Source organism: Aeoliella straminimaris, assembly GCF_024054565.1.
Classification (GTDB): domain Bacteria; phylum Planctomycetota; class Planctomycetia; order Pirellulales; family Lacipirellulaceae; genus Aeoliella; species Aeoliella straminimaris.
The window spans coordinates 1-57,671 of record NZ_JAMXLR010000058.1 but is presented as its reverse complement, the minus strand read 5'-3'; the positions used below and the strand labels follow the sequence as shown (position 1 = coordinate 57,671).

Below are 57,671 nucleotides of genomic sequence, written 5' to 3'. Positions count from 1 at the left end.
CCTGTCGGCTGCCAATTTCTTCCCACCGATTCCGCAGCTCTCTTCGCTATCGCTCGAGCAGCAGAACCAGGTCATCGAACCGATAATCCGCGAAAGCGTGCCTTACTACCAGCAACTTGGGTTGCTCAGCATCGACGAGGGTGTGGAGCACTGGCGGCTGACTACCCGCACTTCGGCACTGGGATCGGCTGACTACGGGGTAGTGCTTGATCGGGTGTCGGAGGTGGTCGATCAGCAGCTCCGCGGCGTTGCTCCAACATCCCAACGAGGACTCAGCAGCAATACTACCGGCATCATGCCGCTGGTGCATGCTATTCAAGGGCAGTTGCTCATGGACCTGCTTGTGAGCTTCGCCGCGTCGCTTGCGCTGATCACAATGGTCATGGTTTTGGTGCAAGCCGGCGTATTTGCAGGCCTATTGGCTATGATACCAAACGTGTTTCCCTTGGCTCTGTTCTTTGGCTACCTTGGGTGGCGGGGAGAGCCAATCGACATTGGCGTTATGATGACGGCCAGCGTCGCGCTGGGCGTGGCGGTGGACGACACGTTGCACTTTCTCACCTTCTTCCAGCGCGGTGTCTTGCAATATGGTGACCGGGGCCAGGCTGTCCAACACGCGCTACAGCACTGCGGCCCCGCGATAATTCAAACCTCGGTCAGCTGCGGCCTGGGACTGCTGGTTTTTGCTCTCAGCGACTTCCTCCCCACCAGTCGTTTCGCCATCAGCATAGCCACGCTGCTTGCCCTCGCACTAGTCGGTGACATGGTGCTGTTACCAGCGCTGCTTATAAGTCCGTTGGGGAAGATATGCGCTAGGGATACTCTGGCCGGTTCAGACGTCGACAGTTCCGGCTGTATGCGTCAGCCCGAAGAGTTCATTGTGAACGAAAGCTTCGCTGCGTGAGCCGATGCACGTGGCGTTTGTGTTCTGAAGGAATACTTTTTATCTGCACCAAAGGCGGGTGGTGCGCGCCGCATTGCAGTTCGGTCTTCATGGTGACCAGGCGTCAGAACCAGGCTGCCACAAGCCAAACCGGTACACCAAAGATCATAGCGCTCTAGTCTGCTTCGGTCGCCCTCATCTCCGGTGTTGGTCACTATCGTCCCGACCAGCCTCCTAGCCATGAAGCCCAGGAATCTCGTACCAAGGAGAGTTTCATCCGTCGGTATCGGTTCAACCAATGGACCGAACGGTACGTCCGCTGGTTGAGCATGAAACGTGAATTGCGTGCAGTTCGGCATTGGTGAACTTGGACGGGCGCGAGTGCTTTGCCAGGCTGGATCTCTCCTCCACAAGCGAAATCTCGGCGCTGGTGCTGGTGTTTCCGAGTGACGCCGACCATTACAACTTGTTACCCACTTTCTGGGTACCGATGGAAGGTGCTCAACGGCTTGCAAGGCAAGATCGTGCCCCCTGGGCAGAGAATTCACTGCGAGCCGGGGGCGTTGGCCAACTTGGCCGTTCCAGTGGCCAGCAGAGCTTGAAACCGGTGCGGCCGTGCCCGGAACGGCACATGTCGTGTGTGTTGTGAATGGGCAGTTACGGGCAAGTTAATTTGTGGCGATTCTAACGGTCGTTTCAGTGATGGTTCCCGAGGAGGCAGGATTAACGGTGCTTTTACTACCAACCGTACGACCGAAGAAACCGATTCAAACATCGTGAATCGTATTGCATGCGCAAGGAGGCGCTGATGCTTGCACCGAATGTCTTTATTGTCGATTACGCTCAAGTAGCAAGGAAGTCGCTTGGTGGACTTACCAAGTTGGCTCTTGTTGCAGTTCTGCTAGCTTGCACCACCGGCTGCATGACAGGCATCAGGGAGTACTTCCGGAACGGCTGCGAAGTCGGCCCGGACTACTGCAAGCCGGCGGTACCTGTGGAGAGCGAGTGGATTGATAGTCGCGATGAGCGTCTATCCACCGAGCCACCCGATTTGAGTTCCTGGTGGACCGTATTCGATGATCCCTGCCTGAATGAGTGCATCCGCATTGCCTATTCAGAAAACATCACGCTCCGCGAGGCCGGTTTTCGCATCATGGAGGCCCGGGCGCTAAGGCGCGTTGCGGCCGGCAATCTGTTCCCTCAGTCCCAAGAAGCAACTGGTTCGTACACACGCACGCAACTCAGTAGCGAATCCGGATTTGGTGGCATTGGACTTGGCGGCGGTCAGATCGATATCTGGCAAGTAGGAGGTCAATTGGCCTGGGAGCTCGACTTCTGGGGCAGGTTCCGACGCGCCGTCGAGGCGGCCGATGCCAATTTGGATGCCACGGTCGAGGCCTATGACGATGTACTCGTCATCTTGTTGGGCGATGTGGCCGCCACGTACGTTGAAATTCGTACGCTTCAGCAGCGGATCGACTACGCCGAAAGGAATGCGGAGTCGCTGAAGGGATCATTGAGGATCGCCACTGATCAGTTCGAAGTGGGCAGGGCGGGCAAGCTCGACGTCGCCCAGGCACAAACCAACTACTCTCAGACCGTGGCGTTGGTTCCCCAGTTCCAGGCGCAGCTTCGGCAAGCTCAGAACCGATTGTGCGTACTACTGGGACGTCCGCCTGAGGATCTGACCACTTTGCTGAGCATGTCTCCCGCGCGGATCCCGCAAGCCGAACCCGATGTCATCGTGGGTATTCCGGCGGAGCTGATTCGCCGTCGTCCTGACATCCGGCAGGCGGAGCGACTGGTCGCTCGACAAAGCGCCTACATTGGCGTCGCCGAGGCCGATCTGTATCCGGCGTTCTCGATCACTGGAAACCTTGGGTATCAAGCCCCGACATTCGCTCGATTGTTCAGGTCGTCGGCCTTTACGGGCTCCGTCTCACCCGGTTTCAACTGGAACATCCTGAACTACGGACGGATTCGCAACGGTGTGATTGCCGAGCAGGCGTTGTTCCAGCAGTACGTTGCCCAGTATCAGAACCGTGTGCTGGAAGCGCAGCGTGAAGCGGAAGATGCCATCGTTGCCTTCTTGCGGTCGCAGGAAGAAGCCGAAGCGTATCGCACGAGTGCAAGTGCGGCCGTCGAGGCGAGTAGTCTTGTGCAGCAGCAATTTGAGGGAGGGATCACCGACTTCAATCGTGTGTTTGTTGCCGAGTCGACTTTGGTGACACAGCAAGATGCGCTGGCCGTTGCGGAAGGTAAGGTCGCCAGCAGTCTCGTGGACGTCTACCGCGCACTGGGAGGCGGCTGGGAGATTCGGTTGACCCAACCGGTAGGATTCCAGGGCGTTCCTGTCGCGTTGCCACAGCCGCAGCCGGAACCGGTGCAGCAACCAGAGCCTGTGGACGAGTCCCCCGAAGCAATTCCGGCCCTGCCGTCCGAGGCCAGGGAGGAATCCTTGCTCGACCTCCCGGCGTTTGCCATTGAATAGCGTTCCCCCGAACCGATGGTGCCAAGAAGATGCATAGTAGCGTTCGATTATTGTGGCTGTGTGGTGCAATTGTACTTTCCTTGGCCTTCATGACGTCGGAGGTACAAGCTTGGACAGGCTGCTCGTGGAGCAATCTGTTTGGCTGCGAATGCGTTTGTCCAGTGAAGGGATGTTGCGACGACTATTGCTCCAAGCCACTGCCCTGCACGCCTTGTTGTGAGTGCCCTCGAGGCTGTGATGACTACTGCCGCAAGCCGCTTCCTTGCCAGCCCTGTTATGGCGGTCCTTGGCTATGCGACGACTACTGCCGGAAGCCGTTGCCGTGCGTGAAGTGCCGCTCGACCGCAGCAGATATCTGTATTCCGGACCGCGTTGATTATTGCCAACAACCGTGCGGCTGCGCCTCCGTAAGTCCGGCCGACTGAAGTCGGCCGACTGGCCCAATCGATCACGCCGGCTGGGCCCGGTAGGGCAGCTAAACCGCAGGCTCCTGGTTGGGGAATAGGATGTCCTACCGGGGGCTCGAAGGAGAGTTGGGGGAGCACTCCTGACGCAATGTATCGCAGAGCGTGTGCAACTGCTCCTTGATTACGGGCCAACAACCGACAGCGGCGTTGCGCCGCCCGCGACTGCAGTCGTCTTCCAGTTGCTGCAACTGACGCAACAGGGGACCCGATTCGAAGTAGGCCACCTGCCCCCGGAGGCGGTGAACAACGATGCTCGCCGCTTGCAGGCTCCCCTCGGCCACGGCTTGATCGACTTCCGCGAATTGCTGGGGAGCCACTTCCAGGTAGGTGCTCGCCAACTCCTGGTAGAAGCTCTCATCCATTGGACAAGTATCGCTTGAAGTGTTGGTTGATTCGCGGGTGTCCCCCAGCACGTTGTCGAGAGTTTGCAGCAAGCGGTCGCGAGTGATCGGCTTGGTGAGCATGGCCGCGAAGACATCTGCATGTTGCGGCGCAGCGTGCGCCGTGAGATTGACTTGGGGCGTTGAAGTCCGTCCCCGACGAGCGTCGATTGCCCTCAGGGTGCGCGCCGTTTCGATGCCATCGATACCAGGCAGTTGTAAGTCGATCAGCGTGCAGTCGAATGATTCTTGCTGGTAGATGTCGATCGCCTGTTCGCCGCTGTTGGCGGTCGTTACCCGATGGCCCTCTCGCTCCAGAAGTTCGCGGAACAGCTTTTGATTGAGTTCGGTGTCCTCCACCACGAGGATACGCAGCGTTTGCAGCTGGTGAAACTGCGGCGCCGGGTGCGGCGCTTCTTCGTTATGGGCCACCCAAAAATTGCAGCTGAATCGAACGGTGGTTCCCTGGCCGACCTGGCTGACCACGTCGATCGTAGCATTCATGGCAGCGGTAATGCGTCTACAAATCGCCAGCCCCAATCCGACCCCTTTCTTACCGCTGGAATCGGTGTCATGTAACCGCGTGAAGGGTTCGAAGATGCGTTGTTGCTCGCTCGCTTCGATTCCGATGCCAGTGTCTTCCACCTCCCAGGTCAGGCAAACTCGTCCTTCGTCAGCGGGTGTTGCGAGGCAGCGAATCGCCACGGATCCGACGGGTGTGCATTTGATGGCGTTGGCCACCAGATTGAGCAAGACTTGTTGCACCCGACGTTCGTCGCCCATCACGCGAAGTCCTGTGTCGTCCACTTCGTCCGTCAACTGCAGGCCTTTGGCTGTGGCTTCCGGTTGCATCATCGCAGCGACACGCTTGCAGAGCCGAGCCGGTTCGAACTCCGCGACCTGAAGCTTCAACTCATTGGCGTCGATCGCTGCCAGGTCGATCAAGTCATTGAGTAGCCCCAACAGCGATGTACCGGCTTCCTCGATGATGGCCAGGTACTCTTGCTGCTTGGTCTCGTTGTTGGTAGTGCGAGCCATCTCTGTCATGCCGAGCACGGCAGTCATGGGGGTTCGCAGTTCGTGGCTTACATTTGCTAGAAAGCGTGTTTTGGCTGCATTCGCCTGTTCCGCTTGATCGCGAGCGGTGCGCAGACGCTCGCTGAGTGTGGCAAGGTGCGCGACTGCGTTTTCGATTCGTCGCACGGCAGGCCGAAAGATCAGCAGGCCCTCGGCGGACAGAATGGAGAGTGTCAGCACCAGCAGGGTGAATTCGAGACGTCGCAGGCGAGTGACCTTTGCTTCGGCTTCCTCGACATACTGAGAGACAATGCGATCCATGCCTTCCAGGAACCGACCTTCGTGACGTTCGATGACGGCCACCGGCTGGCGAATGTCGTCGGATGAGCCTGTCTGGTCGACGATCGACGTGGCAGACTGGCGCATGGCCTCGAAGTCGGGACGGATGCTGGCAAACAGTTCTTGTACGGCTTCGCTATTCTCTTCGTGCAGCAGCCCCGCAGGTGCCAAGGTTTGCAGTCCCAGGTGATTGTCCTCCCACTCGTTGAGTGTTTCCTGCAGTTCCACCACCATGGGCGACTGCTGTGCCGATTCACTTTTGTTGATCTGCAGGGCTGTTTTGGCGAGTCGCTGGCTAAGCATCCTCTGCCGGCCCGCGATGTTGACAATCTGCGAATCACCTTCGCCGCGGGTCAGTTGCTGCTGGATGAGCCACTGGGCACCGATGGACAGAATGGCCACGGCGCTCAGGGCAAAGATATAGAGCACCGTCAGACGCCGGCCCTCAGGCGTAGTGGGAGTGGATCGGTTTTGGGAGGCGAGGCTGATCACGCGTGCGGCTTCTGGTTCAATTCGAGTCGGCCAATTGTTGGGCGCTCATGCCATACTGTCGCAGCTTTTTGCGTAGACTGGCCCGGGTAATACCGAGCAGCCTCGCGGCCTGGGCCTGATTGCCGCCGGTATGGCCCAGTACTCGCACAAACAACTTGCGTTCCATTTCCTCGACGGCATCGGCATGCAAATCTTCCGTTCCGCTATCGATTCGCATCTGGGCGAATACCGCCCAGTCGGTGGAGAACTTGGTTGAGTCATCGGTGTCGCCCGACATGGCGACCACAGGGTCTTCGGCCATCGCTCGTTTCATGTCATCAGCGACCAGGATGTGTCCCTTCTGCTCGACCATGGCACGTTTGAGGACACTCTCTAGCTCGTCGATGTTCCCCGGCCACAGGTGGCGGCATAGCACCTTCATCGCATCTTCCGACACTCGTGTGTAGTCGATACCAAATCCAGCGGCGATGTGGCTGAGCTTATCCAGAGTGCGGGCGATCAGCAGCGGCAGGTCGCCGTGGCGTTGGCGAAGTGGCGGCAACGTGATCACGAACGATGTGAGTAAGTAATAGAGATCGGAGCGAAACTCGCCCTTCCGCACTAACTCTTCCAGGTCGTCGGTTGTTGTAGTCATAAGCCGACAAGGAAGCGGCTTGGATTCTCCGCTGAGGGGGTCGGTATAACTGCCGTCTCGAAGCACTTGAAGCAGCAGACCTTGCGCGGCGAGGCTCAATGTCCCGATTTCCTGAAGCAACAACGTTCCATTCGTGGAGAAGTTGATATTGCCGGGTACGTCGGCGTTTCCGAACAACTCGTGTTTGAGTTGTTCATCACTGCGACCTGGGCAGAACGTCTTGATGAATGGGCCATCCGCGAAGCGGCTATGGCGATGAATCTCGCGTGCCAAGGCCTCCTTGCCAGTGCCGTGCTCGCCTCGAAGCAGCACAGGCACGCTCTGCATAGCGACTTTGCCAACCGCCTTGAATACATGCTGCATGGCAGGGCACTCGCCGACCAGCGCATCGGAAGTAGGCTTCTCCGGAGTCTCTATCAAGGGAGGCTGGAGCGAGGGGGCGCAGTCAGAGTCCAACGCCGCGGTCGACTGTAACAGCGAGCGAAGCGAGAGGGCTCGTTCCACTTGAAGGCGGAGCTTCGAAGGGTCCAGCGGCTTGGGTAGATAGTCGAACGCGCTAAGCTTCATCGCTTCGATGGCGGTGCTGCCCGAGCCGCGAGCCGTGACGAAAATGACCGGCACATTTGGCGCCAAGTGATGGATTTTGCTCAGCACTTCGATGCCTATGCAGTCGGGCAACATGTTGTCCAGCACAATGAGGTCGGGGCGTTTTTGCTCGACTTCACGAATGCCCGAGGTACCGTCGTGTGCACTAAACATGCGATGGGCGATACGATCCATCGCCCGTCGTACAACTACGGAAATGAGAGGGTCGTCGTCAATCACGAGGACGACCGGCAGGTTCGGATCTTGGTAGCTCGGAGCTGCAGTCATCAATCGAGGACGAGTTAAAAGATGGTGGCCCTCCCGTGAGCGCATACCGGTAGCACAGCTGTTGCTGCACGTTCCATACCAGCGGCCAGCAGGCGACTGGGTAGATCGCGCAACTTCAACGTTTGCAGCAGTTTAGGGGAGTGGTGGGATTCCGCAGCCGGAGCCGGTGCCCGCTTTCTAAGCAGGAGATGCGGAGATTGCTGACAAGTCTCTCGAGTTGGGCCAGGCGAAGAATGAAGATGATCTGGCCGCTGGATTGCCGCCAGTAGAGCCCCGGTATCGTTGTCCGGCGATAGGCCATAGGCCTCCGGGGGGTGAGTGTCTGGCACCCGTTAGGCGACCGTAGCGGCTGCGGCTTCTTTCATCACGTCTGCCAGGGTCGCGTAGGTCAAGGTCCATGCTTCCTGAAGTTCGGCCGTATAGTCGTCTCCCAGGCCCTGTTCGAGAGTCCACAGCAAGGCGGCTCCCACTACTTCGTAGTCCTGCGGCTGAACGCCATACTCGGTATGCCTGACGCCCGATTGCTGAACGGCGGGAAGCACCTGCTCGAGATTTGGCAATGCGTGGATGGCCATCGAGATCATTCGCATCAACTTACGACCTTGTTCGGTAATGTCATTCTTGAACAAGGGCTTAAAATGAGGGGCGATCTCGAACAACCGATCATAGAATAGCACGGCGACCTGATCCGAACTGGGCGCGATCTTGGCCCAGCTTTCTTGGACGAGTTGGATTTGCTGTTCGGTCATTTCAACAAGATTCCTGCTGGATGGGTAGCAGATGTCGGAGGACAAGCTATCTCGCACTCTTAGAACGGGCGGGCGACCCGTCCTAGTACACATCACGCACGTAGCGGCCCTCCGCCTTGAGGCGCTCGACGTACTCTTTTGCCTGTTCATCGGACAACTGGCCGTGCGTTGCAATCACGTCGTGCAGGGCTCGATCAACATCCACCGCCATGCGTTTGGCATCGCCACAAACAAAGAAGTGGCCGCCCTCTTCGAGCCAGGCGAATAGTTCCTGGCCTTCTTCACGCATGCGGTCCTGCACGTAGACTTTCTGCTCCTGATCGCGACTGAAGGCCAGACTGAGCTTCGTGAGCTTACCGCATTGCGCCAACTCGTCGAACTCCTCGCGATACAGAAAGTCGGTGGCTTCGTGTTGATCGCCAAAGAACAGCCAGTTCTTTCCCGGGGCGTCGGCCGTCGCTCGCTCCTGCAGAAAAGCGCGGAACGGAGCGATGCCAGTGCCCGGGCCGACCATGATCATCGGCGCGCTCGGATCGCTGGGCACCGTGAAGCCGTGCGAAGGGTGCACGTACACGCGGACGGGATGGTCGGGTTGCACTCGGTCGGCGAACATGGTGGACGCCACGCCCTTGTAAGTGCGCCCACCAATAGTGGCCGCCGCCCGACCGACGGTGAGATGCACTTCACCGGGATTGGCCTTGTGGGAACTCGCAATGGAATACAGCCGCGGCGACATGTCCAGCAAGCACTCCATCAGTTCGGTGGCGGCGAGACGTGCGCTGGGGGTCCGCTGTAGGACGTCGTAGACATCCATCGTGTCGAGTTCGTCGGAGTCCACCAAAGACTCAACAGCGGACCTCTCTTCGGGATGCGGCGTTTTTTGGGCGAGCAGCTCGAGCAGTTCTTCACTGACTGACCGCAGGCAGTACTTCTCCGCCAGATCGTTGGTGGTGGTACCGTTGACGTCATCGAGGCAGGCGAGGACGTCGCCCACCAATTCATGGCAGTTGGTGGGGTAGACTCCCAGCGAATCGCCGACGTTGTAGCTGAGTCCGCTGTCGCCCAGGTCGATCACCACGTGCGATGTGTGTTTCGACGATCCCTGGCGGTTGAGATTGCTGCTCGACTTGATACGAGCGGTATAGGGATTCGCGCGGCTAAAGCCGTTGGTTGCTGCAGATCCGTTGGAAGCAACACCGTTCGTGGCCGCCCCATTGGACTTTGCCTGGCCGTTGGCCGAGGCACCGGTGCCTGCTTCCTTTTTGAGCTTCTTGAGCATCTTGGCGGTGTCTTTGCCACCTGGCGAGCAGAGTGTGAGGTTTTTCTCCTCGCCGGCCGCGATGGCCTCGGAGTAGGTCTGGCACAAGTAGCCGCACGCGCCACAATTGAGCTGCGCCATGGCGGCCATCATTTGCCGCTCGAGTGGTTTCCCTTCGGCGAGCTTCAGCCGCTCGTCCATTTCCAGATTCGGGTCGTGCCAAGGGAATTCTTCTTCCTCCTCGACGGCGACGGGCTCGGCGGTCAGCATTGCGGTAGCCATGCTATTTCCGTTGGCTGGCAACTCGCCATTGCCGCCGGACTCGACGACACCCGTCCACCCGGCGAGAAAACCATTCAGCCAACTACGCTGCTCCTCGGTGAAGGGAGCCGATTCGGGAATGAGGGAAATGCTCATGATCGTAAAAGTGGATGTGGAGATTTAAGCTACAACGGCCTCAGGGGCACACAATTCGCGCAGAGCCTCGATCTCGTGCCGGTTGGCGAACTCGACAAAGCTCTCCGTCTCCGAATAACGATGGTCCAGGTACGCCTGAAGCAACGCCGCCACGTGGGGCGGCACGGCATTGAACGGAAGATTGGGAAACAACTCGCGGCCGATGTTTTGTCGCACCCCATACCCACCACCAACAAACAGATGGTAGCCCTCCAGCGTGTCACCATCGGGATCGTTGGGATCTTCCACGTTGGCGGCAATCAGGCCAATGTCGCCAATGTAATGCTGGGCACACGAATGATGGCACCCAGTCAGGTGGATGTTCACCGGCTGGTCCAGTTCCAAACGCTCTTCGACATAGTCGGCTAGCGCCAGGGCGTTCTGCTTGGTCGGCGCGGCGGCGTACTTGCAGCCAGCCAAGCCGGTGCACGCGATGAGCCCCGCGCGGATACTGTTGGCGCGCCAGTCGAGGCCAATCTCCTCGATGGCCTGCTTCACTTCGTCGACGGCGGAGTCCGGAATGTTGGGTATCAGCAGATTCTGCCAGACCGTCAAACGAATGTCGCCATCGCCCCAGCGTTCGGAAATTGCGGCAATCGAACGCATCTGATCGCTGGTGATCCGCCCCACCGGCAGGGCCAAGCCGATGTAGTTCATCCCCTCCTGCCGCTGAGGGTGCACGCCAATGTGTGCCTGACGATGGTCCGAAGGACGCTCCTCGCACGCTTCGAGTGGGGCGCGTCGCAATGAGCGGCCAAGCTCTGCCTCGACTTCGGCGACAAACTTGTCGAAACCCCAGTCATCCAACACGTACTTTAGCCGGGCCTTTTTGCGATCGGTACGGTCACCATTGCGGAGGAACACCCGAACCACGGCCGCAGCCACCTCGACGCACTCGCTCGGCTCGAGCAGCACGCCAGTAGGGCGAGCAAAGTCTTTATGGCCGGTGATGCCACCGAGCGTAAGCTGGAAGTAAATTTTCTCAGGAAGATCGGAGCCTGCTGCGCGTACTGCCGTGAATCCAATGTCATTTGTATCCTCCAATGCACTGATGGTTCCACCGCCATCGAAGGCGATGTTGAACTTCCGAGGCAACCCATACAATTCGCGGTGATGGACGATGTGATAATGCATGTTGCGAGCCAGCGGCAGCGTTTCGATCAGCTCTTCGCTGTCGATACCACTTAGGGGACTGGCCGTCACGTTACGGATGTTGTCGCCGCCGGCGCCGTAGTTGATGATGCCCAGATCGCGCAGCCCCATCAACACGTTGAGTGGATCCTCGGCTTGGATCTCGCGTAGCTGCAGGTTGGCGCGAGTTGTTACGTCCGAGTAGCCACCGGCAAACCGATCGGCCAGATCGGCCAGGCCGCGCAGTTGCCACGATCGCAGCGCGCCGCCAGCGAAACGCAGGCGGCACATGTAGCTATCCTGCGCCGGGGCGACGTAGAACAAGCCGTAGAATTTGGTGAGGAAAACGTCGGTCCCCTTGGGGTACTCTCCAGCCGCGGCACGGGCAGCCATCTCGTCCCACATGTCGGCGGGTGGCTTGTCGCGTTTGGCCTTTTCCTCGCCTGCTAATTTGCCGCCGGCGGCCACAGCTCGATCCTGCGCGTCGGTGTGCAGGGCGGCGGGATCGGCAGGCAGCACGCCGGCGGCTGGTGGGGTGGCACCGCCCACTGTGATGCTTTCGCCATTACTGTCGGCACTGCCCGAGAGTACTGGCAGGCCACGCACCTTGCGGGCGACGTCGCTGCCCAGGGCGAAACCTTGCAAAAAACTCTTTTGATCGTCGGTAAAGCCATTCTGTTGGCTCATCGTCTGGCCTCTTCGTGTAGCGGCTGGATGTTGACTGCGCAGTCCTTGTAACTGGGTTGATGCGAGTGTGGATCGAAGTGTGGCAACGTAAGTCGATTGGTCTCTTCGTAGTGCATTGGGATGAACAACTGCCCCCGCTGCACGGTAGGGGTAACGAACGCCGTGGCTGCGAGTTCTCCGCGGCGCGATCGCACGCTCACTTCGTCGTAATTGGCGATACCGGCCAGCGTGGCGTCGGCTGGGTGCATTTCGACGTAGATGTTTGCTGGGTAGAGCTTTCGCAGCACAGGCGACTTGCCGGTACGCGTTTGCGTGTGCCACTGCGAGGCGGTCCCTCGGCCGGTGAGCAGCAGGAATGGATACTCTTCGTCGGGCTGCTCGGGCATCGCACGAGTTTCGTCCCACAGGAAATTGGCCCGAGCGTCGTCGTGATAAAATCGGCCGTCGGTAAACAGTCGGCGTTGCTGCTCGACGTTGGCCACCGGTTCGGTGCAGGGCCACTGTGCTCCGCCGGCATGGTCGAGTGCGGCGTAGTCGTCGATGCCGGTAATGTCGCACGGCCGGTTGCGCGAGAGCTCCTTCAGCAGTCCGAAAGCGGCTTCGGGCGAGGTCCACTGGCGGAACAATTCGCCGCAGCCCCAGTACTCGGCAATCAGACGGAATATCGCGAAGTCGGGCAGCGCTTCGCCGGGCGGACGACGCACGCGCTTCACAATGCCAAGTCGACGCTCGCTGTTGATGAAGGTCCCTTCCTTCTCACCCCAGCCGGCTGCTGGCAGAACCAAATCGGCTTGCTGGGCAGTCTCGGTCGTATGGTACATGTCTTGCACCACCAGGAAGTCGAGCTTGTCGAGCAACTCGCGTGTATCGGACTGGTTGATCCAGGAATGGGCCGTATTGGTGCAGAGTATCCAGAGCCCTTTGATCTCGCCGGTGCGGATACCTTCGATGATCTTGTGATACGGCCAGCTGTCTTCGGTAGGAATTCGCTCGACCGGAATCTCGAGCACCTCGGCCACCTCATGGCGATGCTCGGCATTTTGGAAGTATCGTCCGCCCAGCAGCCCCGTGGTGTTGCTCCAGATTCGCGAGCCCATGGCGTTGCACTGCCCCGTGATGCTGTTGGCGCCAGTACCCGGCCGGCCGATATTGCCGGTCATCAGGGCGAGGTTGATCAGGCTCTGAGCGACGCGAACGCCTTCGTAGTTCTGGTTAACGCCCATCGTCCACCAGAACGATACGCGTTTGCCTTCGTGAATCTTGCGGGCGACGCTCTCAATCACTTCCACATCGACGCCGGAAGCTTCCGCCGCACGCTCGGGGGTGTACTGCTGCACGAACGCTACGAACTCATCAAAGCCGCTCGTACTGGCGTCGATGAATGGCCGATCGATCCAATCTTCGCGAATGAGAATGTGGGCCAGAGCGTAGAAGACCGACAAATCCGACTTTGGCTTGATCGCCAGGTGACTGGTCGCCGCCATCGCAGTCTCGGTACGGCGCGGGTCGACGACGATGATCTCGGGGCTGTTCTTGTTGCGGCATACCCGTTCCCACATGATTGGATGGGCAATGCAGATGTTGGATCCCACCAGGAAGATAACGTCCGACTCTTCGAAGTCTTGATAGGTGTACGGCGGGGCGTCGAAGCCGAACGACTGCTTGTAGGCCGTGGCCGCGGTGGCCATGCACTGGCGAGTGTTGCCGTCGCCATGCAGTATTCCCATGCCGAACTTGGCCAAGGCTCCGAGGAAGGCCATTTCTTCGGTTACCATCTGACCGGTACTGAGAAAGGCAATCGACTCTGGCCCGTATGCTTCGCCAATGGATTTGAAGCGGTCGCAAAACTCCCCTAGCGCTGTATCCCAGGTGACGGGTTCCAAATCGCCGAGTGCGTTTCGCCGGAGCGGTTGCGTCGCTCGGTCGGGTGCGTCCAGCACGCTGAGTGCTTCCCAGCCTTTGGGGCAGGCCATTCCCAAATTGACGGGATACTCGCTGGTGGGCGACAGGTTAACCGCTTCGCCCTCCTTCAAGTGAATCCGCAGGCTGCAGCCCGTTGCACAATATCCGCAAACCATGTCGGTCGTTGCGTCAGGTTTGAGGCGTGCGGGTACCTGCCCCAAACCGAAGCTACCCGGCTGGCGGATCAGTTCCTGCGTGAGGACGCCATCCTTCTGGTGGATCAAGTTCTGGATGGTGCTCACCAGCTTTGGAGCAGATTGAACTGGTGGTGTGGAAATCGTGCTCATGGCTTGATCCCTCCTGGCATCTTTAGAGGCACCACGGCACTGAAGAACAGCGCCCGCTCGAAAAGTTCGCCCACCGTGACGCAGACAAACGCGGCCGCTGCAAACATGGCTGATAGCACCGATCCCGAAGGACTCACCATCACCAAGATAGGTAGCACGATGCCGCCGATTGCTCCGATCGCAAAGCGGATAATCGCCAGGGTGCGAAGCTCCTGTTGCATAAGCTGCCCGCTAAGCCATAGGACTTTATTGGACACTCGGGTGTGGCGGAACAGGGTGAGTTCGTAAGCCAGCTTGACGATCATTGCCGGTAACAGCAAGGAAGCCACAGCTGATACGCCAGGTGTTTTGAAGATTGTCATGGTGGCAAGCAAGAGCGCCAGGCCGGTCACGACCGCGGTGCCGGCGAATTTGCCGAGTGTTCTCAGTCCCAGCCAGAACTTGCGGCCGGTGAACTGGTACAAGCGGATCGAGCAGTACACGCCTGCTGCACCGACCAACGCAGCTGTAACCTCCAAGATGGGCCGCAGTGCGGGTTGCAGGACGGCGGCCAGCAAACTGTTTACGAAGCCCGGTAGCCAGCCGGCCACCAACGGAACCAGCGTGAAGGCAATAACGGTAAGTGCCAGTGGTGCGTACACGCCAAAGACTAATGCTTCGCGACTGAGCCAACTGTGCCGCCAGCCAAGGATTGCCCGGAAGGCCAAGTGAGGTCGTCCGAGGTGCAACGTGGCAGCATTGAGACCCAGTAAACCGATGACTACGGCGGAGACAATGGCCGCCTCGGCTGCGGTGCCCGCGCCTAGCCAACGCGCGATGGCGCCCACGGCTAGTCCGCCAACAGAGAGCTGCGTCAGCACCAGCATTATCACCAATGGCAGATGGGCGTGTTGAGGTTTCGCCGTGTCCGAGTCGCCCGCCTGCAGGTCGACAGGCAGTTTATGCTGTCCCCGGTAGATGGTCGTTGGGTTGGTGAGTTCAGCGGGAGGGGTGGCCGGCAGGAACACACCTTGGGTGGTTCGTTCTACTGTCTCCAATGTGTCGACAATCGAGATGCGAATCGCACCGTTGGGGCAGGCCTGTACGCAAGCGGGGGCCTCGCCGGCGGCCAATCGGCCATGGCACATGTCGCACTTTCGCACGATGCCTTTGGCGTGGCTGTACTGCGGCACCTCGTAAGGGCAGGCCATCGTGCAGTACTGGCAGCCAAAGCACTGGTCGTCCAGGTGGCGGACAATGCCCGTTACGGGATCCTTTTCGTAGGCGTTGGTAGGGCAGCCCTTCAGGCAGCCCGGATCGACGCAGTGATGGCAAGCCGTGGTGACGTGCTGGATGATCGGCAAGCCATTCTGACCATGCAGCATGCCGACAGAGCGCCAGGTTTCACCCGTCTCCAGCCCATTGAGGTGGTGGCATGCACTCACGCATGCCTTGCATCCACTGCACGCGTCGAGATCGACTTCGAAGGCGTACTGCTGACCTGCCGCAGGTTGGGTGAGGGGAATCAGGTCGCGGTAGTGCTTGGCCTGGGCCGGAACGTCTCCATCGTCGTGCAACTTGGCAAAACGCTCGATGGCGGTCAGCTCTTGCGACTCGGCCAACAACGCAGAAATCAAATCCTGCGGCGCGGCCTGGTCGGCAGTCGCCAGGTTCGAATTGTCCTTGGTCAATACGGTCACAACAGAAAGCCGCTGCAAGTGAATTAGTTAATAAGCACCGCTACTGCTCGAATCTCACTGCCCACAAAAACGGGCATTCCAAGTCCCCAGCGGAAGCCGTACTCGAGAAACTTCTCGCCCCGCGGAAACTCCACACCCAGCAGATCCCACGTCGCCCAGGGTGCGCAGTCGCGAAGGACGTGGACGGCAATTCCTTCGCCGATTCCTAGCGACAACTGGCGGCTCATCGGCGCCAAATCCATGAACGCTCCGTAGTCGGCCGACACGATTTTCAGTTTCTTCGAGTCGGGATCCATCGCCCACACTTCCATGGCCCGGGCGATTGGCGTTCGATTGGCTGAGAGCAGGACCAAAACCGAATCGAGTTGCATGGCGGTTCGCATCAAAGGAATCCCAATGCCGGTCGAGAGGCCTTCGGCTTTTGCTCCGGCAGCACGAAGGAATTGTTGCGAGGTGCCAAGCGAACCCATCACTCTTGGGAACCGATCGGCCCACACTTTGCCGGGCAGACCTGCCCGCCGCGGGAACTTCACGTACTTGCTAATCAGTCCAAACCGCTCGAGATTGGAGTGCCATGCTTCGGCGAGTCCCAACTCTCCGCGGTCGTTGGGACGCCAAAGTTCCATGGCTCCCTGGTTGCCCTCGCTCTCGTCGCAGGCCAATAGCACTACCCCTTTGCATTGCCCCGAATGCATGAAGGGAATCGACACGACGTGGCTGTGTGCGAGGTCGATGCCATCGTCGATTAGATCCTCGCATGATCGAATATGCGGCTGGCCTGTCTGGGCCGATTGGCCGACGATCCCCTCGCCCAACTCGAAGCGGCGTAGTCGCCGGCCTTCCTCGATGTGGTCGTCGTCGCCGTATACGCAACTGCAAAGCGCAAATGGCCCTCCAGCATCCTGTGGACGCCACACTTCGATGGCACGTACTATATCGGTGGCATTCACAGTGGCTTGCATGATTTCAGGTTTACCAATCAAGTTGGATGCTCTTGTTTGTTTGCGTTCGGCTCAGACGCCCGCACCGACCAATTGGTTCTCGGTGTGGGTGGCCGTCTCATCGATCGGCTCTTCTTCGAGCTCCGTCTCGTTGAGAGCTTCGACCATGTGCAGCGTGTCGTCCCACCCTGCTTCCATCTGTGCAGACTCGCGAGCGGGTACTCGGTGGTCCTGCTGTTCGAGGAACGACACCAGTGCGCCGCGTAGTTCGTAGTACAGCGGATGCTCGAGCACGGCGGCGCGATTGCGTGGGCGGGCGAACGGCAGGTCGAGTAGCTGTCCCACCCGGGCGTTAGGGCCGTTGGTCATCATGCAGACACGATCGGACATGTAGATCGCTTCGTCCACGTCGTGGGTGATGATCATCGTGGTGATTCGCTCGCGATCGAGAATGTTGAGAATCACGTCTTGCAGGTCCATCCGTGTCAGCGAATCGAGACGGCCGAACGGCTCGTCCAGCAGCAACATGCGCGGCTTGAGGGCGATGGCGCGGGCGATGCCCACACGTTGCTGCATGCCGCCCGACATTTCGCGAGGGTACTTGTCGCGGGCATCGGCCAGGCCCACAGCGGCCAGATAGTACTCGACGATCTCCTTCCGCTGCTGCTTGGTGCCATGTGCGTAGACACGATCGACGCCGAGCATCACGTTTTGGAAGGCCGTCATCCATGGCAGCAAGCAGGGCGACTGAAACACCACGGCTCGGTCAGGACCAGGACCGTCGATTTCGCGGCCGCCCACGGCAATGCTGCCAGCGGTGATTTCATTGAGCCCAGCCACCATAGTAAGCACGGTGCTCTTGCCGCACCCGGAATGGCCAATCACGCTGACCACCTCGCCCTCGCGCATGACCAAGTCGTAACCATCCACCACGCGAACCGCTTCGCCGTAGGGATTGGGGTAAGCCTTCACGAGGTTGAAGATCTCGACGAAGCGCGGGTCGGCAGGTTTGTCGGGGTGTGGATTCATACGATGTTGATTCCTCCGTGAGTTGCGGAAGCAATAGCGGCTAGCCCACGCGAACTCGGGGCCCGGGGAGTACCGGCTGCAGGTCGGGAAGGGGCAGGGTGACCGAACGGGTAAGCGACTTGGCCTCTTCGTTCAAATTCATCATGTAGCGAGTTACCTCGTTGCGCAGTTCCTTGAACTCCGGATTGAAGTTAAGCGTCGCCCGATCGCGGGGACGCGGCAGAGTGACGGGAAACTCGCGTCCCAGATGTGCTGCTGGACCCATGGTGAGGGGAACGATTCGGTCGGCCATGATCACGGCCTCGTCCACATCGTTAGTGATCATGAGCACGGTCCTCCGATCCTCTTCCCAGATGCGGATAATCTCGTCTTGCAACTGCGAGCGCGTCAGAGCGTCGAGCGCCGATAGGGGCTCGTCGAGCAATAGTACTTCTGGTTTCATCGACAGCGTCCGAGCGAGGCTCAGACGCTGTCGCATACCACCGGATAGCTCACCCGGCAGTTTCCATTCCGAGCCTCTGAGGCTTACCATGTCGATGTAATGCTGAATGTAGTCGCGACGCTCGCCTCGCTTCATGCTCGGGAAAACCTGCTTCACGGCGAGCTCGATGTTCCCATACACGCTCAGCCATGGCAGCAGCGAGTAATTCTGGAACACCACACCCTTGTCGGGGCCAGGTGCGGCAACCACTTTGCCGTTGATGTGTACCTGACCGCGATCGGGTTTGAGCAAGCCGGCCAGCAGCGAGACCAGCGTGCTCTTGCCGCTGCCCGAAAAACCAATGACGGCGACGAACTCGTTCTGTTCTACCGCCAGCGACGCCCGTTCGAACACCTCATAGCGGTGCGAAACGGGACCGAAGCCAAAATCGACATTGTCCAATTCCAAGTAGGCCATTGATGAGTTCTCCCTTCTTTAAATGGCCGTAGGGGCGCCGTCGAAGCTCACCAGCCGCTGGAACACGATCATCATGCGATCGAGCACCAGGCCGATGATGCCGACGACGAACACCACAAAAACCATGTTGGCGAAGGAATCGGAAGCTCCGTTATTGAATTGATCCCAGATGTATTTTCCGATTCCTTCTGACGAACTCAGCAACTCCGCGGCAATCAGCACCATCCAGCCGACACCCAACGAAATTCGCAGTCCCGCAAACGCCAGCGGCAACGCCGAGGGCAAGACAATCTTGAATAACCGACTCCAGAAGCCGAGTCGCAAAACGCGCGCTACATTGATGTGATCCTTGTCCACCGCCGCCACGCCGAACGCTGTGTTGACCATCGTGGCCCACAGCGAGCAGAGGGCCACGGTCACGGCCGAGGCGATGAACGCCGGGTTGATCTTGTACTCGCCCAGCAGCGGCAGCTCCCAAAGCCATTGAGTGAACCAGTGCTTGTCGGGATCGGGGATGAACGCACTGGCGACAATAAGAGCGATTGGCAGCCACACAATGGGCGACACCGGTTTGAAGATGGCAATAAAAGGCGTCATCGCCGCCATGAACGTCTTGGACAGGCCACACAGCACACCCAGCGGGATCGCAATGGCCGAGCCGATCAGAAAACCGACGAACACACACAGTACGCTACGCTTTACCTGGTAGGGCAGCGTAGCGGGTTTGGCGTACCCCGATTCTTCGATGCGATCGATGCGGTCTTCGGTTTGTGCGACTTTCGTGGCGGCCTTCAAGATCGTGGCCGAATCGGCCGCGTACAACGTTTCACGCGCCTCCTGCAGCTTGGCGTTCTCTTCATCCACCTTCTCGTACCGATTGGAGTCGGTCAGTTGGTCTTGCATCTTGCCCAGGTACTGACGTTCCTCCGCAATGGCGGTTTGCTCGGCCAGGGCGCGCTGTTCTTCGGGGTCCTTTTCCGCACGCATGTCGTTGATTTCGGTTCGCAGGTCACGAAGGCGGTCGCGCTCGTCGCTTGCGAGCTGTCGATAGGCTCGCACCTTTCCCACGAAGGCATTCTTGGCGTCCTCGTCGCCAACGGCGGCCTGGCTGGCCAGCGATGCCAACTCGTCGTCGCGCTGTTTCTTCGCATCTTTGAACTTCGCGGTCAGGGTATCCAACTCCTCCTGGAGCGGCGCGACCTTCGTTGCGAGCCGCTCTTTGGCTGCCTCTTTGGCTGCCGCTACGTTTTTATTGACTTCTGCTTCCAGCGGCTTCAGTTCCTCGAGTCGCTGTTCCACCCGCTCGAGTTCTTGCGCTCGCTCCTCGCCATTCAAGTTGAAGGCAGCTTGCTTGTCGTTCTCCCGATAGTGGAAGTCGTTGATGGCCTTGGCGGCATGAAGCGTGTCTCGAGGATTCGGAAGTTTTCCGGACTTCGTTTGAATCTTCTCAGAGACCACGTGCCACGCTCCCAGGAACAGCAGGATCGCGATCACTGGCACAACGATAAACCGCCCGATGTCCTTCAACTGCTTTTCGGGCTCTTCGCCATAGCACAGGCGGACAATAGGTGTCAGAAAGTTGAGGCCGGCGACGTCGATGGCCTTCACGGTCCGGTGTTTGCCGGCCCAGGCGGCCGCGCCGACGAGGCACGCCAAGATCAGAATAATCCACAATCCCAACATCGTTTTAGCTCACCTGATAGAGAACAACAGAGGTGTGTAGAGAGGGCGACGAATTCCAGAAGACCACCAACTAATCCTTATTGCCGATCTGGTGGGCCTTCAGGTACTCCAATGGCTTCTTGCCGTCGTACGTGATTCCGTCGATGAATTCGTCGGTGGGCTGTTTATACCCGTCGGTGTCCCAAGGCACCTTGTCTTCGTCCAGCAGACCCTCGTCGACCAGCATCCGGGCGGCCTCGAGGTAGATTTCTGGTTGGTAAACCTTCTTGGCGGTCTCGTGGTACCATGCATCCGGCTTGGGTTCGGTGATCTGTCCCCACCGCCGCATCTGGGTGAGGAACCAAACACCGTCGGAGTACCAGGGATAGGTGCAGTCGTGCTTGAAGAACACGTTGAAGTCGGGCATCTCCCGCTTGTCGGTTTGCTGGAAGTAAAAGAACCCGGTCATCGAATTCCTGATCACGTCAAAGTCAGCGCCCACGTAGTCGCTGCGGGAGAGGATGCGGGCAGCCTCTTCGCGATTGACCAGCTTGCCGTTATCGTCAGTCTCATCCAGCCATTGGCCGGCCATGATCAGCGCCTTGATCACCGCCAGATGCGTCTGAGGGTTCTCGTCGGCCCATTGCTTGGTGACACCAAACACCTTCTCGGGGTTGTTCTTCCAGACGTCGTAGTTGGTGGTCACCGGCACGCCAATTCCTTTGGCAACTGCCTGCTGGTTCCAAGGCTCACCGACGCAGTAGCCCTGGATGTTGCCCGCTTCCAGCGTGGCCGGCATCATCGGGGGAGGGGTGACCGACAGTTCGACGTCGGCGTCGGTGCGACCACCAATGTCGGACTTGGTGTACATGCCAGGATGAATACCGGAGGCTGCCAGCCAGTACCGCAGCTCGTAATTGTGCGTGGAGACAGGAAAAACCATGCCCATCTGCAGCTTTTCGCCTTCGTCCAGCAGTTCTTCGACTACCGGCTTGAGTGAGTCGGCCGAGATGGGATGCTGGGGCTGTGATGCCAGCAGGTCGGGATCGTTCTCCTGCATTCGCTCCCAGATGGTGTTCGACACGGTGATGCCGTTGCCGTTGAGGTCCATCGTGTAGGCGGTAATGACGTGAGCTTTGGTGCCGAAGCCAATCGTGGCGGCGATGGGCTGACCCGAAAGCATGTGGGCGCCATCCAGTTCGCCGCTGATTACGTTGTCGAGCAGCGTTTTCCAGTTGGGCTGCGCGATCACTTCGACCTGCAGTCCCTCCTCTTCGAAGAAGCCCTTTTCCTTGGCAATCACGATGGGGGCGCAGTCGGTCAGCTTGATGAAGCCGAACTTCAGCTCGAATTTCTCCAGATCGAGAAGATTCTTGTCCTGCGCGATTGCAGGACTATTAGAAACCAAAGCGCATAGCGCGATGAGGCAACAGACAGGTAGACGTAGCGACCGAACCGGTCGCGAGCATGCGGCGGGCATGGAGATTCTCCCAGGTTATTTCCGTTCGCTGATCGAATTCGTGCCTGGTCCCTGGCACCCGCCTGAGAATCGTCCTGATTCGCTTTTCCGCTAAGGCAAGTGGTATGCCAGAATCCACGTGGGCAAAAAATGACCGCCCTGGGTATCCCAGTGAACCACCCAGCAGGGCCCTGGGCGCCAAATGCCCCCTGCGTGCCAACAACGCACCGGTATCGCCCAACGGGCATGCAAGGGCTGCCACGCAGTTGTGCAATTTCCACCTGCGGCTTGCAGAATGCGTTATCTCAGCGGGTTCGAAATGGGCCGATCGCGCGTGACGGACGGGGGATTTGGCCAAGGCGGGGGGGAAAGTGAATAGAATATCGTGTGAGCCTGAGACGACTCCCCCGGCAACGACAGGAGGCTTCACTGTCACGGAGGGGGGGCAGTTGTCAGGGTGGGCCAGCCGACTGTTTTCCAGAAGTTCTTAGAATTCTGCACGAACCCATCGCCGGTTTGCCCCTCTTAGGGAGAGAGACTGCGAAACACCCGTAAGCTGGCGGCTAGAAGAGAAGACACAGGAAACACCAATGACGAATTTACAATCTCACCTCGATATACCGTCGTCGATTGCCGGGGGCTTACCTATAGCGTCCGAGCGGTGCCCGATTGAGTTTGCCAATCTGGCGAACGATGGATCAGGCTACGCGCTGCCTGACTATGAAGGCCTCGAACAACGGCGTTTGTGACACTTGGTCGAACTCATTGAAGAGTCCGAAGGCCCGGTGTCGAAGCGACACCGGGCCTTTTTCTTTGGTCGTGTGCCAATGGAGGCCCCAACCAACATGGGCTGGTAGCTGAGATCGCCCGGCACCTGGTTGAAGCCCAGGAGACGAGGATTCGAGCGCCTCCCAGCCCATCATTCCAACTCGCTGCGCCACCGGTGCGTGCAGGATTAATTTTCACATAAGGAGAAAACGGGATCATAGTCCGTGATGTCGCCCGGACTGTAAACCAGCTTGCCCAGCACGGGCGGTTGGCTTCCTCCTCGCGAGGGAGATAGACGAAAGGCTGGCCAGTGCGCGGCGTTCGCCCGTCGCAACATCTGGCGGTGAAGCCGGCGGAGACCTGTGTAGGAGCAGGGATGCCGTCAAGTAACTGAGGGTTAGAGTCGCCGTCCTACTGGCGGAATGCTACCCGAAAGATTGCGAATTAGGTGCGGTTATCGCGAAACGTGCTGGACGGGGGCTTAATGCCCCGTCGGATTTGGGATCCGAAGTGTCCGGGAAGCTGCCAACCCCAGGGGGCGGCAGCAAACCGTGCGTGCGACAGAGTCGAAGTGCCTACTGCGAACGCCGCAAGGTGTTCGTGCAGCCCGAAAGGGGATCGGCGGACTACTTCCCGGAGTAGGAAATCGATCGAGCGCGGCGAGAGTGTCCGACGGGCCGCTCGAACCAACCTCAGAAGGCTCGTTGCACTACGGCCTGCTGTTGGGCGATGGAGACATCAACAACAGAGGTGAAGGTGATGAAGGGTTTAACACGCCCGTGTGCAGACTTCGCCGAGTCGAACTCGGCGGAGGGTCATCGCCAGTCGGGATAGAGCTTGCGCTAATACCGACTTTTTTGAGCGTTTTCAGAATTGGTGTGCTGGGTTGGCGCCGGAGTGTTGGCTCGATGCGCGGAGGCCGAAGCAGGCGAGTTGCCATCCGTCGATGCAGGCCGACAAAGCAGCGGGCCAACAAAACAAGCCAAACCGGTGCACCAAAGATGAAAGCGCTCTAACACGCCCCGTTGGTCTAACGGTGAGGATAGCGGGCTTTCAATCCGCTGATGAGGGTTCGATTCCCTCACGGGGTGCTGGAGGGTATGGGCTATGGGCCATTAGCTGTGGGGCAGAAGCAGAATATCTGGCTTATAGCCTAAAGCTTACAGCTTGCAGCCAACACGGTAGTCGAGGGCTGGTGGCCCAAGTGGTTCTGATAAGACCGCGGCGCTAAGTTCGATTCTTAGGTGTACCACTTGGTGAATGACGAATGACGAAATACCCAACGAACATCGAACCAATAGGAGAGTGAGCATGTCCACTCGACAACGAAGCAAACGAATACGCCCAAGCTCTTGGGGGCTGTGGTGTAACGGTTGCACATCGGACTTTTAATCCGAGCAGTGAGGGTTCGAATCCCTCCGGCCCCACTCATCGCCCTGGCGTGTAGCTCAGTGGTGAAAGCGGCGACCTTATAAGTCGTGGGTCGGAGGTTCAAATCCTCCCACGCCAAATCGGAAAGGCCAATAGCCGTCGATCTTTGACAACTTAAATCGCACTAACTTGCGCCCATGATGTAGTGGGAGCCTTCCTCGTTGCCATCGAGGGTGTGTCGGTTCGATTCCGGCTGGGCGCATTTTCAGGACGTGGGAAAGTCGGGGCATTCCGCCGGTTTCGGGAACCGGAGATCGCTGGTTCAAATCCAGCCGTCCTGACTGAGCATTAATCCGGTGTGGCCAAATGGTAAGGCGGCGGCCTGTTAAGCCGACGATTGGAGGTTCGATTCCAACCCCCGGAACTCTGCAATGACCAATGAAGAAATACCCAATGACCAATTCGAACACTTGGTAATTGGTCATTAGTCATTGGGAATTGATCATTCACAGTCCTGTGGCCTGGCGGCAAAGGCAGCTTCCTCACACGAAGAAGAGCGGTGGTTCGAGTCCACCCGGGACTACTCCGGCAAGATGCCCAGATACGCCAACTGGCGAGCGGCCTGACTTAGGATCAGGTGTTTGCAGGTTCGAATCCTGCTCTGGGTACTTCAAATGCGGAATTCGGAATGGGGAATGCGGAGTGAATCGCCAACCATTCCGCATTCCGAGTTCCGAACTCCGCATTCACACAACGTCCTCGTGGAGCAGCTTGGAGTGCTCGCCACCCTGTCACGGTGGAGGACGCGGGTTCAAATCCCGCCGGGGACGCTTATGGGAGTTCGGAATGCAGAAGTCGGAATGCAGAATCAGATTGTTTGAATTCCGCATTCCGAATTTCAACTTCCGCATTCGCATGGCACGGTACGCAAACTGGCAAAGCGGCGAAGCTCAAACCTTCGTGCCTGTGGGTTCGACTCCCACTCGTGCTACTACGCGTCGGCTGGGCATTGGCGAGCCCCAGTGGTTGTAACCCACCCGCTTTCGAGCTGTGGCGGTTCGACTCCGTCCCGGCGCACTAACTGAATTAGCTAATCCCATGAACCGTAACCATGTCCAAAATACGAACCGGCCGCGGATATCGTTACGTCAAGGAACTTGGCGGCGCCGTGCGACGCACCCAGGTGAGCGCTGGCGCCCTTTGGCTTACCAGCCATGGCATGGTCCGCGGGCGGGTGCTCGACTTTGGTTGCGGCTTCGGATTCGACGCCGCTCACTTCGGCTGGGATGCGTTCGATCCGTACTACCGCCAAACGCCAGTCGAAGGGCCGTACGACACAATCGTATGCAATCACGTGCTTAACATGCTGACGAGAACGAGTCGACTACAGGCGTTTGAGACGATGCAACGACTGCTGGGAGAAGAAGCAACCGCTTACCTGATTGTTCCCCGCAATATTCCCGAGCGAGGAAAGCTGGGGCTGCGCAAGCGAATTCAAAACTACGTACGGCTGTCGCTGCCGGTGATTCACGAAGAGGAGAAACTTGCGATCTACAGGATGAACCCGCACGTGACGTTTAGTGACTTGACAGACGAAATCGAAGAGCGGATGAAATGACAATATGGCCCGATGGTCTAGCGGCAGGATGCGAGACCCTCAATTTTTCGGCAGGGGTTCGGTTCCCTTACGGGCTATTTGGAGGGGGCAGGGATCAGGATTCAGGGGGCAGGGAAGCGCAAGCGAGCAGTTGCAGCCTGCAACCTCCCTGAACCCCGATCTCCAAATCCTACCTACCGCGGGTGAGCCAGTGCTCAGCCGGGCCTCATAAGCCTGGATTGTCGGGTGCGACCCCCGAACCCGCCTGTACGCGAACCGGTGAATGATCTAAAGCACAGGGCTCATCAGGCGGAGCGTGTTTTCCAGCAACTTTTCACGCATGGGCCGGGCAGCCCAGGTCTCTGGATCCAGTCGGTCGCTCTGCTCCATGTACTGCCGTTGCAGGTTGTAAAGGTGTTCGCCAAACTGCTTGCCATACACGAAAAGTGAGACCTCGTAGTTTAGCCAGATGCTCCGCATGTCGAGATTCACGGTGCCGAACATCGAGATCGACCGGTCGGCCGTTACGCTCTTGGTGTGCAGTAGTCCTTGCTTGAACAAATGCACCTGCACGCCCACGTCGATGAGTTCCTCCAGATAAGATCGGCTGGCGTAGCGCGTGAGGAGCGAATCGACCCGCTCGGGGATGATCAAATGCACTTTGACCCCACGCCCCGCTGCACCGCAGATGGCGCGGAGCAACGACTCGTCCGGTACAAAGTAGGGGGTGGTGAGCACTAGCTCTTCCTGCGCCGAATTGATCACCGCCAGCAGCATCTGCAGCAGCGTATCGGAGGTTTCGACGGGACCAGAAGGAATGACTTGAACCGCGGCCACTCCCTGTGGCTTGATGCGACTGAGTTCGGTCGACTCCATCACCTGCTCGATGGTTTCGTCTGACTCGACAATCCAGTCGCCGATTACGGTCATCGCCAATGGCGCCACGGCGGCGCCTTCGCCTCGCACCATGGCATCTACCCACTCGCCGACGCCGGCATCCTGTTTGAAGAAGCGAGGATCTACCAGGTTCATGCTGCCGGTCCAGGCGAGAGAGCCATCGATCACGACAATCTTGCGATGCAGTCGCAGGTCGTTACGCGAGAAGACCACTTGCCAAATACCCGCAGGAAATGCGGGTAGTACCTTTACACCCGCTTCGCGAAGTTGGGCTGGCTGCTCGCTTTTCCACCATCGACTTCCACCCACCGCATCGACGAGTACCCGGCACACGACACCCCGCTGCGCCGCGCGAATCAGGGCCTGGGTGACGTCGTCGGCCAGACCGCCGGCATTCCAAATGTAGAATTCCATCAAGATGCTGGTTTCTGCGGCATCGATATCGGCGGCCATCTGCTTGAGGATCTCGGCCGAATCGGTGTAGAGCTGCCCAGAGCTGCCCGCCACGGTGGGAATGCCAAGCATGGTGTGCCCAAGTCGATCCATTCCCCGAGCTGCCTGCGAATGCTGCGACCAGTCGACATTGGTCATCGCCGGATCGACCATGCGGTCGGCCAGCAGGGAGTAGTCCGTGTGCAGTTGGGCGATTCGCTTCGCGCGACGTTGCCCCACCCGGCGTTCGCCGACGAGTAAGTAGAATAGTACTCCCACGCCTGGAATCACCCCAACCAATAGCAGCCACGACAGGGCAACCCCCACGGCCGGTTTGCGCATGATCACGCGAAATGCGACAATCAGGAAGGTGGTGACATGTGCGACGAAAGCCGCCCAAGAGTAGATTGCTGCTTCCATCGGCTCGATGATCTGCGGACGTGGCGATAGCGACACTAGAGTATGCTTCGCTTTCCGATGGGCAGCAAGGCACCGCGCGTTCGTTTCCTTGCCGACCCATTTGTCGAGAACCGGCGTCATCGGCAGCCCGTGGACGGGATGGCCGAGTGCTCTGCAGTTGGATTTCTCCAGAGTAGATGGCCGCCAATGTTTGTAGGCAATGCACGGCCCAAGGAAAAGAAATGTGGGGATGAGCACAGGCCCGGGTGACATGCTGCGTGCGAATCCGTTAGGTTGGATGGGGCAAACTGTACCCTCCACGGACCCCTCCAACTCAAAGGCCAGGTACCCATGCAGATCGACTCCAAATCGGCCGTCGCCATCGACTACAAGCTCACCGACGCTCAAGGCACCGTGATTGATTCGTCGGAAGGGCGCGAGCCACTGTGGTACCTGCACGGGTTCGACAACATTGTTCCCGGCCTCGAGCGGGAGCTATCCGGCAAAGGTGTCGGCGACCGCCTGCAGGTCGAAGTGGCCCCGGCGGAAGGCTATGGGGAACGCAACGAAGCGCTCAAGCAGCAGGTTTCCCGCGACAAATTTGGGGGCGTGGACGACCTGGAAGAGGGAATGCAGTTTCAGGCCCAGACGGACGCGGGACCGATGGTATTCACCATCGTCGACGTAAGCGAAGAAGTGGTCACCGTGGATGGCAATCACCCACTGGCGGGCATGGCCCTGCACTTCGATGTGACGGTACGCGATATTCGCGAAGCTACCGACGAAGAGATTTCGCACGGCCACATTCATGGGCCGGGCGGGCATCAGCACTAGAGGTCGCTAAGCGGCTTCCACATTCAATTTCAGCCACTGGCGGTAGGTCTCCAGATCGCCACGGACCAGTTGCAGGCAGGTCATCACCACTGCCGCGTCGTCGATGTATCCCAGCCCGGGAATGAAGTCGGGGATGGCGTCTACTGGCGAGGCGAAGTACAGCACGGCTGCTCCTACCGCGGCGATGGTGCCGAAGGGGATCTGTCGGTAGCTGCCCTGTACGTAGTGCCGGAGCATTGCCAGTAATAACTGTAGTTCGCGCCAGATTGCCGCCAACGTATTCGGTACGTCATCCTCCAGGCGGCGATACTTCTGCTCTCCCAGACTGGCGGCGGTAGACAGTTCGTCTTCGCCCAGGTGTTCGATGCTCTCTTTGTACAGCCTCTGGGCTTCTTGCTTGCGGGATTCTTGCTCCTCGCGGGAGAAAAACGGCAACATCTTCCGATACCTTCTTGGTGGGGCAGGGGGCGTAACGGCCAATTATACGCATTCCGAACGGCGGGGAAGGCACATTCCCTACGGTTGTTACGATCGGACGCAGGAAAATTCGGTTCCGCGCAGCCAAATGTTTGTGCGATTGGGCACCGGTATTCATACTGAAAACTTGCCTTCGCCAGTTTGTTGCTCCCCTGAGAATACACCACTGATGAAACTCTCTCATTGGCACCGCTTTTTTCGTCGCCCCTCTCGCTCGGCGTCTCGAAACCGGGGAGGACGCCAGTTGTCCTGCCAGCATCTGGAAGACCGCTGGTTGATGGCCGTCGACGTCATGGGCGACGAAATGCTCGTAAACGACCTCGTGTTCCGCAGCCAATCGACCGAAGCCGCCGAGGCGGCCGTGGCGGTCAGCGAGTTCGCCCAGGTGGTGGTGTTCAGTGGCAATGGCCCTGGTGACGATTCAGGCGTATTCGCCAAGCTGTACGACGCCGATGGCGAAGTGCAGGGCGATGGCGCCTTTCTGGTGAACTCCACCGTACGAGGCGACCAGTACGCCGCGTCTGTGGCCATGGACGCCGACGGCAACTTCGTGGTGGTCTGGGCTGGTCGCGGCGTGGTCGACGATCAGGGGATCTTCCTGCAACGTTTCGACTCTTCGGGCACAGCCTTGGGGGAAGAGACGCTCGTCAACAGCACTACGGCCGGCAAGCAAATCGATCCGACGATTGCCATGGATGCCGATGGAGCCTTTGTCGTGGGCTGGAGTGGCCAGAGTACCAGCGACGCGACGGGGGTGTACCTGCAGCGATTCACAGCCGCTGGCGAGCAAGATGGTGATGAGGTGCTGGTCAACAGCACCACCTACAATCGCCAGGAAGGGCTGGCCATGGTCTTCGACGCGGCGGGCAATCTTGTTACCGCCTGGAGCAGTCTGGGGCAGGACACCAGCGACTGGGGAGTGTACGGACAGCGATTTGATGCAGACGGCGATCGCCTGGGCGAAGAATTCTTATGGAACACTACCACCACGGGCAGCCAAACTGGAGTCGTGTTGGCCGCTGGAACCGATGGCGAAGTGGTGGCAGCCTGGCAAACGTACGGACAGGATGGCGATGGTTGGGGCGTGGCCGCCCGCATGCTGGACGCGGATGGCACGACGCTCGCCGACGAGATCCTGCTGAACGACGTTACCGATGGCGAGCAATTCGACGTCAAACTGGGCATCGCGGAGGACGGAACGTGGATTGCCGCTTGGACCACCGTTGCGGCCGACGGCGCGGGGTACGAAGTGGCGGCTCGCGCGTTCGAAGGCGATGGCTCGCCAGAAGGCGACTCGTTCGCCGTGAACCAGGACACTTCCGGTGCCAATTCCGGCCACCAGCACCATGCTTCCATCGCCATCTGGGGCGATCTGGCGACCATTGTGTGGTCGGGCAAGGGCGCCGCCGATCGGCAGGGCGTTTATCGGCAGGACTATGAGGTCGACCTGATCGACGACGGCCCTCAAGAGGCCCCCGACCTGGCGGAGATCTCCGACACCGTGGTCGAAGTCGGTATGGAGATGGAAATCACCATCACGGCGACCGATGCCAATTCGCGTGACGACCTGACCTTCTTTCTCGATGGCGACAATTCGCCCGCGGGAGCCACCATCGAGCAGACGGACAACAATACGGCCATCATTCGCTGGACTCCCACCGACGATTTCGAAGGCGAGGACGTGCTGTTCCGCGTGTTGGTCACCGACGATGGCGACCCCGCCTTGGTCGATTCCGAAGAGTTCACTGTGACCGTCGGCAACATCGAGCTCGAGGTCGATCTGAACGGGGAGGTAGTCAGCGACGACGACGTGACCGCGACGTTTGCCCCATCGGCTGGCCCCACGTCGATCGTGCCCGAGGAACTGGTGGTCATCGGGGCCAACGAAGGCATGGTCAGCGGAGCCACCGTCATCTTGGATGCGGCGCCGGACGGCGATGCGGAAGTATTGGCTGTCGACGTTGGCAGCACCGCCATCACGGCCTCCTACGACGCTGCCACGCGGACGCTAACGCTGACGGGTACGGATACCGTGAGCAATTACGAGCAGGTGTTACGGACGCTCACCTACGACAATACAGAAGTGGACGCCACCGGGACACGGACCATCACGGTTACCGTTACCGATGCACTGGAAACCAGCAGCGAGGCAACCATCGAGTTGACCATCGGTTCGGCGGACCTCGTCGGCCTGGCGCAGGCGATTGCCGGTTCGGGGGCCATCTTCTACGGGGCAGGATGGTGTCCCAACTGCACTGCTCAGAAAGAGATGTTCGAGGACGGTAGTCAATTGCTGCCGTTCATCGAGGTCACGAATCCCGATCGCACGCTCAACGGAGTTGGCACGGATAACGACATCTCGGTCTTGCCAACCTGGGAATTCTCCGATGGCACACGCATCGAAGGGGTCACCAGCTTGCAAGTGTTGGCGGCCGCCGCCGGAGTGGCGATTCCTACTTCCGACACCCCCTACATGGCCGAGATCGAGGATGACACCCTGCTCGTTGGTTCACCGCTACACATTCCGCTCGATGGTTACGATCCCAACGGCGAGCCGCTGACCTACGAAGTATCTACCGATAACGCGGGTGTCACCGCCACCCTGCTGACCGACAATCGCTCGATGCGAATCGCCGTCGAGGGGTATGGCGATATGGTCTTTGAGTTGTTCGAGGACCGCGCCTCGCGGGCGACCGACCGTGTGATCGAACTTGCCGATGACGACTTCTACGACGACGTGATTTTCCACCGCGTGGTCAATGGTTTTGTCATCCAAGGTGGCGATCCCACCGGTACCGGATCTGGTGGTTCGACATTGGGCGACTTCGACGACCAATTCAATGTCGACCTGCAGCACAATCGCAGGGGCTTGCTGAGCTTCGCAAAAAGTGGGGACGACACGAACGACTCGCAGTTCTTCATTACAGAAACGGCTACCCGTAGTCTCGACTTCAACCACACCATTTTTGGTATCATGGTCGAAGGCGAAGCCAATCGGGAGGCTATAAGTAACACGGCAGTCGAGAAGCAAGAGCTCACACCGGAGATTTCCAGCCCAGTCAACGATGTGGTCATGCGTGACGTCGAGATCTTTACCGACACGGAGAACGCCGTGTTGATGCTCAAGGCCGACGAAGGCGTCTCAGGGCCGGTCGAAATCACGGTCACCGTCACCAACTCGGCCGGCAACTCCTTCGAACGCAAGTTTACCGTGAATGTGGAAGACGACACGTTCGACAACCGACCCTTCCTGGACGACATCGCACCCGTGAGCATCGAAGCGGGCACCAGCGCCCAGATTCAACTGTCGTCGCAGGATGTCGATGGCGGACCAATCATCTACCAGGCATTCGAATCGGGCTCGGTGGACTACACATTTGACCTGACAGACGAAGGGCTGCTTACGGTGACTCCGCCAGATGGATTTACGGGAACCATGGAGATTGAGGTTCGTGTGACGCGGAACGCCAGCAGTCAGACGGACTTCGATGCTCAACTTGTGGTTATCGAGGTGACCGATCCTATGAGCCAGGCCTAAACTGACGTCGCCGAGTGGGGGGAAGTGATGTGGCAGCTAACATGGCACCGAAGTCCAAATTCTCCGCGCCAGTGATTTCTTGTGAAAACTGGTACCTTTACTTGCAAACCAAATTCACCCAGGAATAATAGGTGCCTGGTTGTTTTTTCTAGTGCAAACAACTTGATCTCAAACTAAGGGAAGCAGGCACCGTGGCAAGGTCGAACCGTGACGGGAAGCGTCGTTTCAATTGGCTATCCAGGCAAAAGCGGCGCATCGCCAAACGATCCGTAAAGAATCTTTCGGTCGAATCGCTGGAGTCCCGTTGGGTGCTCGATGGCACTGGTTTTCCGGGCAACGAATGCCCGCCCGATCTCGATTTGTCGGCCGTAGCCACCCAGCAGGTGACCGTTGGGGAAACGCTGACGCTCGATTTGCTGGCGGCCGGCGCGACGACCGAGGACCTGGACGAGGCTGGTGATCCGACTGGCGACACGCTTCGTTTCTTGCTCGACCCGGATTCGCCCTCTCAAACGCCCGCCGGGGCAAGTATCACCTCAGCTGGCGTGTTTACTTGGAGTCCCACGGCCGAGCAAGTCGGAACCTTCAGCATTGTCGTCATCTTGCTGGACGAAGGCACTCCGGTGTTGGGTGACGCTGAGGTGTTCACTGTCGAAGTATTGCCTGGCGATCAGGCGCCCGAAGTCGACCTGAATGGTGCCGCAACCGGTATCGATTTTGACGCCACGTTCACCGAGGACGGCGGTGCCGTGGCTGCGGTGGATGACGACGAGTTGACGGTAACGGATGCCGACAGCACGGACCTGGCTTCCGCTACCGTGACAATCACCAACCTGGCGGACGGTGCGGACGAACTCCTGGCCGTGGATACAACTGGCACCTCGATCACCGCTTCGTACGACGATTCGGCGGGCGTGTTGACGCTCACAGGTTCCGACTCACTGGCCAACTACCAGCAAGTGTTGCGGACTTTGACCTACGACAACAGTTCGCAAGATCCAACCGAGGGTGATCGTGTCATCGAGGTGGTGGTCAGCGATGGGGGGGAAACCAGCACCGTGGCAACTTCCACCATTGCCGTGGTGGCCGGGAACGATGCACCGGAAGTGGACCTGAATGGTGCCGATGCGGATGCCGACTTTGAGACCACCTTCGCCGAAGGGGAAGACGCGGTGGCCATTGTCGACGCGGAGATGACGATCACCGATGTCGACGATTCGGAGATCGTGTCGGCCACCGTGACGATCACTAACCTGCTGGACGGCGCCGCCGAACTGTTGGCCGTCGATACAGCCGGAACCTCCATCACGGCTGCCTACGACGACTCAACAGGCGTGCTCTCGCTCACCGGTGCGGATACGGTCGCTGCCTATCAGCAGGTCCTGCGCACATTGACCTACGACAATTCATCGGCCGATCCGACTTCCACGGCACGCACCGTGGAGGTGGTGGTCAGCGATGGCGACGATTCGAGTGTGGTGCGGACGGCCACCGTTAACATCACCACGGCAAACGACGCCCCCAACCTGGCGTCGATTGACGATCAAGATGCATTTGTCGGCGAAGAATTGGTCGTGCAGGTCACAGCGACCGATCCGGATGGCGGCGACACCCTGACCTTCGATCTGGACGAGGACAACTCGCCTGAGGGAGCGACCCTCGTCCAGACGAGTGGTACCACCGCCGAGATTCGTTGGACTCCCAGTGCCGGCGACCTGGATACCACGGTCGATTTTGTCGTGCTCGTCTTCGACGATGGCGACCCCGTGCAGGCCGATAGCGAGGCCTTTTCGGTCACGGTCTCGCCGGCACGCCCTGCGGTCGATCTGAACGGGGACGATCCTGGCACCGGTCTGGCTGTCTCGTTCACCGAAGGCGACGACCCGATTTCGCTGGCGGAATCCGACATCACCATCACTTCGGAAGCGAGTTCCACCATTGCGTCGGCTACCATCACGCTTACCAATCCGGAAGAGCTGGCCAGCGAAACGCTTGAGGTTAACGAGTCGCTGGTGGCAGGCATCACGGTGAACTACGCGGGGGGAGTGCTGACCCTCTCTGGCGAGGAATCGATAGCCAACTACCAGGCCGTATTGGAAACGCTTACCTATCAAAATACTTCGGAAGACCCAACCGAGGGCGATCGAATCATCGAGATCGTGGTGAACGACGGTACGACCGACAGCGGGGCCGCCATGGCAACCGTCAGCGTGACCGCGGTCAACGATCTGCCCGAACTGACCGTGCCACAGCCATACGACAACCCCTCGTCGCCGGTTGAAATCATGGAGGGTCATTTGGTTGAGTTCACCGTGACGGCCTCCGATGTCGATCACGATGTCTCTGAACTGACTTACTCCATCGACCTCGATGGCAGTGGTCTATCAGTCGATGCGGCCGAGCCAAGCATCACGAATCCCGGCGGGGTGTTCAGTTGGACTCCCGACGCAACGGGCAGCTTCACTTTCCTGATCGAGGTCACCGACGCCGATGGCGGCGCCACTCAAGAGCAGGTTGCCTTTACCGTTGTTGCGGATACCACGGCGCCCACAGTAACCGAGGGGCCCACCGGCACGTTTGCAGCACCGATCAATTCGCTCACCATCAACTTCAGCGAAGCAATGGGGCCCGCTGCATTCGAAGTGGCGAACTACACGCTCACTATCGTTGGCGGAGCAAACGACGGGCAAGTGATCACCATCTCCGATGTCAGTACGACCGACGACGTGACGGCCACGCTGACCCTGGCGACCGACCTCGCCTTGGAGAGCTATTCACTCGCACTCGACGACACCGACATTGCTGATTCGGCTGGTAACCTCCTGGATGGCGATATCGAGTTCGACTTCGATATCATCGCAAGCGAGGTATAGGCCAGCTGTATCCCCCGCGGTTGTACCAGCTAGCATCCGCAGCCGGAAAAGTCGGTTTAACTGGATGTCTTTGCGCAGCTTGCCGATAGTAACTTTCGGATGCCACGGGCGTTGGCGCGCACGGTATCGCTAACTTTTCTGCTTCGACCGCGTATTTTTTGGGGGCCGCGCAATGGATTGCTGCCGCACGAAACTCCTCGTCTTGACTTGCCTCGCTGCTCTTGTCGCCGTGCCAGCAGTGGCCAACGCTCAGCATTCGAGCGCGGCGCGGATGGCTTACAATCCGGTGACCGGTCAGCGCGAGTTGGACACGCGTTACCATCAGCGTCCGGCGAATGCCTCCCCCGCACCTCCGACGATGCAGCATCGCGAATCCAGCGAGCAATCAGTGTCGGGCGGCGTGGAGCAGGCCTCCTACTGCGAATGCGGCAACGACTATGGCGTCGGTCCTTATGAGTCCGACTTCTGCGGAGATGTTTGTTGCGGCGACGCTGCTTGCTGCGATATGGTTGGCTGTGGCGTTGGGCCCTGCGGGCCTGGCTCCTGGTACGCGGGCTTCGAGGCCACCTTTCTGAAGCCCCACCTTGGCGACAACGTGGCATTCACCGTCACCGAGAATACGGCGACAAGCACGACGATATCGGACACCGATTTCGACTACGATCTGGAGTTCTCACCACGCGTATTCGTCGGATGGCAGCGCAATTGCGATGTTGGATTTCGAGCCACTTGGTGGCAGTTCGATCACGATGCAGCGCCTGCCACGGGAAGTCCGCCCGCCGATGGTCTTGGGGAACTGACCTCGCCCGGCTTCAGGGAGACGGAGATCTCGACTAACACTGGCACGGATGTCTACGCGGCTGCCACCAGCATGAACGCCTACACCATCGATCTGGAAGCCACCAAGAGCACCGAGTTCCGAGCCTGGAAGTTTGGCATGGGCGGCGGTTTCCGCTACGCCTACATCGAACAAGGTTACCTGGGAGCCCTGTCAGACGACACCGACACCACGATCTCCACCATTGACTATCAGCAGTCGATCGAGGGCTTCGGTCCTACGGTGTCGTTCGAAGCACTGCGGACACTGAGCTGCCAATCCGGCATCTTTTGTAAGGCACGTGGGTCAGTACTTTTCGGAGATTCCAAGAGCCGCCAGGAAGGCGTCGAGGGTGTCAACCAGACCACTCCAGGCACCACGACGGTTAACACAGCCAGCGACGATGTCCTGTCGATTTGCGAACTGCAGGTGGGGTATCGCTGGACGCCGGCTTATGCCGATTGCCGCGGCTGGCAACCCTTCTACTCTGTTGCCATGGAAGGCCAGTTGTGGGACGGTGCCGGCAATGCTTCGAGCCAGGACGGAACGCTGGGCTTCTTCGGCTTCAACTCGGCCATCGGTATCAACTGGTAGCGGCCTCGCTGCCGGCTCCATGGTGCCAATCCGCTTCTGTGACCATGAAGCTAGGAGAGCAACTCTAGCTCTGGCGGGATGTCGAACATCCCGCCAATATCGTAGAAGCGTCCGACGGGGCGACACCGCGTGACGGTAAGCGGTAGGCGAATCGTGTAATACGGCAACGTCTCCGCTTGCCAGGCCAGTACCAGGTCGGTCGCCGGAATGGCACGCGTGTGAATCATCCTTACCCCCGATGCGGATACATCGAGCAACACCACCTGCATGGGGGCGTCTACCTCCATCAACTGTTCATTCACCTGGATGACCGTTGCGGTGCGGCGAATGTCGACGCGTTCCGATTTGCGTGTATTGGCTGAGACATGCAACTGCGCCTCAATGGCTGCTCGCTCATCAATGCACATGCGTTCGGCAAAATCCATAATTCCGCTCGGCACTTCGGCGGCGTACAGATCCTGCTCGAACAGGGGAGCAATTCGTTCGGCAAAGTGATCGGACACCACCTGCAATTGACGCTCGATTCTCTTCAAGCGGGTGTCGCGTGGCTCGTCCACTGGAGTACTGGAAACCTCCACCTTGTGGGTTCGCCAGTCGTCCAGGCAGAACAGTGAAAGTAGCTTCGTCGCCAGCAGTTCGAGGGGGATCGACTTGTGGAAATAGTCGTCTGCGCCGCGGGAAAGCACGTCACGGACGAGTCGAGAGTCGGACAGTTGGCTGACTACCACGATGCGCGGACGTTGGCTGTGCTTCAGCGTTTGGACGATTAGCGAGTGCCCATGCAATCTAGGGAGCACCAGCTCGGTCAGTAACAGATCAAAGGGGCGTGAGGCCAGTATCTCCGCAGCCTGTAGTCCGTCGGCCGCCACCTCGCATTGAAAGCCCTCCTTCGTCAGTGCGCAGCAGACTTGGCTCTGCCAGGCGGCGTCGCTGTCGACGATCAATGCGCGGTAGGAAAAGGCGTTCATTACGCAAGATTAGTTCGGCAGAAAGTAAGTCCAGTGATGGCATGACTTTTTCCCGCGAATTGTGTTATGGATTCCCTTCTTTCCGAATTCACGAAGCGGTCGCCACAACCCCTACGATCGATGATGGCTGCAAATTGAGCGGTTTGAAGTTGACTCGCGTAAGGTGCGTCCTAGCTTTTTGCGGTTCCCCCTAAGTGCGGCCGCCGTTTGTCGAACGAGACGCAGCGCCACCTGTGTTACGTGGCAGCTTGCGAACCTCCAAGACGATCAGTATCGCCTCCCGTGTCATAGTCTAGTGGACAATTGAACGAATGACTGGCCTGCTCCTGGTCCTGAATATTGTGTTCTCTGCAATCGCTTTGATTGTCGGGTATGCGCTCGGTATATGGACGATGACCTGTCGCCATCGGCGCCAGTCAAGCACCGGGCCCGAAGCGCCTGCGGTAGAGCGTCAGAAGAACATCGAACGTGAAAGAACCTTGATGGTTACTGAGCGTTTGCGCGATCTGGCAGCCGTCGTCGCCAACGACGTGGGCCAGCATTCCAGCAAGATGGGAGAGATCACCGAAGGGCTCAAGACGCTCGACACCACCGACGTCGAGGCTACCGGGGCCGGGCTCGTGAATGCCTTGTCGAAAATCGTTGTCGCCAACCAGGCCTTGCAGGAACGCCTTGCCAGGGCAGAAGAACAGATCGCCGCCCAGGCTAGGGAAATTCATCAGCACGAGTCAGAAGCGCGTACCGATTCCTTGACCGGCTTGGCCAACCGGCGAGCGTTCGACGATGAGCTGCGTCGACGCTGTAGCGAAGCGGAACGGAATGGAACGGCGCTGTCGCTGCTGATCATGGATATCGACTACTTCAAGAAGTTCAACGACACACATGGGCATCAAGCCGGAGACGAAGTGCTGCGGTCAGTCGGCTGTAAGTTGAAGGAAGTTTGCCGCGAGATGGACCTGCCTTGTCGCTACGGCGGGGAGGAATTCGCCGTTGTGATGCCTGCCACTCCAGTCGAGGATGCCAAGATTGGCGCCGAACGAGTTCGCAAGGCGGTCGAGTCGATGACAACTCGGTTTGAAGGTAAGCAACTGAAGGTGACCACCAGCATTGGAGTAGCTCAGTTTGTCAACGCCGATGACACTACCCGATTGGTTCGCCGCGCTGATGATGCTCTCTATGCATCAAAAGCCGCCGGTCGGAACAGTGGCTACTGGCATGACGGCCAACAGTCACACCCCATTGGTGTCCGGCAGCATATGATACTGCCCAAATGCACCAAAGATCGCCCCGCCGCCCTGACGCTCGAATCGCTCCCCAATCGCACCAAATTTGCCGATGAACTCCGGCGTCGTATCGCCGAAGCCGTGCGTACCGAGCAACCGATTGCCGTGTTGGTTGCCGAGTTGGATGGCTATCAAGCTATCCGCAATCGCTTCGACACGGATACCGCCTATGCTGCCTTGGATGCCGTGGCAACTTTGATACGCCACTCCCTGCGGGAAATGGACCTTGTCGCGCGGCTAAGCGAAAGTCGCTTTGCCGTGATACTGCCGGGCAACACCCTGGGTACGGCCGACGCTGTTGTGTTCAGGCTCGCCAATGCTCTCAAGCAGAGCCCTCTGCAGTATGACAATCAGCTTATCGATCTGGAACTTGTCACGGGCAAGTCCGAGCTAAGGATGTCGGATTCCGTGGAGATGCTGGTAGGCCGCGCGGAGGCCGACCTGCATGAACAATTCAGTGGCGGGGCGGCCGACCCTGAAGAGTCGCTCACTGCTGGGTAGTGTTCCGCGAAATCGACTCAGGTAGACTTGATCGGCGCCGGCTGGACGTTGCCGTCCCCCCCGGCCTGTCCACTTTCCTGCTGAGTTGTGGATCATGAACGCCCCAGTCGAACCGCCACCCCTCCAAGAGGGCACTCCCAAGCGGAAGTTTGTGCCTCGCTACAACACGGCCATGTTGCTGGGCGCGATGGCAATCTTAGCGGTCGTCTGCACCATGGCGATGTCTGTCCCCTATTTGGTGATGGCCATCTTGGCGACGACCTCCTTAGTGGCCCAGGTTGTATTCCTCGGTTTTTTTGTCGCTGGAGCTTGGCTGGCGCATGGCCGCCAGCGGCTGTTTGCTCTGGCCGTCTTGGCCTCTCTGACGGCCACCTTCTGGGGTGGGGACACTGGCACCTTCGCCACGGTGATCAGCGACTGGATGGGCTGGTCTCGTGTGTCGAGGGCGTACATCCTGTCGATCCTTATGCCAGTTCAGCAGATGGCCCTGGCGTTACTCGGCGGCTGGATCGCACTCCGCGCTGCGCACTTTTGGGAGGTCAAATCGGCCGATTCATCCGAGCTGCACCCACCCGTCGAGTGAAGCGTCCCGCCACCAGGCAACCTCGATGTTGTCCCCCGCTACGTACCTTTACTGAGGCCCCCTTGTCCTTTGCTAAAGTTAGCGTAGAATTCTCGCCGATAGCACGTAACTCCTCGCTGTAACACACAGCAGGGAGAGGTGCTCTCAGAGCGGTCTCCGGAAAACTTCAAAAAAGTTGCCCGGGGCCACTTGATGACTCTGAGAACCACCGCTATTATTTGTGTTTCCCTGGTGCTGAAGGGCGGAAGCCTGACAGCAGCGTCCCAGGAGCCGGCAGTATGTGGCCGGCTGATTCGGAGCCCTCGGGCGATGAATCGCTCTTTGACAATTTGGTGATTTAAGCAAGAGTGGCATCTTGAAATTGGAGATAGCCGGCGACTGTTTGCAGCAGACGTTGGTGAGTCTCCATTCCGAGCTCTTTGTCCTTAGACAAAGCTTCCGTCCCAATTAGACACCTCGATATCGTCGAGGGGGAAGGAAGTAAAACAAATGTGGATCTAGTTACTCGCCACCGCCGACTCCATTGGAGTCAACCCAAAGCGGTGGCATAGTACGTGAGACCCATTGATCTCTTGTTCTCGCACACGCACGTCGCGAGCCGGGTCGTCCCCGACCCCGGGTAAATCTCTTTCTTTTTTGACTCGCCAACCATCTGAGTCAATTTCCGATCGAGTGTCTTTCCGGGATCTAGGTTTCCCTTTTCGTTGTGCAAGTCTGCAAGAGCGCTGGATTAATGTGGCCAAGCTACTAAGGGCGTATGGGGGATGTCTTGGCATTAGGTGAACAGGCGTGGAAGTCTGCGAAAAGCCTGGGGGAGCTGACAAACAAGCGATGATCCCGGGATACCTGGTTGAACGTGGAGAACTGAAACATCTAAGTATCCACTGGAAAAGAAAGAAAAATCGATTTCCTCAGTAGCGGCGAGCGAACGGGAAACAGCCCAAACCGTGAGGGTTTCCCTCGCGGGGTTGTAGGGCCTTTCACATGAGAGTCACAAAATTGTCGGCTAGCAGAACTACTTTGAACGGTAGGCCATAGAGGGTGACAGCCCCGTATGCGAAAGCTAGCAATCTCTCGAGAGGTACCTGAGTAGGTCGGGCCACGTGGAATCCCGACTGAATCTACGGAGACCATTCCGTAAGGCTAAATACTACCTAATGACCGATAGTGAACTCAGTATGGTGACTGAAAGATGGGAAGAACCCCTGCTAGGGGAGGAACTGAACCTGAAACCATACGCCTACAAGCGGTCGGAGCCCTATGGCCTTTTAGGCAACGGGTGACGGCGTGCCTTTTGCATAATGATCCGGCGAGTTACCGTTAGCGGCTTGGTTAAGGTCTTACGGACCGAAGCCTCAGGGAAACCGAGTCTTAATAGGGCGTTTTTGTCGTTAGTGGTAGACGCGAAACCGGGTGAACTACCCATGAGCAGGTTGAAGCGCGGGTTGTACTGCGTGGAGGACCGAACCCACTTGGGTTGAAAACCGAGGGGATGACTTGTGGGGAGGAGTGAAAGTCTAATCAAACCCGGAGATAGCTCGTTCTCTCCGAAATAGCTTTAGGGCTAGCCTTGAGCTACTATGCATCGGGGGTAGAGATACTGATTTGGAGGTGGGCCCTTCGCAGGGTACCCCTCTGAGCCAAACTCCGAATACCGATGTAATTATCTCGGGAGTCAGTCCGCGGGGGATAAGCTTCGCGGTCGAGAGGGAAACAACCCAGACTATCGGCTAAGGTCCCGAAGTCGTACTCAGTCACTAAGGAAGTTGAATTGCTGAGACAACCAGGATGTTGGCTTAGAAGCAGCCATCATTTAAAAAGTGCGTAACAGCTTACTGGTCGAGCAATTCTGCGCCAATAATGAACGGGAGTAAGTACGACACCGAAGCCATAGATGTGCCTTCGGGCACGTGGTAGGAGAGCGCTGTAGGTCAGATACGAGCCGTACCGAAAGGAGCGGTGTTGGGGCCTACAGGTGATTATGCCGGAATGAGTAACGATAAGGCAGGTGAGAATCCTGCCCGCCGAAAGCCTAAGGTTTCCTGGGGAAGGTAATTCCGCCCAGGGTTAGCCGGTTCCTAAGGCGAGGCCGAAAGGCGTAGTCGATGGACAGCAGGTAAATATTCCTGCGCTAGCTATGTGGACCGATGGAGGGACGGCGTCCGAAAAGCGATCGGGGATCTTAGATCAGCCCGTGGGCTGCAGCAAGGTGTTGGGTAGGTAAATCCGCCCATATAAACCAAGCTGTAGCGCCGAACTCGATTTACAGAGGAAGTCGCTGGAAGGACGTCCAAGAAAAGCTTCTAAGGGTTGAAGCATAGCTAACCGTACTAAAACTGACACAGGTAGGCGAGACGAGTAGTCTAAGGCGCTCGGGAGAACACTGGTTAAGGAACTCTGCAAAATGATCCCGTAAGTTCGCGATAAGGGATGCCGGTGAGAGCCGGCCACAGTAAATCGATTCCTCCGACTGTTTATCAAAAACACAGGACTCTGCAAACTCGCAAGAGGAAGTATAGGGTCTGACGCCTGCCCGGTGCTGGTAGGTTAAGGTAAGAGGTTAGTTTAACTACGAAGCTTTTGACCGAAGCCCCAGTAAACGGCGGCCGTAACTATGACGGTCCTAAGGTAGCGAAGTTCCTTGTCGGGTAAGTTCCGACCTGCATGAAAGGCGTAACGAGAGGAATACTGTCTCAACCAGTGACCCGGTGAAATTGTAGTCGTGGTGAAGATGCCACGTTCCCGCAGCTAGACGGAAAGACCCCGTGAACCTTTACTGTAGGCTGATATTGGGTTGAGCTATGTACTGTGTAGGATAGGTGGGAGGCTATGATGCCGGCGCGCTAGCGTCGGTGGAGCCGTTGGTGAAATACCACCCTGTTCATGGTTTAATTCTAACGTTGATTCCTGTGAATCCAGGCAACGGACAGTGTCAGTTGGGCAGTTTGACTGGGGCGGTCTCCTCCCAAAGAGTAACGGAGGAGCCCAATAGGTACCCTCAGCCTGGTTGGCAATCAGGCATCGAGCGCAAAGGTAGAAGGGTGCTAAACTGCGAGACTTATCAGTCGAGCAGGTACGAAAGTAGGGCTTAGTGATCCGGTGGTTCCGTATGGAAGGGCCATCGCTCAACAGATAAAAGGTACTCCGGGGATAACAGGCTTATCGCTCCCGAGCGTCCATAGCGGCGGAGCGGTTTGGCACCTCGATGTCGGCTCATCACATCCTGGGGGTGGAGAAGCTCCCAAGGGTTTGGCTGTTCGCCAATGAAAGTGGTACGTGAGCTGGGTTCAGACCGTCGTGAGACAGGTCGGTCCCTATCTACTGTGGGCGCACGAAACTTGCGGAGGTTCATCTTTAGTACGAGAGGATTTAGATGGACGACCCTCTGGTGTTCCTGTTGTCGCGCTAGCGGCACGGCAGGGTAGCTAAGGTCGGAAAGGATAAACGCTGAAGGCATCTAAGCGTGAAGCCCGCTCCAAGATGAGGTTTCGTTGGGCAATGCCCGAAAGTCCCCTGGAAGACGACCAGGTCGATAGGTCGGATGTGTAAGTGCAGTAATGTATTCAGCTAACCGATACTAACGGACGAATGCTTGGCCACATTAATCTTACGCTCTTGTCGCGTTTCTAACGAAACGGACAGTGCGATTAGCATAAGGCCAAAGAGGGAGAGTTTCACACTCTCCATGACACTCTTGCTAGTCACCAAGTCAAAGCGGCACGTATGGTTTCACCGCCTGCGTGTCGATTTCTGGCGACCATAGCCGAAAGGAAATACCTGTTCCCATTCCGAACACAGTAGTCAAGCTTTCGGTGCCGATGATAGTGCCTACCAGTGCGAAAGTAGGTATCGCCAGTTTTTTATCTTTGCCTTCGGGCTTAGATCAAACCCCGTTTGAACTCCGGTTCAAGCGGGGTTTTTTTTGTGGCTATACCGATCTTCAATCGTCTCAGTGCTGGAATCTCCTGGCGATTGCCTCGTTACCGGTTATCGCTGATGCTTGCTCGCTGGCCTATCGAGTGGTTAATCTAGGGCATAAGCAGGTTTCAAATCGAAGGGGCAGCTGTGGGCGGTATTCGCGTTATCTTGTCGGCCGTTTTCTTCCAGTTAGTTTCTGTCGCCATCGGTCAGACGCTACCCTCCGGTACGATTAATGTTCCCCCCACGCTCGTGGGCAACAATGAGTCAATTCATTCCAGTACTACTTTAAATGTCTTGGCTACCGGTCAGGTCGGCAGTAATTTCAAAGCGGGCTTGGACAATGGCTCCAGTTCCAATGTCATCGTTAATGTTAACGGTGGTACGATCGGAAGCGGACTGCGTGCCAACAGCGGCAGTCAAATTAATGTAGTGAGCGGGGAAGTCGGCTCGCTGGAGATACGCCCAGGTGCGGTGGCAAACATCTCTGGAGGCGAAGTTGGGGGAGTACAAATCTACGCAGGGGGAACAATGCTTCTCTCCGGTGGCTCGCTCGCGAGCGTAAGTGGCGCCACAAGTGGAGTCGAGATTGTTATCTCTGGTGGTTCTATAGGCGACACAGATCTACTGTCTGGCATGCAGTTTTTCGGAGGCGAGTTTCGCATGAACGGCGCGGAAATCGCGGGCGGAAGTGTCCTGGTCCCCAGCGGTAGCCTGCTTTCGGGCACACTGGAAGATGGTTCGATCTTTGCTCTCTCAGGCATGTGGCAAATTCAAGTGCCGCTGAATGAGACCACCGTCCCTGCCATTAGTTCAACGCCAATCGTTGCAGACCAGGGGACTCTGTACCTAGACCAGTTGCGTCCTGGCGAGTCGCTTGTGGTGAAAGATGGCGGGGTGGTGAACGAGTCCTTCTTTGGTTACCTGACTGCGATCGGCGCTACGATTGGACTTGAAGGGGGCCAAATGCGCGGCGCTTACAATTTGATTGATTCCGATCTTGATATTGATCAAGGGTTGGTCGAGTTCTATGACGCTTCCTATGGAAGTACGGTGAATCAAACTGGTGGAGTTGTACGCAATGCCTTTGCCCAGCAGGGCGGTATCGTTACGATGTCTGGCGGCACCTTGCAGAATGGCATCAATGCCTCTGCCGGCAGTGCGATCAATATCTCAGGCGGTACGGTCGGTGGTCATTCCTATCTGTATGAGGACAGCGAGGTAAACGTTTCCGGTGGGCAACTGGGGGAGATTCACGTCTTGACGGACAGTCTTAGTATCTCCGGTGGTCATATTAATGCCCTGGATGCCTGGAGGAATTCCGTTGTGAATATCTCGGGAGGCACCTTTGGCGACAGTTTTGAAGCCGCACTCGAAAGCACGGTCAATTTCTCCGGTACTTCGTTTGCCATCGATGGGGTTCCAATTCAAGAACTGCAGTTGGGCAATCCGTTAGAAATTGCGCAGCGAGACGTCACACTCAGCGGGTTTCTCGCGGATGGATCGCCAATAAGTTTCCTGTTGAGTTCCAGCGGTACGGCGAGCAGTTCTGTTTTCTCGCCTTACGCAGTCATAACAGTCACGCTCGTAGAGCCGGAAACTATCCCCGGCGACTACAACTCCGACGGCATCGTCAACTTGGCCGACTACACCGTCTGGCGTAACAACCTCGGGGCCACCGGCGCTAGCCTCGCGGCCGACGGCAATGGCGACTCGGTGGTTGATGCGGCCGACTACGGGGTGTGGAAGGAACACTTCGGCCAGTCGGCCTCTGGCTCTGCGGGGGCGATCACGACTGTGCCTGAGCCTGGCGCAGAGGGATTGCTGCTTCTGGCCTTAGCAATGCTTGCCGTTGCGACCCGCCTGCCAGGGAGTAAACAATAATCTCCAATATTCAATTGTTGGGTTATGATCGCACTATTTGAACATGCATCAAAATGCTGTGCAAAACCATGTCGAATCTCCAGCTTGGTGTTATCGCGATTGCGCTCCTAGTGTGCGTCGCCACGTCGCCCTTGAGCATGGCGGGCCGCGGAGTTATCGTCGATGCCGAAGGGACGCTGTGGGACGTTGACCTGACCAGCGGCCAGTACTCGAATCCCAGAGAGACTTTTAGATCGGATTGCACTGGATGTCTCGCCCTGGGTGGAAGTGGAGCAGGACTTGAGACCGACAGTAGTGGTGTCCTGTACGGAGTCAACCGAAATGAACTTTACAGAGTTGACGAGCGAACTGGAGCCGCCGATTTTGTTGGCGCACTCAGGTATTCCGATTTCTACCCCGGCGGTATCGCATGGGATCCTACTGCGGAGAGGATGTTTACATCATACATTAGTCTCGGTGGATGGGTGCGGGCTCTATTGGAGGTCGACCTTGCAAGTGGTCAATTGCAGTTGTTGACCGGCATCCGTATTCACAAAGGGGGAATTGCGGCGCTCGGGATTGACGATACCGGCGCATTGTTCGCTTTGTCCTCTATTTATGAAGACGGTGTCGGAGTAGTCGATTCGGTTTCGCAAGTCGACAAGAGTAATGGTGAATTTCTTTGGTCGCGGAGCCTGTCGCAGAATGTTTCAGTGAGCGGTGCAGCTTCCATGGATTTCGATCCCGATACGAATCAGATGTATGTTGCCGCGACACCTGGTTACGGTATCCCCCCATCCCTCTACACTATCAATGTCCACACTGGCAATGTGATCGAGATCGGTAGTGAATCAGAGTTCATCTATCCAATGTCGCTAGTAATATTGCCAAGCACGCCGCTCCCCGGCGATTTCAACAACGACGGCACCGTCGACCTCGCCGACTACACCGTCTGGCGAAACAACCTCGGGGCCACCGGCACCGGCCTCGCCGCCGATGGCAATGGCGACTCAGTGGTCGACGCGGCCGACTATGGGGTGTGGAAAGAACACTTCGGCCAGTCGACGGGAGCGGTCGGGGAAGTTTCGACGGTGCCTGAACCCGGGACCGCTCTGCAATGGGGCGTGCTGGCCCTCGCGGTGGTGGGGGCGAAGACGGTGACCCGCCGCAGGCGGCGGGGCTGAGAGGAAGCAGCAGTTGCAGCCTCCGATTGTCCGGCGAAAGGACGCGAGGGAGAGCTGCAACTGAAATGGCGCAAAATCACCTCTGTAAGAAAGCCGTGGTTGAAATGTCTCGATAGCGTGATCCAATGGGGGTAGGTGATTTTATGTGCAGTTGTGGCGAGTGGTCCGATTGCTGGTCTTTGGCCCAGACGCTGCATACCCGGATTGTGGCGCCTCGGGCTTGTCTGACCGCCGAGCACGCAGGGAGTATTGGTACAACGATCGCTGTTTTGGGACCACTGGCCGGACATGCGGGGAACAACGCGAAGGATGCTGACACCGCCCGCACTTGGTTAGGTCTTAAAAATAAGGGTTTTTGGATTTTTGGGGGGCCAAAGCTCGAAGGGTTTTGGGACCATGAATGTTGTTCCCCAACATGGGCCCAAAATGTGTTTTGGTCCTATGGCGCTATGTTCCCTCGATGCTAACGTAAAAAAGGCTTGAGGCGATCGCCTTCTACGCGGGTGAGACCACCACTGTTTGCGAGGTCTCCAACGACATTGGGGCGACCATTCACCACTTTGGCCATTTGGCCGATCTGCATCAGGTTGAGAAACTAGACGTGGTCATAGACGCACTGCGGCAAAATCGTCCGGCGCCGGACGGTTGGAAACGGAATCGACCGCGTCCACCGAAGCAATTCGGCCTGATTTAGTTGCTTTCGGATTCGGCAAGAACTTCCGCCGAATACGCATGCAGGGCCGATTCGTCGCCCGTGTGCCAGTAAAGTACGCGTTCGCCCGCAGCGATCTGGCCACTGCGGATGCGGTCGACGAGTGCTCCGAAGCCGCGGCCGCTGTACACGGGGCCAAGTAAGACACCTTCCGTCTCGGCCATGAGCCTGATGGCCTCCCTTTCCAGTTGACCAACGACTCCGTAGCCACCGCCCAGGTGGTCGAAGTCCATTTGTAGATCGGCCGGTGCAACGCGATGCGAGAGTCCCAGCATGGCCGCCGCTTGATTGGCCACGTCTGAAACCTCGTCCAGGAACGCTTGATCGTTCGGCTCGACGTCGATGCTCACGGCAGTCAAACTGCCAGCGAAACCGGCCGCTTTCGCCCCGAGCACCAGTCCCGCTTGCGTGCCGCCGGAACTGGTTGGGAAGTAGATGTGATCGATCGCGATGGAAGCCGCGTCGAGTTGCTGCTGCAGTTCAACGAATGCCTGCACGTAACCCACCGCACCGATAGCGTTGGATCCGCCAATAGGAATAACGTACGGCCGCCGACCTTCGCCTTGTAGTTGTTGGGCCAACTGCTGCATCTTGTTGTTGCGCTCCGTTTTGGCGACCCAATGGATCTGAGCGCCGAGGATCTGGTCGAGCAGCAAATTGCCCAAGGGGGGCTGTGTCTCTCCGCCGAGCACGAGATGGCACTCGAGGCCGAACTTCGCAGCAGCCGCGGCGGTCTGCCGACAGTGATTCGATTGCGACCCGCCCGCCGTAATGACGCAATCAACCTGTTGCTCCAGAGCGTCGGCGATCAGAAATTCCAGCTTTCTGGTCTTATTTCCACCGGTCGCGAGTCCCGTAAGGTCGTCGCGTTTGATCCACAATTCAACTCCCAACAGCTTCGACAGTCTTGGCAGATGTTCGAGCGGCGTGGGTAGGTTTGCCAGTGAAACCCGGGCTAATTGTGTGTCCATCGTAGTGAGATCCGGTGGCTAGGTGCTTGGCTGCAATTGGTCGTCGAACACGGCTGTAATGAGTCGATTGGCTGCCAGGATAGGGACTCGGAGACCCAAGTTTCGCCTTTCTCCATCTTGCGGCCTATGCTAAATTTCCGCGGGCACGGAGCAGGAAGGAGCGCATGATGCATGGGTGTCGAAGCACGCGGTGTAGTTTGGCATGGATTCTGGTTTTCGCCAACTGCTCGCTGGCCGCGGCCGAGTGGACTACGCTCGTCGACAATGGGCCGTCGGAAAACCGTGTGGATATCGTCACTCTGGGGGATGGCTATACCCAGGCGGATCTGACCGCCGGGGTTTACGAGCAACACATCCACTCGTACCTCGATCACTTGTTTGCTGCCTCGATCAATTCGGAACCATTCCATCGCTATCGCAAATACTTCAACGTCCACGCGGTGGAGGTCGTCTCCAGTGAATCGGGCGCCGACGTACCTCCCCAAGGCGTGTTCAAGGATACCGCTCTGGACGCTCAGTACTACGGCGACGGTGTCACTGAGCGCCTGTTGACCATCGACCAGGGCAAGGCCAACTCCGCGCGTGATGTTGCTCTTGCGAACGCCGACTTCTCGGCGGAAATGCAGTATGTCGCAGTTAACGAGACCAAGTATGGAGGTTCGGGCGGACCTTACGCGGTTTTCGCCGGAGGCAATAGCGCCAGCAACGAAATCGCCCTGCATGAGGTTGGTCATTCTTTCAGCAATCTAGCCGACGAGTACCCTCATGGCGTCAGTCCTTCGCACTACGACGCTCCAGAGCCAAGCCAGGTGAATGTGACGGCCGATCCGACCGGCGCGAAATGGGCCCACTGGATCAATCACTTGCAGCCGGGTGTTGGGGTCATTGGTGCTTACGAGGGAGCCAACTACCACCGAACAGGCATTTACCGTTCGTCGCTCGATTCCAAAATGAAAAGCCTCCACGAGCCATTCAATGCGGTGAGTCGCGAGAAGATCATATTGGACATCTATGAATTGGTGGACCCGCTCGATGATTGGACTGACAACTCGCTGCCTTTGAACAATCCGCTTCAGCTAGAAGCGTCTCCCATAGATGAAGACATCATTGACTTCCAGTGGTTTGTCGACGGTGTGATGATTGCGGGGGCGAATCAAGCGACCTTCCAGCTGATGGACTATGACTTTGGTGCTGGCGATTATGGTATCACACTGCGGGCTTACGATCCGACCGGCTTTGATCCCGTGGACGGTTGGGTGCGAATGAATCAGTCCAACCTCGAACAATTCGTCACCTGGCAGGTGACGCTCGGCGGCAGCCAGCCGCTGCCAGGCGACTACGATGGCAATTTGATAGTCGACCAAGCCGATTACACGGTGTGGAGAAACTCGTTCAACCAAGAGGTGCAGCCGCACTTCGGCGCCGACGGCAACGGCAACGGAATTGTCGACCTAGCCGACTACAATGTCTGGCGTGGGCATCTGGGGCAAACGGCTTCCTCACAATCCTCCGCTGCCGCTCATGTAGCCGAGCCCGCTACTTTCTGGCTGTCGTTGGCGGCCGTGCTGTTAGTCCTTCCATACCGAGCGAAGTGACTCGGAGGCCCGGTAGCGAATGCCCTCGTCCACCAGGATTTCCTCCGAAGCTTCTTCGAGTTCCTGGCGACGAAAGACCATTGTTTCGCCCCGCCCATCGATGCCAAACTCGACGAACTCGGCTTTGCAGTCCCGGAGCAACTCAGCCATGTGCTTCAGGTTCTCCACCGGGGTGCCGTTAACGTGTTTGACGATCGAAAACGGCTGGTTGGAATACCCTTGTGCGATGCGATGCGGGAAAGTCCGGGTAGCGATCATCACCAGTTGTTCATCTGGTTCGGAGGGGCGGTCGAACATTCGCAGGATCAGAGGGTTTTGCCTGGCGGCCAAGGCCGTCATGTACATCGGTCCCAACGCGCGAATCGATTCCTGCGTGGGGGTGGTGAAGACTAGTGGGCCGTAAATGAAGTACTCGGGATAGCCGTCTTTCAGCAGCGGAATCAGCAGTTGTCGTTCGGTGCTCACCGGAATCTGTGCTTGTTGTGATTCACCCTCGCGGAGTATGGTGACTTCCACCTGGCCGTCTTCGGTCAGCAGTGGTACGTAATACAAGAACCGCAATCGCAAGCCAGGACGCACCTCGACGAATCCTTGATTGTCCACATCGTGGGGGCCGATATGAGTCAGTACGTCATGTTTCTGCAGTGGATGGTCCCCGATGTCGGGATTCAAACGCGTAACCACGACGCCAGTAGTGTCCGAGGGAATCTGCAGGTACTCGCGCAGCGCGGAGTTCTCGCCCGACTGGTATTCGTCCAGCAGCAGTGGCTTTCCGTTGTAGGTGCCGTCCTCAACATCGTCCAGGAAGCGAACAATCTCCTCCGTGGGAATCAGGTAGCCGATGTTTTCGGCCGACTGGATTTTGCTGAACACCAGGCCAATGATCTTGTCGTTTTGAATGGCTGGTCCGCCACTGTTGCCGGGGTTCAACGCGGCATCGACTTGTACTCGAACACCTGCCCCCGTGAAGTAGTAGGAAGTGAACTCAATTCGCGAGACAATACCCGTCGTCACCGACAGGTCCTCGCCCCCGGTGGGGTAGCCGTACACGCTGACGCGTGATTTCGTTTCAGGCAAATTCTCGGCCAGTTCCAGCCCTGGTAGCAAGGCCAGCGGAGTGGGGTCGTCCAGTTCGACAATCGCCAGATCCATCTCCGGCGACGAAACCACCACGTGGGCCGGCAATTGATCGCCCCCTTCGCGCAGTTGCACTAGCACCTGACTTTCGTGCATGATGACATGCGCGTTGGTGAGGATCCGTCCGCCTGAAAGCACGACCCCCGATCCGGACGATTTTTGAGGACTCGACTTCGTCCAAGGTTGGTAGAAATCGGGACGGCGATGGGTGACATTCAGTTTCACGACGTGGGCTTCGATGTCCACCTTGCCGCTGGACTCTTCCGCATCGTCGACAACCGGAGCGGCCGGCTCTGTGACAGGTGGTGGCTCTGCTCCAGGAAGGTCGATGTCGGGTAGGTCAATTTCGGGCGGCTGCGCCGAAGCAGGGGCCGGCCAACCATTAACCAACCCCACGATCATTACCATGGAAAGCGTTTCGATCAACCGTATCATTGCCACCCATCTCTCGCTCAAGGAATTCTATCGGCCTGCGTCAGCCGAGGTGCCTGGTCATCACAAGCCGCTCGATCGATTGTAGTGCGTGGCATCCCAGGCTGCCAGTTGTTCGGAAGGCTGATTCTCGGGGCAGGGGGCGCCTACTGCATTTCCTCCTGTTCGGCCCCGACGCGCGGCGATAGAAGTGGCCACACCTGCATGGGCTTCGGCCCGCGCCGGACGTTTCGAGTCGCGGTGATTGACAGCTAGCTATGGCCGGCAGTCCGCTGTCGCTCGAAATTGGCGTTTACAGGTCTCCTGGCCTCCTCTGGGGGAAAGCTTTTTGACGTTGGGTGTCGAGCGGGTAAAATCAAGTTGCGAATAGAGGACTTTCCAAGGGGTAGTAAACCATGCCATCTCTCGAGCCAGCCAGGGCACTAGTTCGCCCGAGAGTCCGCGCTGCCACGGGAGAGGTCGGGCTGCTGGAGGACTTTGTCGCCGAACAGCTCGACGCAGGCGGTAGCCGTACGCTGTGGGTAGTAGGCGGTCCGGGCAGCGGGAAGTCGACCGCACTGCAGTATCTGGTGCAGCACTTTCCCCAGTTCGAATTTCCCGTGTCCGACGAAACGGAGACGGCCCCCGAGGAGAAAGTGATCGGCAGGGAGCATCTGGCCGTAGCCACCATTGCCGGTAAAGCTCCATCTCAAGCTAACGCGTTTCAATTACTGCCGTGGACACGTGACGATCTGGTTGAATATCTCTTGGCGGCCCATCCGGATGACTGTAAGCAAGTGATGAACCAACTGGGGGAGCATGCCAAGCGGGCTTGGAACCCCCAATTGGCTACGATCGTACTCGAGCGTTTCTGCCGAGACGCAACGCTCACCGATCCCAATGCGGCATTGCGGATGGAGGTCCGTGAAAGGGCGGGGGACGAACGTCAGTTCCTCGAAGCCCTCCGCGCCAGTCTCGCCATGCTTCGTCGTCGCGATAGCTCGCCGTTCGAGGCATGGCTCAAGCCGTTTCAGCGTGAGATGCCGGAGCAACTCAAGACCCTGCTGCGACACCGTGATGTGCAAGTGCCGCTGGCAGCCGAGTGGATTGTGACGGCTCCCAACCTTCGGCGGCTCAATAACCGGTTGTCTCTGCCACTGCCTCGCAAGCTGATCGAGTTGTGTGCCCAGCGGTTTGCTTCGCGCGACGAATCGCTGGAGACGCTTGAACAACTTGTTGAATCGGGCCGCTACTCGGCTGCCGACGCCATGGCTGCCAGTATCCTCTACTCGATCAATCCCGCTTGGCGTCCCGACTCCACCAGGTGGCGCCGTTGGCGTTTGGTTTCCGGCAGCTTCTCGAATGCCGAATGGCACGAGATCGACCTTGCCGGCGCCGACCTTACCAAGTGCGAGCTGACCTCGGCGAATCTTGCCAGCTCGATACTCAACTCCGCCATGCTCGGTTCCACGGCACTCGACGGCGCGAACCTTAACAACGCTGTGCTCAATCAGGCGTACTTGGCGTATGCGAACATGGTGGGGGCGTCGCTCGTCGGTGCAAGTTGTACCAGTACGAGCTTCTCTCGGGCAAATCTCGAACGCGCCGACTTCCGCGAGGCGGACCTCTCCTACGCTCTGCTGACCAATGCCCGACTCGTCGGCGCAAGCCTTCCCGAGGCCAACCTCTCGTCCGCGCGGCTTGAAGGGGCTAATCTCGATGGCGTCGATTTCATGGGGGCCGACCTCAGTGGGGCCAAACTGGCCCATGCCGACCTTCGCACCGCGGTGCTCGATGGAGTGAACTTCTTCCGGGCGAATTTGCAGCACGCTCAACTCGAAGAAGTGAGCATCGTCGCGGGCCGGTTCTACCAGGCCAACCTGTCGCACGCTCACCTTACCGGAGCTCAGATGCCCGCGGCCGACTTTTGCCAAGCTCGCTTGGTCGATGCTCACCTGGCCGACGTCAATTGGGAAGGCGTCGACCTGCGGCGAGCCGATCTGCGTGGCGCTTCGTTTCACATGGGGTCATCCCGCAGCGGATTGGTCGATAGCCCTACTGCCTTGGAAGGCAACATGACCGGCTTCTACACCGACGACCGCTCGGAGCTTTATTTCCGCCAGTCCGAACAAATCCGCAAGGCGAACCTTCGTGGGGCTCGACTCCGTGGCGCCCAAACCGACGGCGTCGACTTCTATCTGGTCGACCTCCGCGATGCCGAACTCGACCCACCCACCGAAACCCAGGCGCGGCAAACAGGAGCCATTCTCGAAGATTGGGACGAAGCGTAGTCCGCGCGATCGCCGTCACCACGCGTCACAGCCGATTCAAGCTCGACGCTTTGGGTACAACTAGGGAACTCTGCATGCATGCGCTTAAAACCCAAGCCCTGGAGACAGTGCTGGAAGAACTCACCCATCGCGGCTACATCCGCCCACTGGAGCGAACCGTGACTAAACCAGGCCGCCCTCGTTTTTCGCGAGCCCCGCAGTTATTTGCCGACAGGCTGTTCTGACACCTGTCGAATCTTGCACGGCAAGCTGCCAGCCCGCAGGATCGCGACCATCGTCTCCACGTCGCGGGCCGTGAAGTTTCCGGTGACCTGCACATTCTCGGTAGTTGCATCATGAATTGGCAATGCCGCGAAAAGCGTGTCGTCCAGTAAGACACCAAGGTGCCTAGGGACGCTTTTCTCGTCGTCTGGCTGGTTCTCAGCGATCAAGCGACCGAAGCGGCGTGCCCCCGTCGTGTTGAAGGTGAGAGTCATGGCCGGCTCCCCCTCTGGATCGACGGCCGATTTGGCCGAAGCAAGGTATTCACCCGTCACGTCGTTCGAATCGACCATAACCAATACTTCGGTTTGACCATCACCATCGGACCGCGTGACCCAATGATCGGGTGCCGCCTGTTCGGAGAAGTTCTCTGGGGCGAGGGTAACCCACTGGGCTGCCGTGCGACCATCCTTCTCCAGACTTGTAGCCGCACTCGCTTTCGCCAATGCAATTTCTTCAGCGTGGTCTTTCGGATTTGCCACGATACGAAATACAAGCGTGCCCTTCGTCGTGATGCGGCGCTTGATCTGTTGCAATTCACGTTCGTCCACTTTGCCGAAAATATCCACCTCTATGCGTCCATTTGCGGATGCTCGTGCGCTGCCAGCCTTCCCGAGTCGAGTGTTGATCGCTGCAGCGGCCATGGCCGCCATTCTTTCCTGCCTCGCTTCTTGGTCCACCTCGTATACCAAGACGGTACTCGTCGGCTCGGGCCCGCAGCCATACAGCCCGCAGCATGCTGCTGCCATCACTAGTGGTCCTAACCATCGGTCAGAAAAGTGATTTGCCGCCATGAGGAACTCCAATTTGCCATGGTCATCGAGACCCTTGCCAGATTACGGTAGCGTTGCTCATACAACACAATCCTAGCAGGTCTGGATCAGCTGGCACCCTGTGAGGCTCAGGACAGCCTGCAAATCATTGGCATTAAGGTCACCGTTCTTCGAGCGGAGGTGAATGTGGCTTCGCTCAGCTTGCCATCCAAGCCCCGCAGGGTGGGGGGTACCGCCTCCGCCGCGGTTGACCATGTCACCCACGCTCCCCCGGCAGGTTCAACTACCGCTTGGAACTTGAAGCGGCCGTGAATGGCAGAACAACTTAAGGCTTAGCTCCTCGGATCTTTGGGAGGGCAGAGAGGACGACATGCCATCCAACTCATCTTGCGTACGGCCCTGCTGGAGGTGACTCTCGGCGGGCAAATGTCTTCAGATACCTGAAGCTGCAACGACTGAAGTTGCCGCCACCTTCAGCAATTTTGAGATGTCGAAATTTCGCGAGAATGGTCCACCCGCTGGTTCATGTCAGGATCTGCAAGAGGTGCGAGTAAGGTTGACAGACCGCTTAAGATGCCGTGTGGGCAGGCTGGGCTGGCCATTGGCATGGAGTTCAGGGCGGCTCGTCGTCAACGTTTAAGAGTACTTGCAGCGCAGTACTTCTGCCGCTTTCACTTCGTTGCACAGCTTGGTGTACACTTCGTCAAGACTCACCGTTGCTGCGGAGCCCGGTGCAAAACCGCAGTCGGGATTGAGGGTGATACGATGCGGCTCCAAATACTTCAGAGCCTGTTCGACTCGTTCCACGATCACCTCGACGGAGTCGATGACACCTGGCTGACAGCTTACGCACCCAAGTCCGATCTCGACATTTTCTGGGATTTGCCGGAATACGGACATCTCTCCAGAACCGGGAGTGATGAACTCCATCGTCAGATGGTCGACTGCCAAGCGGCAAAGTTGCCCCATGATGGGATCGAACGTACCACGGTGATCGGCTTCCCCGCGAGCGCGGGCGCCGGCGCGACGACAAAGATGAACCGCCTTCTTCACGCCGTCGATGCCGTCGAACACCTGGTTGTTCATGTCGACAGCAAAGTCGGCAGCCTTGTCGGCATCTTCGTAAGTCGCACGAATCTCGCTATCGACGAACAGACACAGATGGGGGTCGTCAATTTGAACAACGGTGACACCTTCGTCGCGCAACAGTTCGACTTCTCGACGAAGAATGGGCACGCAGTCGGATACAAATTCGTCCCGAGTGGGATAGGCTTTGGAGGACTTCTCTGGGTCCCACATTCGTTCGCCCAACAAGGCCGGCGCTGGCAGCGTTGCCTTGATGCCGCGGCCGGTCAGTCGTTTGAGAAATGCAACCTCCTTAGCAATAAAGCCGGGCTTGCGCGGAGACAACTTGTCGACGACGATTGTCCAGGGGCGCCCGTCGGCGGGATTCGTGCCGACTTCGAATCCATGGGCAAGCTCAGCGATCACGCCGATATACGACTTGCGCCACCATTCGCCATCGGAGACGATATCGAGTCCCGCCGTCTCTTGCAGGGCCACGCTGGCGTGAATCGCATGTCCCATCAAGCGATCGTACTCTTCCTCGCCAAGCGTAGAGTCGTCGCCGATAAGATGCTTCACAAAGTCGGGGCGCGGCATCGATCCGATGACCGACGCGGGGAACAGGATGTGATTAGCCATGGTTAACTACCAAGTGCTTTGTGGTCCAGTGCTTCCGAGCGTAATCAAAATCCTCTTGAGTATCGATCTCGATGTACTCGCCATCCGTGTCTTCGTGGGAGAACGACTCCCCTGTCTCGAGCATCTCCTGAAACAAATGAATCTTGTAGGCCTTCTCGAAGACCGCTGCGTCGCGGAACGGTCGGCCGCTGTAAGTGCGGCGGAGTCGATGATAGTGCTCGCGCAGGCAGCGTGCCCCAGCGGCGGAAAATTTGGCGACACCGATGTACTCGCCGTAGGCCTCTTCGGGATCGATATCGCGACTGATCCGGGTGACCTGGCCTTGGCGAACAACAACCTTCTCCGCATCGTCTGGGGGATGTTGTGTCCGGTGTGCGTATCGGTCCGACCATTTGGTGTCGACAACCAGTGTCATGTCATTGCTATTGTCGAGCAGCGTACCGATCACCTGTGGAGAGAATAGAATGTCCGAGTAGCAGCAGACAAATGGCCGGTCCATCAAATCCTCGGCGTAGAACAGAGACGCCAGGACGTTGTTGTTGGGCCAATTGTCGTTAAAGCGGAAGGTCAGTTCCGGGTACTCTGCTTCCACGGTGTTCATAGAATACCCACCTACAAAGCAGATGTCGTCTATGCCGCTACTGCGGAAAGCATCGAGGGTCCAGTCGAGTATTCTCTGGCCTCCCACCTCTGCAAAGCACTTTGGCGAGTCCTCGGTAGTCGGCATCAAGCGACTTCCACGGCCCGCACCAATGATAATTGCTCGCACTTGTCCCTACCTCCCGTTTGAGGGTTATGCCTAAATTATTCGCTCCCGCCACCGGTCATCACTGCGATGCACGTTCCGGGATACTCATGTCGATTCGATCGAGATGTCTTGTTCGCCCGTCTTGTTCCAAAGCACGGCAACTAACGCCGCAGCCACGAACGCCCATGCTGCCCACACGGAAATAGCGACCTTCCATCCATAGTTCTCTGCGAGATGGCCAGTCAGAAGATCGCCAAACAAGGCGGCTCCGAAATATCCCATGCAATTTACAAAGCCCGCTGCTGCGGCCGCCGTTCCCTCTTTTGCCAGATCCGCTGGCGCGGTTCCAACCATGAGAACTTGTGGTCCGTAAATGGTGAAGCCGATGGCCAAAAGC

The 57,671-nt window shown here is 58.2% G+C and carries 35 protein-coding genes, 12 tRNA genes and 2 rRNA genes (1 of these 49 running past the window's edge); 28 read left to right on the top strand and 21 right to left on the bottom strand.

Annotated features, from left to right (window positions below):
* On the top strand, positions 1–904 hold the final stretch of the coding sequence (locus NG895_RS17000; RefSeq protein ID WP_252853727.1) for an efflux RND transporter permease subunit. It extends 1,373 nt beyond the left edge of the window; only the last 904 of its 2,277 coding nucleotides appear in the window; its start codon lies beyond the left edge, outside the window; its stop codon occupies positions 902–904.
* 787 nt (positions 905–1,691) lie between these two features.
* Positions 1,692–3,374, top strand: a complete 1,683-nt coding sequence (locus NG895_RS16995; RefSeq protein ID WP_252853714.1) for an efflux transporter outer membrane subunit — start codon at positions 1,692–1,694, stop codon at positions 3,372–3,374.
* 511 nt (positions 3,375–3,885) lie between these two features.
* Here NG895_RS16995 and NG895_RS16990 read toward each other — a convergent pair.
* The 12 genes from NG895_RS16990 to NG895_RS16935 all read right to left on the bottom strand — a co-directional run bounded on the left by NG895_RS16990 (position 3,886) and on the right by NG895_RS16935 (position 21,795).
* Complete coding sequence (locus tag NG895_RS16990; RefSeq protein ID WP_252853713.1) at positions 3,886–6,069, bottom strand: ATP-binding protein; 2,184 nt, start codon at positions 6,067–6,069, stop codon at positions 3,886–3,888.
* 16 nt (positions 6,070–6,085) lie between these two features.
* Positions 6,086–7,576, bottom strand: coding sequence for a sigma-54-dependent transcriptional regulator (locus tag NG895_RS16985; RefSeq protein WP_252853712.1), 1,491 nt, complete (start codon positions 7,574–7,576; stop codon positions 6,086–6,088).
* A gap of 332 nt (positions 7,577–7,908) precedes the next feature.
* The gene (locus NG895_RS16980; protein WP_252853711.1) at positions 7,909–8,325 is read right to left on the bottom strand and encodes a globin family protein; all 417 of its coding nucleotides are present in this window, start codon (positions 8,323–8,325) and stop codon (positions 7,909–7,911) included.
* A gap of 82 nt (positions 8,326–8,407) precedes the next feature.
* Entirely contained in the window at positions 8,408–10,000 is a 1,593-nt protein-coding gene (locus tag NG895_RS16975) for a sulfite reductase subunit alpha (RefSeq protein WP_252853710.1), read from the bottom strand.
* 24 nt (positions 10,001–10,024) lie between these two features.
* Positions 10,025–11,857: a NirA family protein gene (locus NG895_RS16970; RefSeq protein ID WP_252853709.1), complete on the bottom strand. Its 1,833-nt coding sequence runs from the start codon at positions 11,855–11,857 to the stop codon at positions 10,025–10,027.
* Positions 11,854–14,106 carry a molybdopterin oxidoreductase family protein gene (locus NG895_RS16965; RefSeq protein WP_252853708.1) on the bottom strand — a complete coding sequence of 751 codons (2,253 nt, stop codon included), beginning with the start codon at positions 14,104–14,106 and terminating at the stop codon, positions 11,854–11,856. Before NG895_RS16965 ends, NG895_RS16970 begins: the two co-directional genes overlap by 4 nt.
* Complete coding sequence (locus tag NG895_RS16960) at positions 14,103–15,785, bottom strand: DmsC/YnfH family molybdoenzyme membrane anchor subunit (protein ID WP_252853707.1); 1,683 nt, start codon at positions 15,783–15,785, stop codon at positions 14,103–14,105. Before NG895_RS16960 ends, NG895_RS16965 begins: the two co-directional genes overlap by 4 nt.
* A 23-nt stretch (positions 15,786–15,808) precedes the next feature.
* Positions 15,809–16,747 (bottom strand): hypothetical protein, encoded by a 939-nt coding sequence (locus NG895_RS16955; protein ID WP_252853706.1) that lies wholly within the window; start codon positions 16,745–16,747, stop codon positions 15,809–15,811.
* A 51-nt stretch (positions 16,748–16,798) separates the two neighbouring features.
* Positions 16,799–17,755, bottom strand: a complete 957-nt coding sequence (locus NG895_RS16950; RefSeq protein ID WP_252853705.1) for an ABC transporter ATP-binding protein — start codon at positions 17,753–17,755, stop codon at positions 16,799–16,801.
* A gap of 40 nt (positions 17,756–17,795) precedes the next feature.
* Positions 17,796–18,653, bottom strand: coding sequence for an ABC transporter ATP-binding protein (locus tag NG895_RS16945; protein ID WP_252853704.1), 858 nt, complete (start codon positions 18,651–18,653; stop codon positions 17,796–17,798).
* An 18-nt stretch (positions 18,654–18,671) separates the two neighbouring features.
* Positions 18,672–20,336 (bottom strand): ABC transporter permease, encoded by a 1,665-nt coding sequence (locus tag NG895_RS16940; protein WP_252853703.1) that lies wholly within the window; start codon positions 20,334–20,336, stop codon positions 18,672–18,674.
* A gap of 70 nt (positions 20,337–20,406) precedes the next feature.
* Positions 20,407–21,795, bottom strand: coding sequence for a CmpA/NrtA family ABC transporter substrate-binding protein (locus NG895_RS16935; RefSeq protein WP_252853702.1), 1,389 nt, complete (start codon positions 21,793–21,795; stop codon positions 20,407–20,409).
* A 569-nt stretch (positions 21,796–22,364) separates the two neighbouring features.
* Between NG895_RS16935 and NG895_RS16930 the strand changes: the two genes are divergently transcribed.
* The 14 genes from NG895_RS16930 (at position 22,365) to NG895_RS16865 (ending at position 25,608) form a co-directional block, all read left to right on the top strand.
* On the top strand, positions 22,365–22,523 hold the full coding sequence (locus NG895_RS16930) for a hypothetical protein (protein WP_252853701.1): 159 nt from the start codon (positions 22,365–22,367) through the stop codon (positions 22,521–22,523).
* Between the two features lie 98 nt (positions 22,524–22,621).
* Positions 22,622–22,693, top strand: a tRNA-Phe gene (locus tag NG895_RS16925).
* 868 nt (positions 22,694–23,561) lie between these two features.
* Positions 23,562–23,633: transfer RNA gene (locus NG895_RS16920), tRNA-Glu, on the top strand.
* Positions 23,634–23,897: 264 nt separating this feature from the next.
* A tRNA-Lys gene (locus NG895_RS16915) sits at positions 23,898–23,969 on the top strand.
* A 10-nt stretch (positions 23,970–23,979) separates the two neighbouring features.
* Positions 23,980–24,052, top strand: a tRNA-Ile gene (locus NG895_RS16910).
* Positions 24,053–24,104: 52 nt separating this feature from the next.
* Positions 24,105–24,175 (top strand) — tRNA-Gly (locus NG895_RS16905).
* Positions 24,176–24,179: 4 nt separating this feature from the next.
* Positions 24,180–24,254, top strand: a tRNA-Pro gene (locus NG895_RS16900).
* A gap of 169 nt (positions 24,255–24,423) precedes the next feature.
* Positions 24,424–24,496, top strand: a tRNA-Val gene (locus tag NG895_RS16895).
* Positions 24,497–24,508: 12 nt separating this feature from the next.
* Positions 24,509–24,581, top strand: a tRNA-Leu gene (locus NG895_RS16890).
* 87 nt (positions 24,582–24,668) lie between these two features.
* Positions 24,669–24,743, top strand: a tRNA-Asp gene (locus NG895_RS16885).
* Positions 24,744–24,830: 87 nt separating this feature from the next.
* Positions 24,831–24,904 (top strand) — tRNA-Leu (locus NG895_RS16880).
* 4 nt (positions 24,905–24,908) lie between these two features.
* Positions 24,909–24,990 (top strand) — tRNA-Tyr (locus NG895_RS16875).
* 34 nt (positions 24,991–25,024) lie between these two features.
* Positions 25,025–25,531: a class I SAM-dependent methyltransferase gene (locus NG895_RS16870; RefSeq protein ID WP_252853700.1), complete on the top strand. Its 507-nt coding sequence runs from the start codon at positions 25,025–25,027 to the stop codon at positions 25,529–25,531.
* Positions 25,532–25,537: 6 nt separating this feature from the next.
* Positions 25,538–25,608: transfer RNA gene (locus NG895_RS16865), tRNA-Glu, on the top strand.
* Between the two features lie 190 nt (positions 25,609–25,798).
* Here the strand turns inward: NG895_RS16865 and cls are convergent.
* Positions 25,799–27,295, bottom strand: a complete 1,497-nt coding sequence (gene cls / locus NG895_RS16860; protein ID WP_252853699.1) for a cardiolipin synthase — start codon at positions 27,293–27,295, stop codon at positions 25,799–25,801.
* Between the two features lie 294 nt (positions 27,296–27,589).
* Here cls and NG895_RS16855 point away from each other — a divergent pair, with 294 nt between their 5' ends.
* On the top strand, positions 27,590–28,072 hold the full coding sequence (locus tag NG895_RS16855; RefSeq protein WP_252853698.1) for an FKBP-type peptidyl-prolyl cis-trans isomerase: 483 nt from the start codon (positions 27,590–27,592) through the stop codon (positions 28,070–28,072).
* Between the two features lie 6 nt (positions 28,073–28,078).
* Here the strand turns inward: NG895_RS16855 and NG895_RS16850 are convergent, their stop codons facing one another.
* A complete protein-coding gene (locus NG895_RS16850) occupies positions 28,079–28,510 on the bottom strand; it encodes a YkvA family protein (RefSeq protein WP_252853697.1) in 432 nt (143 codons plus the stop codon).
* Between the two features lie 283 nt (positions 28,511–28,793).
* Here NG895_RS16850 and NG895_RS16845 point away from each other — a divergent pair, with 283 nt between their 5' ends.
* The 3 genes from NG895_RS16845 (at position 28,794) to NG895_RS16835 (ending at position 36,371) form a co-directional block, all read left to right on the top strand.
* A complete protein-coding gene (locus NG895_RS16845; RefSeq protein ID WP_252853696.1) occupies positions 28,794–32,087 on the top strand; it encodes a peptidylprolyl isomerase in 3,294 nt (1,097 codons plus the stop codon).
* A 191-nt stretch (positions 32,088–32,278) separates the two neighbouring features.
* Positions 32,279–34,960 (top strand): Ig-like domain-containing protein, encoded by a 2,682-nt coding sequence (locus NG895_RS16840; protein ID WP_252853695.1) that lies wholly within the window; start codon positions 32,279–32,281, stop codon positions 34,958–34,960.
* A gap of 202 nt (positions 34,961–35,162) precedes the next feature.
* Entirely contained in the window at positions 35,163–36,371 is a 1,209-nt protein-coding gene (locus NG895_RS16835; RefSeq protein ID WP_252853694.1) for an Lpg1974 family pore-forming outer membrane protein, read from the top strand.
* A gap of 50 nt (positions 36,372–36,421) precedes the next feature.
* On the opposite strand, the gene NG895_RS16830 is transcribed toward NG895_RS16835, so the two are convergent.
* On the bottom strand, positions 36,422–37,339 hold the full coding sequence (locus NG895_RS16830) for a response regulator (protein WP_252853693.1): 918 nt from the start codon (positions 37,337–37,339) through the stop codon (positions 36,422–36,424).
* 311 nt (positions 37,340–37,650) lie between these two features.
* On the opposite strand from NG895_RS16830, the gene NG895_RS16825 reads away from it, so the two are divergent.
* From NG895_RS16825 to NG895_RS16800, 6 genes are all read left to right on the top strand, one after another.
* On the top strand, positions 37,651–39,123 hold the full coding sequence (locus NG895_RS16825) for a GGDEF domain-containing protein (RefSeq protein ID WP_252853692.1): 1,473 nt from the start codon (positions 37,651–37,653) through the stop codon (positions 39,121–39,123).
* 94 nt (positions 39,124–39,217) lie between these two features.
* Positions 39,218–39,706: a hypothetical protein gene (locus NG895_RS16820; protein WP_252853691.1), complete on the top strand. Its 489-nt coding sequence runs from the start codon at positions 39,218–39,220 to the stop codon at positions 39,704–39,706.
* A 737-nt stretch (positions 39,707–40,443) separates the two neighbouring features.
* Positions 40,444–43,306, top strand: a 23S ribosomal RNA gene (locus NG895_RS16815).
* A gap of 149 nt (positions 43,307–43,455) precedes the next feature.
* Positions 43,456–43,564 (top strand): 5S ribosomal RNA (gene rrf / locus NG895_RS16810).
* Positions 43,565–43,771: 207 nt separating this feature from the next.
* A complete protein-coding gene (locus tag NG895_RS16805; protein ID WP_252853690.1) occupies positions 43,772–45,508 on the top strand; it encodes a dockerin type I domain-containing protein in 1,737 nt (578 codons plus the stop codon).
* Between the two features lie 431 nt (positions 45,509–45,939).
* Positions 45,940–46,671 carry a dockerin type I domain-containing protein gene (locus NG895_RS16800; protein ID WP_252853689.1) on the top strand — a complete coding sequence of 244 codons (732 nt, stop codon included), beginning with the start codon at positions 45,940–45,942 and terminating at the stop codon, positions 46,669–46,671.
* 690 nt (positions 46,672–47,361) lie between these two features.
* Here NG895_RS16800 and NG895_RS16795 read toward each other — a convergent pair.
* Positions 47,362–48,354 (bottom strand): D-cysteine desulfhydrase family protein, encoded by a 993-nt coding sequence (locus tag NG895_RS16795; protein ID WP_252853688.1) that lies wholly within the window; start codon positions 48,352–48,354, stop codon positions 47,362–47,364.
* Positions 48,355–48,521: 167 nt separating this feature from the next.
* Here NG895_RS16795 and NG895_RS16790 point away from each other — a divergent pair, with 167 nt between their 5' ends.
* On the top strand, positions 48,522–49,949 hold the full coding sequence (locus NG895_RS16790) for a M64 family metallopeptidase (protein WP_252853687.1): 1,428 nt from the start codon (positions 48,522–48,524) through the stop codon (positions 49,947–49,949).
* Here the strand turns inward: NG895_RS16790 and NG895_RS16785 are convergent.
* Complete coding sequence (locus tag NG895_RS16785) at positions 49,923–51,521, bottom strand: S1C family serine protease (RefSeq protein WP_252853686.1); 1,599 nt, start codon at positions 51,519–51,521, stop codon at positions 49,923–49,925. The two genes, NG895_RS16790 and NG895_RS16785, sit on opposite strands and share 27 nt — an antisense overlap.
* Positions 51,522–51,913: 392 nt before the next feature.
* Between NG895_RS16785 and NG895_RS16780 the strand changes: the two genes are divergently transcribed.
* Positions 51,914–53,788 carry a pentapeptide repeat-containing protein gene (locus NG895_RS16780; protein WP_252853685.1) on the top strand — a complete coding sequence of 625 codons (1,875 nt, stop codon included), beginning with the start codon at positions 51,914–51,916 and terminating at the stop codon, positions 53,786–53,788.
* Positions 53,789–53,988: 200 nt separating this feature from the next.
* On the opposite strand, the gene NG895_RS16775 is transcribed toward NG895_RS16780, so the two are convergent.
* From NG895_RS16775 to NG895_RS16760, 4 genes are all read right to left on the bottom strand, one after another.
* The gene (locus NG895_RS16775; protein WP_252853684.1) at positions 53,989–54,702 is read right to left on the bottom strand and encodes a SecDF P1 head subdomain-containing protein; all 714 of its coding nucleotides are present in this window, start codon (positions 54,700–54,702) and stop codon (positions 53,989–53,991) included.
* Positions 54,703–55,458: 756 nt separating this feature from the next.
* Positions 55,459–56,526, bottom strand: coding sequence for a cobalamin-independent methionine synthase II family protein (locus NG895_RS16770; RefSeq protein WP_252853683.1), 1,068 nt, complete (start codon positions 56,524–56,526; stop codon positions 55,459–55,461).
* A complete protein-coding gene (locus tag NG895_RS16765) occupies positions 56,519–57,295 on the bottom strand; it encodes a phosphocholine cytidylyltransferase family protein (RefSeq protein ID WP_341871464.1) in 777 nt (258 codons plus the stop codon). Before NG895_RS16765 ends, NG895_RS16770 begins: the two co-directional genes overlap by 8 nt.
* An 84-nt stretch (positions 57,296–57,379) precedes the next feature.
* A partial coding sequence (locus NG895_RS16760; RefSeq protein WP_252853681.1) for a hypothetical protein occupies positions 57,380–57,671 on the bottom strand: 292 nt, incomplete at its 5' end.

What these genes read in the sequence shown, in the direction of transcription:
- NG895_RS16850 (WP_252853697.1), bottom strand. Translation starts at nt 28,510, where the DNA reads ATGTTGCCGTTTTTCTCCCGCGAGGAGCAAGAATCCCGCAAGCAAGAA.
- NG895_RS16800 (WP_252853689.1), top strand. Translation starts at nt 45,940, where the DNA reads ATGTTTACATCATACATTAGTCTCGGTGGATGGGTGCGGGCTCTATTG.
- NG895_RS16935 (WP_252853702.1), bottom strand. Translation starts at nt 21,795, where the DNA reads ATGCCCGCCGCATGCTCGCGACCGGTTCGGTCGCTACGTCTACCTGTC.
- NG895_RS16870 (WP_252853700.1), top strand. Translation starts at nt 25,025, where the DNA reads ATGTCCAAAATACGAACCGGCCGCGGATATCGTTACGTCAAGGAACTT.
- NG895_RS16790 (WP_252853687.1), top strand. Translation starts at nt 48,522, where the DNA reads ATGCATGGGTGTCGAAGCACGCGGTGTAGTTTGGCATGGATTCTGGTT.
- NG895_RS16930 (WP_252853701.1), top strand. Translation starts at nt 22,365, where the DNA reads ATGACGAATTTACAATCTCACCTCGATATACCGTCGTCGATTGCCGGG.
- NG895_RS16950 (WP_252853705.1), bottom strand. Translation starts at nt 17,755, where the DNA reads ATGAATCCACACCCCGACAAACCTGCCGACCCGCGCTTCGTCGAGATC.
- NG895_RS16965 (WP_252853708.1), bottom strand. Translation starts at nt 14,106, where the DNA reads ATGAGCACGATTTCCACACCACCAGTTCAATCTGCTCCAAAGCTGGTG.
- NG895_RS16780 (WP_252853685.1), top strand. Translation starts at nt 51,914, where the DNA reads ATGCCATCTCTCGAGCCAGCCAGGGCACTAGTTCGCCCGAGAGTCCGC.
- NG895_RS16980 (WP_252853711.1), bottom strand. Translation starts at nt 8,325, where the DNA reads ATGACCGAACAGCAAATCCAACTCGTCCAAGAAAGCTGGGCCAAGATC.
- NG895_RS16985 (WP_252853712.1), bottom strand. Translation starts at nt 7,576, where the DNA reads ATGACTGCAGCTCCGAGCTACCAAGATCCGAACCTGCCGGTCGTCCTC.
- NG895_RS16820 (WP_252853691.1), top strand. Translation starts at nt 39,218, where the DNA reads ATGAACGCCCCAGTCGAACCGCCACCCCTCCAAGAGGGCACTCCCAAG.
- NG895_RS16855 (WP_252853698.1), top strand. Translation starts at nt 27,590, where the DNA reads ATGCAGATCGACTCCAAATCGGCCGTCGCCATCGACTACAAGCTCACC.
- NG895_RS16975 (WP_252853710.1), bottom strand. Translation starts at nt 10,000, where the DNA reads ATGAGCATTTCCCTCATTCCCGAATCGGCTCCCTTCACCGAGGAGCAG.
- NG895_RS16785 (WP_252853686.1), bottom strand. Translation starts at nt 51,521, where the DNA reads ATGATACGGTTGATCGAAACGCTTTCCATGGTAATGATCGTGGGGTTG.
- NG895_RS16775 (WP_252853684.1), bottom strand. Translation starts at nt 54,702, where the DNA reads ATGGCGGCCATGGCCGCTGCAGCGATCAACACTCGACTCGGGAAGGCT.
- NG895_RS16945 (WP_252853704.1), bottom strand. Translation starts at nt 18,653, where the DNA reads ATGGCCTACTTGGAATTGGACAATGTCGATTTTGGCTTCGGTCCCGTT.
- NG895_RS16825 (WP_252853692.1), top strand. Translation starts at nt 37,651, where the DNA reads ATGACTGGCCTGCTCCTGGTCCTGAATATTGTGTTCTCTGCAATCGCT.
- NG895_RS16795 (WP_252853688.1), bottom strand. Translation starts at nt 48,354, where the DNA reads ATGGACACACAATTAGCCCGGGTTTCACTGGCAAACCTACCCACGCCG.
- NG895_RS16995 (WP_252853714.1), top strand. Translation starts at nt 1,692, where the DNA reads ATGCTTGCACCGAATGTCTTTATTGTCGATTACGCTCAAGTAGCAAGG.
- NG895_RS16970 (WP_252853709.1), bottom strand. Translation starts at nt 11,857, where the DNA reads ATGAGCCAACAGAATGGCTTTACCGACGATCAAAAGAGTTTTTTGCAA.
- NG895_RS16770 (WP_252853683.1), bottom strand. Translation starts at nt 56,526, where the DNA reads ATGGCTAATCACATCCTGTTCCCCGCGTCGGTCATCGGATCGATGCCG.
- NG895_RS16830 (WP_252853693.1), bottom strand. Translation starts at nt 37,339, where the DNA reads ATGAACGCCTTTTCCTACCGCGCATTGATCGTCGACAGCGACGCCGCC.
- NG895_RS16940 (WP_252853703.1), bottom strand. Translation starts at nt 20,336, where the DNA reads ATGTTGGGATTGTGGATTATTCTGATCTTGGCGTGCCTCGTCGGCGCG.
- NG895_RS16955 (WP_252853706.1), bottom strand. Translation starts at nt 16,747, where the DNA reads ATGCAAGCCACTGTGAATGCCACCGATATAGTACGTGCCATCGAAGTG.